Source organism: Corynebacterium gottingense (assembly GCF_003693265.1).
GTDB classification, from domain to species: Bacteria; Actinomycetota; Actinomycetes; order Mycobacteriales; family Mycobacteriaceae; genus Corynebacterium; species Corynebacterium gottingense.
Genome location: NZ_RDRE01000004.1, coordinates 56,951 through 113,797, shown reverse-complemented (window position 1 = coordinate 113,797; position 56,847 = coordinate 56,951). Strand labels below are relative to the sequence as shown.

The 56,847-nt window shown below is 65.2% G+C and carries 52 protein-coding genes (2 of these 52 only partly in view); 33 read left to right on the top strand and 19 right to left on the bottom strand.

Going from position 1 to position 56,847, the window contains the following annotated elements; translation table 11 throughout:
• The 9 genes from nadD to EAW56_RS03975 form a co-directional block, all read left to right on the top strand.
• Positions 1–181, top strand: the 3' end of a protein-coding gene (nadD, locus tag EAW56_RS04015) for a nicotinate-nucleotide adenylyltransferase (RefSeq protein ID WP_122085205.1). Its footprint begins 440 nt before the window's first position; 181 of the gene's 621 nt are visible here — the last part of the coding sequence; its start codon lies off the left edge, out of view; its stop codon occupies positions 179–181.
• A gap of 70 nt (positions 182–251) precedes the next feature.
• Positions 252–707, top strand: a complete 456-nt coding sequence (gene rsfS, locus EAW56_RS04010) for a ribosome silencing factor (RefSeq protein ID WP_095547405.1) — start codon at positions 252–254, stop codon at positions 705–707.
• Between the two features lie 86 nt (positions 708–793).
• Positions 794–1,435: a histidine phosphatase family protein gene (locus tag EAW56_RS04005; protein ID WP_122085203.1), complete on the top strand. Its 642-nt coding sequence runs from the start codon at positions 794–796 to the stop codon at positions 1,433–1,435.
• Complete coding sequence (locus tag EAW56_RS04000) at positions 1,432–2,235, top strand: DegV family protein (RefSeq protein ID WP_095535410.1); 804 nt, start codon at positions 1,432–1,434, stop codon at positions 2,233–2,235. Before EAW56_RS04005 ends, EAW56_RS04000 begins: the two co-directional genes overlap by 4 nt.
• 114 nt (positions 2,236–2,349) lie before the next feature.
• A complete protein-coding gene (locus EAW56_RS03995) occupies positions 2,350–3,024 on the top strand; it encodes a ComEA family DNA-binding protein (RefSeq protein ID WP_122085201.1) in 675 nt (224 codons plus the stop codon).
• A 2-nt stretch (positions 3,025–3,026) separates the two neighbouring features.
• Positions 3,027–4,682: a ComEC/Rec2 family competence protein gene (locus EAW56_RS03990; RefSeq protein WP_122085199.1), complete on the top strand. Its 1,656-nt coding sequence runs from the start codon at positions 3,027–3,029 to the stop codon at positions 4,680–4,682.
• Position 4,683: 1 nt separating this feature from the next.
• The gene (holA, locus tag EAW56_RS03985) at positions 4,684–5,619 is read left to right on the top strand and encodes a DNA polymerase III subunit delta (RefSeq protein WP_095553597.1); all 936 of its coding nucleotides are present in this window, start codon (positions 4,684–4,686) and stop codon (positions 5,617–5,619) included.
• 12 nt (positions 5,620–5,631) lie between these two features.
• Positions 5,632–6,048, top strand: a complete 417-nt coding sequence (locus EAW56_RS03980) for an ankyrin repeat domain-containing protein (protein ID WP_122085197.1) — start codon at positions 5,632–5,634, stop codon at positions 6,046–6,048.
• Positions 6,045–6,695 carry a LysE family translocator gene (locus EAW56_RS03975; protein WP_095553595.1) on the top strand — a complete coding sequence of 217 codons (651 nt, stop codon included), beginning with the start codon at positions 6,045–6,047 and terminating at the stop codon, positions 6,693–6,695. Before EAW56_RS03980 ends, EAW56_RS03975 begins: the two co-directional genes overlap by 4 nt.
• A gap of 47 nt (positions 6,696–6,742) precedes the next feature.
• Here the strand turns inward: EAW56_RS03975 and EAW56_RS03970 are convergent, their stop codons facing one another.
• From EAW56_RS03970 to EAW56_RS12675, 3 genes are all read right to left on the bottom strand, one after another.
• The gene (locus tag EAW56_RS03970; RefSeq protein ID WP_244213348.1) at positions 6,743–7,828 is read right to left on the bottom strand and encodes a CE1 family esterase; all 1,086 of its coding nucleotides are present in this window, start codon (positions 7,826–7,828) and stop codon (positions 6,743–6,745) included.
• 191 nt (positions 7,829–8,019) lie between these two features.
• Positions 8,020–8,283: a 30S ribosomal protein S20 gene (gene rpsT, locus EAW56_RS03965; protein ID WP_095553593.1), complete on the bottom strand. Its 264-nt coding sequence runs from the start codon at positions 8,281–8,283 to the stop codon at positions 8,020–8,022.
• A 222-nt stretch (positions 8,284–8,505) separates the two neighbouring features.
• Positions 8,506–9,117 carry a type II toxin-antitoxin system PemK/MazF family toxin gene (locus tag EAW56_RS12675; RefSeq protein ID WP_233126954.1) on the bottom strand — a complete coding sequence of 204 codons (612 nt, stop codon included), beginning with the start codon at positions 9,115–9,117 and terminating at the stop codon, positions 8,506–8,508.
• 100 nt (positions 9,118–9,217) lie between these two features.
• Here EAW56_RS12675 and lepA point away from each other — a divergent pair, with 100 nt between their 5' ends.
• Positions 9,218–11,074: a translation elongation factor 4 gene (gene lepA / locus EAW56_RS03955; RefSeq protein ID WP_095546509.1), complete on the top strand. Its 1,857-nt coding sequence runs from the start codon at positions 9,218–9,220 to the stop codon at positions 11,072–11,074.
• On the opposite strand, the gene EAW56_RS03950 is transcribed toward lepA, so the two are convergent.
• Both EAW56_RS03950 and EAW56_RS03945 read right to left on the bottom strand, forming a co-directional pair.
• A complete protein-coding gene (locus EAW56_RS03950) occupies positions 11,058–11,849 on the bottom strand; it encodes a CPBP family intramembrane glutamic endopeptidase (RefSeq protein WP_122085194.1) in 792 nt (263 codons plus the stop codon). The two genes, lepA and EAW56_RS03950, sit on opposite strands and share 17 nt — an antisense overlap.
• A complete protein-coding gene (locus EAW56_RS03945; RefSeq protein ID WP_122085192.1) occupies positions 11,846–13,414 on the bottom strand; it encodes an aldose epimerase family protein in 1,569 nt (522 codons plus the stop codon). Before EAW56_RS03945 ends, EAW56_RS03950 begins: the two co-directional genes overlap by 4 nt.
• Between EAW56_RS03945 and EAW56_RS03940 the strand changes: the two genes are divergently transcribed.
• Together EAW56_RS03940 and EAW56_RS12670 are read left to right on the top strand one after the other, a co-directional pair.
• A complete protein-coding gene (locus EAW56_RS03940; RefSeq protein WP_244213347.1) occupies positions 13,413–14,621 on the top strand; it encodes an alpha/beta fold hydrolase in 1,209 nt (402 codons plus the stop codon). The two genes, EAW56_RS03945 and EAW56_RS03940, sit on opposite strands and share 2 nt — an antisense overlap.
• Before the next feature lie 46 nt (positions 14,622–14,667).
• Positions 14,668–14,805, top strand: a complete 138-nt coding sequence (locus tag EAW56_RS12670; protein ID WP_165765481.1) for a hypothetical protein — start codon at positions 14,668–14,670, stop codon at positions 14,803–14,805.
• Here EAW56_RS12670 and EAW56_RS03935 read toward each other — a convergent pair.
• From EAW56_RS03935 to brnQ, 8 genes are all read right to left on the bottom strand, one after another.
• Entirely contained in the window at positions 14,802–15,767 is a 966-nt protein-coding gene (locus tag EAW56_RS03935) for a ribokinase (protein ID WP_095537328.1), read from the bottom strand. The genes EAW56_RS12670 and EAW56_RS03935 overlap by 4 nt on opposite strands.
• On the bottom strand, positions 15,764–17,206 hold the full coding sequence (locus EAW56_RS03930) for an ATP-binding cassette domain-containing protein (RefSeq protein ID WP_244213346.1): 1,443 nt from the start codon (positions 17,204–17,206) through the stop codon (positions 15,764–15,766). Before EAW56_RS03930 ends, EAW56_RS03935 begins: the two co-directional genes overlap by 4 nt.
• Positions 17,203–18,018: an ABC transporter permease gene (locus EAW56_RS03925; RefSeq protein WP_095553588.1), complete on the bottom strand. Its 816-nt coding sequence runs from the start codon at positions 18,016–18,018 to the stop codon at positions 17,203–17,205. The genes EAW56_RS03930 and EAW56_RS03925 overlap by 4 nt, the downstream gene beginning before the upstream one ends.
• Positions 18,018–18,932, bottom strand: a complete 915-nt coding sequence (locus EAW56_RS03920; protein ID WP_208636483.1) for an ABC transporter permease — start codon at positions 18,930–18,932, stop codon at positions 18,018–18,020. Before EAW56_RS03920 ends, EAW56_RS03925 begins: the two co-directional genes overlap by 1 nt.
• Before the next feature lie 92 nt (positions 18,933–19,024).
• Positions 19,025–20,500: an ABC transporter substrate-binding protein gene (locus EAW56_RS03915; RefSeq protein ID WP_122085187.1), complete on the bottom strand. Its 1,476-nt coding sequence runs from the start codon at positions 20,498–20,500 to the stop codon at positions 19,025–19,027.
• 30 nt (positions 20,501–20,530) lie between these two features.
• Positions 20,531–21,292: a GntR family transcriptional regulator gene (locus EAW56_RS03910; protein WP_095555073.1), complete on the bottom strand. Its 762-nt coding sequence runs from the start codon at positions 21,290–21,292 to the stop codon at positions 20,531–20,533.
• Positions 21,293–21,377: 85 nt separating this feature from the next.
• On the bottom strand, positions 21,378–22,370 hold the full coding sequence (locus tag EAW56_RS03905; protein ID WP_095547389.1) for an LLM class flavin-dependent oxidoreductase: 993 nt from the start codon (positions 22,368–22,370) through the stop codon (positions 21,378–21,380).
• Between the two features lie 9 nt (positions 22,371–22,379).
• Positions 22,380–23,777, bottom strand: a complete 1,398-nt coding sequence (gene brnQ, locus EAW56_RS03900) for a branched-chain amino acid transport system II carrier protein (RefSeq protein WP_095535425.1) — start codon at positions 23,775–23,777, stop codon at positions 22,380–22,382.
• Between the two features lie 395 nt (positions 23,778–24,172).
• Between brnQ and EAW56_RS03895 the strand changes: the two genes are divergently transcribed.
• Genes EAW56_RS03895 through efeB form a run of 3 tightly spaced genes read left to right on the top strand, consistent with a single transcriptional unit; the run spans position 24,173 to position 28,590 of the window.
• Positions 24,173–26,116, top strand: coding sequence for a phospholipase C (locus EAW56_RS03895; protein WP_122085186.1), 1,944 nt, complete (start codon positions 24,173–24,175; stop codon positions 26,114–26,116).
• A 15-nt stretch (positions 26,117–26,131) separates the two neighbouring features.
• Positions 26,132–27,343: an EfeM/EfeO family lipoprotein gene (locus EAW56_RS03890; RefSeq protein ID WP_244213345.1), complete on the top strand. Its 1,212-nt coding sequence runs from the start codon at positions 26,132–26,134 to the stop codon at positions 27,341–27,343.
• Complete coding sequence (gene efeB / locus EAW56_RS03885) at positions 27,343–28,590, top strand: iron uptake transporter deferrochelatase/peroxidase subunit (RefSeq protein WP_095275478.1); 1,248 nt, start codon at positions 27,343–27,345, stop codon at positions 28,588–28,590. Before EAW56_RS03890 ends, efeB begins: the two co-directional genes overlap by 1 nt.
• Positions 28,591–28,597: 7 nt before the next feature.
• On the opposite strand, the gene EAW56_RS03880 is transcribed toward efeB, so the two are convergent.
• From EAW56_RS03880 to EAW56_RS03865, 4 genes are read right to left on the bottom strand one after another with little or no spacing between them, the layout of a single operon-like run.
• Positions 28,598–29,737, bottom strand: a complete 1,140-nt coding sequence (locus EAW56_RS03880) for a phosphotransferase (protein ID WP_122085184.1) — start codon at positions 29,735–29,737, stop codon at positions 28,598–28,600.
• 10 nt (positions 29,738–29,747) lie between these two features.
• Positions 29,748–31,502, bottom strand: coding sequence for a maltose alpha-D-glucosyltransferase (gene treS / locus EAW56_RS03875; protein WP_122085282.1), 1,755 nt, complete (start codon positions 31,500–31,502; stop codon positions 29,748–29,750).
• A 6-nt stretch (positions 31,503–31,508) separates the two neighbouring features.
• Complete coding sequence (locus EAW56_RS03870; RefSeq protein WP_095275574.1) at positions 31,509–32,630, bottom strand: MalY/PatB family protein; 1,122 nt, start codon at positions 32,628–32,630, stop codon at positions 31,509–31,511.
• 54 nt (positions 32,631–32,684) lie between these two features.
• Positions 32,685–34,595, bottom strand: coding sequence for an ABC transporter ATP-binding protein (locus tag EAW56_RS03865; protein ID WP_122085182.1), 1,911 nt, complete (start codon positions 34,593–34,595; stop codon positions 32,685–32,687).
• Between the two features lie 100 nt (positions 34,596–34,695).
• On the opposite strand from EAW56_RS03865, the gene EAW56_RS03860 reads away from it, so the two are divergent.
• Both EAW56_RS03860 and idi read left to right on the top strand, forming a co-directional pair.
• Positions 34,696–35,241 (top strand): hypothetical protein, encoded by a 546-nt coding sequence (locus EAW56_RS03860; RefSeq protein ID WP_095535429.1) that lies wholly within the window; start codon positions 34,696–34,698, stop codon positions 35,239–35,241.
• Positions 35,241–35,792 carry an isopentenyl-diphosphate Delta-isomerase gene (idi, locus tag EAW56_RS03855; protein WP_122085180.1) on the top strand — a complete coding sequence of 184 codons (552 nt, stop codon included), beginning with the start codon at positions 35,241–35,243 and terminating at the stop codon, positions 35,790–35,792. Before EAW56_RS03860 ends, idi begins: the two co-directional genes overlap by 1 nt.
• On the opposite strand, the gene EAW56_RS03850 is transcribed toward idi, so the two are convergent.
• The gene (locus tag EAW56_RS03850; RefSeq protein ID WP_122085280.1) at positions 35,789–37,099 is read right to left on the bottom strand and encodes a carboxylesterase family protein; all 1,311 of its coding nucleotides are present in this window, start codon (positions 37,097–37,099) and stop codon (positions 35,789–35,791) included. The two genes, idi and EAW56_RS03850, sit on opposite strands and share 4 nt — an antisense overlap.
• 19 nt (positions 37,100–37,118) lie before the next feature.
• Here EAW56_RS03850 and EAW56_RS03845 point away from each other — a divergent pair, with 19 nt between their 5' ends.
• From EAW56_RS03845 to EAW56_RS12665, 3 genes are read left to right on the top strand one after another with little or no spacing between them, the layout of a single operon-like run.
• Entirely contained in the window at positions 37,119–39,143 is a 2,025-nt protein-coding gene (locus EAW56_RS03845) for a M3 family metallopeptidase (protein ID WP_435383063.1), read from the top strand.
• 23 nt (positions 39,144–39,166) lie between these two features.
• Positions 39,167–39,370 (top strand): hypothetical protein, encoded by a 204-nt coding sequence (locus tag EAW56_RS03840; RefSeq protein ID WP_095547383.1) that lies wholly within the window; start codon positions 39,167–39,169, stop codon positions 39,368–39,370.
• A gap of 4 nt (positions 39,371–39,374) precedes the next feature.
• Entirely contained in the window at positions 39,375–39,518 is a 144-nt protein-coding gene (locus EAW56_RS12665) for a hypothetical protein (RefSeq protein WP_095275485.1), read from the top strand.
• 63 nt (positions 39,519–39,581) lie between these two features.
• On the opposite strand, the gene malQ is transcribed toward EAW56_RS12665, so the two are convergent.
• The gene (gene malQ, locus EAW56_RS03835; RefSeq protein WP_244213344.1) at positions 39,582–41,726 is read right to left on the bottom strand and encodes a 4-alpha-glucanotransferase; all 2,145 of its coding nucleotides are present in this window, start codon (positions 41,724–41,726) and stop codon (positions 39,582–39,584) included.
• Between the two features lie 100 nt (positions 41,727–41,826).
• Between malQ and EAW56_RS03830 the strand changes: the two genes are divergently transcribed.
• From EAW56_RS03830 to pdxY (EAW56_RS03770), 13 genes are all read left to right on the top strand, one after another.
• Positions 41,827–43,665: an AMP-dependent synthetase/ligase gene (locus EAW56_RS03830; RefSeq protein ID WP_122085178.1), complete on the top strand. Its 1,839-nt coding sequence runs from the start codon at positions 41,827–41,829 to the stop codon at positions 43,663–43,665.
• Between the two features lie 130 nt (positions 43,666–43,795).
• On the top strand, positions 43,796–44,464 hold the full coding sequence (locus tag EAW56_RS03825; protein WP_122085176.1) for a hypothetical protein: 669 nt from the start codon (positions 43,796–43,798) through the stop codon (positions 44,462–44,464).
• Positions 44,465–44,473: 9 nt separating this feature from the next.
• A complete protein-coding gene (gene hemW, locus EAW56_RS03820) occupies positions 44,474–45,625 on the top strand; it encodes a radical SAM family heme chaperone HemW (RefSeq protein WP_122085174.1) in 1,152 nt (383 codons plus the stop codon).
• Positions 45,626–45,656: 31 nt separating this feature from the next.
• Positions 45,657–46,676 (top strand): heat-inducible transcriptional repressor HrcA, encoded by a 1,020-nt coding sequence (gene hrcA, locus EAW56_RS03815; protein ID WP_122085172.1) that lies wholly within the window; start codon positions 45,657–45,659, stop codon positions 46,674–46,676.
• Positions 46,677–46,738: 62 nt separating this feature from the next.
• Complete coding sequence (gene dnaJ / locus EAW56_RS03810; RefSeq protein ID WP_095546530.1) at positions 46,739–47,878, top strand: molecular chaperone DnaJ; 1,140 nt, start codon at positions 46,739–46,741, stop codon at positions 47,876–47,878.
• Positions 47,878–48,576, top strand: coding sequence for a 16S rRNA (uracil(1498)-N(3))-methyltransferase (locus EAW56_RS03805; RefSeq protein ID WP_095553576.1), 699 nt, complete (start codon positions 47,878–47,880; stop codon positions 48,574–48,576). Before dnaJ ends, EAW56_RS03805 begins: the two co-directional genes overlap by 1 nt.
• 14 nt (positions 48,577–48,590) lie before the next feature.
• Positions 48,591–49,613 carry a PhoH family protein gene (locus EAW56_RS03800; protein WP_095537309.1) on the top strand — a complete coding sequence of 341 codons (1,023 nt, stop codon included), beginning with the start codon at positions 48,591–48,593 and terminating at the stop codon, positions 49,611–49,613.
• Entirely contained in the window at positions 49,610–50,245 is a 636-nt protein-coding gene (gene ybeY, locus EAW56_RS03795) for an rRNA maturation RNase YbeY (protein WP_095546532.1), read from the top strand. Before EAW56_RS03800 ends, ybeY begins: the two co-directional genes overlap by 4 nt.
• 7 nt (positions 50,246–50,252) lie before the next feature.
• The gene (locus EAW56_RS03790) at positions 50,253–51,566 is read left to right on the top strand and encodes a hemolysin family protein (RefSeq protein WP_122085170.1); all 1,314 of its coding nucleotides are present in this window, start codon (positions 50,253–50,255) and stop codon (positions 51,564–51,566) included.
• Between the two features lie 765 nt (positions 51,567–52,331).
• Entirely contained in the window at positions 52,332–54,620 is a 2,289-nt protein-coding gene (locus EAW56_RS03785) for a hypothetical protein (RefSeq protein WP_122085168.1), read from the top strand.
• A gap of 81 nt (positions 54,621–54,701) precedes the next feature.
• A complete protein-coding gene (locus tag EAW56_RS03780; RefSeq protein WP_095555086.1) occupies positions 54,702–55,766 on the top strand; it encodes a 2,3-butanediol dehydrogenase in 1,065 nt (354 codons plus the stop codon).
• An 80-nt stretch (positions 55,767–55,846) separates the two neighbouring features.
• The gene (pdxY, locus tag EAW56_RS03775) at positions 55,847–56,698 is read left to right on the top strand and encodes a pyridoxal kinase PdxY (protein ID WP_095546535.1); all 852 of its coding nucleotides are present in this window, start codon (positions 55,847–55,849) and stop codon (positions 56,696–56,698) included.
• On the top strand, positions 56,698–56,847 hold the 5' end (the start) of the coding sequence (gene pdxY / locus EAW56_RS03770) for a pyridoxal kinase (RefSeq protein WP_122085166.1). 696 nt of this gene lie beyond the right edge of the window; only the first 150 of its 846 coding nucleotides appear in the window; its start codon is at positions 56,698–56,700; the stop codon falls past the right edge of the window. The genes pdxY (EAW56_RS03775) and pdxY (EAW56_RS03770) overlap by 1 nt, the downstream gene beginning before the upstream one ends.

Below are 56,847 nucleotides of genomic sequence, written 5' to 3'. Positions count from 1 at the left end.
CGAGCTCAGCGAGGACATGTTTCCGGAGGAAATTCAGCGGCGCGTGCATCTGATTGAGATTCCAGCAATGGCGATTTCATCGACCGACTGCCGGGAACGGTCAGGACAGGGGAGGCCAGTCTGGTATCTGGTTCCCGACGGCGTCGTGCAATACATCGGGAAGAACCAGCTCTACCAGTAAGTGGCACTTTGCGCGCTCATCGTGGGAGAATGGGGGCGCATTATTGTTATCAGCGAAAAGGAATTGCTTCTTGAGTGCAGCGCAGGTCTCCATCGATCAAGCCACGATTGCCGCTAAGGCGGCCGACGAAAAGCTTGGCACGAACATTGCCGTCCTCGATGTCTCCCAGGTCATGGGCATCACGGACATTTTTGTAGTCATCTCTGCAAGCAGTGAGCGGCAGGTCGCTTCCATTGTCGATGAGGTCGAGTCTGAGCTCACTGCGGCTGGACTCGAGCCGAAGCGCCGGGAAGGGAACCGTGAGTTCCGCTGGGTGCTGCTTGACTACGGAAACTTTGTGGTCCACGTGCAGCGCGAAGCGGAGCGCGAGTTTTACGGCTTGGACCGGTTGTACGCCGATTGCCCGGCGATCTCGGTTGAGGGCATCGCGCCGTATGAGCGCCCGAGCGACTTCGGAGACGTTCGCGAGGTCGAAACCTTGGAAGACCTGCCGCTTGCCGGTGAGGTCGCGGAGGACGAAGACTAACGCTTGACGACGCCCACCCCGTCAGCAACCAACGTCGTTGATCCCCTTTTCAACGCGCCACATTGATTACGAGCAAAGGAGCGCCGATGCAGCGCCGGCTAATTCTGCTGCGGCACGGGCAAACTACATATAACGCGACCGACAGGATGCAGGGACACCTAGACTCCCCGCTTTCGGAGACCGGTTTGGCGCAGGCGCGGTCGGCTGCGGAATTGGTGGCCAAGCTCGGAGTGTCAAAGATTGTTGCTTCCGATCTCCAGCGTGCGGCAAATACTGCGCAGATCATCGCGGATCGGCTGGGGCTTCCCGTGTCGACTGATGCTCGGCTCCGAGAGACCCACCTCGGCGAGTGGCAGGGCAAGTCGCACGCAGAAGTCGATGCGGCCCACCCAGGTGCGCGGGCTCGCTGGCGCAACGATGCCACGTGGGCACCACCAGAAGGGGAAAGCCGCGTCGAAGTTGCGCAGCGCGCGCGTCCGGTTGTTGAGGAGCTGCTTGCAGAATACGACGCGTGGGATGACTCCGCGGTGCTCCTGGTTGCGCACGGAGGGACGATCTCGGCGCTGACAGCGAACCTGCTGGGACTTGACGTGTCGCAATACCCATTATTTAAGAGCCTAGGCAATACAAATACAGCGCGCCTGTACGCGATGCCTGCCTACAGTGAGCCCGATGCCGGAATGCAGTGGTACCTCGAAGCCTGGAACCAAGGGCTGGTCGTGCCATGACGGTGCGCGTAGTCGTTGATTCTGCAGCGGGACTCTCGGAGGAGCTCCTGCGAGAGTTGGATATTGCCGTGGTTGACCTCCACGTGCTGGACGGGGACGAGGGGGCGTCGACAAGCGGACTCACCGCTATCGAGCTTGCTGCGTGCTACGGCCGCCAACTCGAGCGTGGAGGCGACGACGGCGTCGTCGCCTTGCATCTGTCGAAATCGTTTTCTTCAACGTGGTCCGCGGCTGTCCAGGCGGCGGGAGTCTTTCCTGGAAACGTGCGAGTGGTGGACACAAACGCTGCCGGTATGGCAGTTGGAGCCGCAGCGATGGCGGCGGCAACGATTGCACGTGAGGGAGCTGATTTGGACGAATGCGAGGAGATGGCACGGTCCACGATCGAGCGCTCCGAAACGTGGTTGTACTTGAGCCAGCTTGATGACCTTCGTAAGAGCGGGCGGCTTTCAACTGGCACGGCGGTGCTGTCTGCAGCACTGTTGGCAACGAAGCCCATTCTTCGGTTGCACGAGGGAAAATTCGAGCTGGCGGGGAAGACGAGGACGCAGACGAAGGCGTTTGCCAAGCTGGCAGAACTTGTGATGGAGCGCGCTGAGGACCTCCCTGTGTTTGCTGCGGTCCAACACGCCGAATGCGAGGACGCTGCTGAGCAGTTGGCGGAAACACTCAGAGAGGTGCTGCCAAACGGGTCACGCGTACTTGTCGCGCCTCTGGTGGATGTGCTCGCAGTTCACACCGGTAGTGGGGCTATTGGACTTTCGGTCGTCTTCTCTTCGCAGGGGCGGCCTGCGGCGTAATTCGCCTGCGTGATCTTCGTCGGTGCCCCACGGGCCAGATTCACTTACTTTCGATGTTGAGTGAATAGTGCGTTTCCTCTTCCGAATGATTCGAATATTGCGTATTATCGCGATATGGAATCTTTAGCAAGAATTAAAGAACTCACTCGTCCGACGGGGGAAGAGGATCTCCTCAACGTAAAATATCCGCCGCCCCGCATCCAGGTGGCTCCAAAATATGCCATCAGCGCGGTGGTGCTCGTATTTCTGGCGGTCGGTGGGTGGGCCATCACCCGCCCACCCTCTCACAGCGAGTCTGTTCCCCAGTGGGAATCGACTGCAACTGAAGCAGAATCCAGTGGCCAAATCGTGGTTTCCGTGATCGGGCAAGTGGAAAACCAGGGGCTTGTCACGCTGCAAGACGGAGCCCGAATCGCGGATGCCGTTAACGTGGCACGGCCAACCGGTGACGCGGACATCTACCAGCTCAACCAAGCGCAGTTGCTCGTCGACGGCCAACAGATCCTTGTGCCAAGCAAAGGCGCGCCGCCGGTTCCTCACGAGCTCGGAGCTGGCGGTGCCCAGTCGGGCGGTGCGCCTCCGGCGGGTGGCGCAGGTGGGCTCGTTTCACTCAACTTCGCTACAGCAGAAGAGCTGACCAGTCTTTCAGGTGTTGGTGACGCCACAGCGGCGGCGATTGTTGCCCACCGGGAGTCAAACGGCCCGTTTGCCAAGCTGGAGGACCTCATGGACATCAAGGGGATCGGCCCAGCCAAATTTGACGCCCTCAAAGACCAGATCACGCTGTAGCTATGCAGGAACTCCGACTCGCTCCGGCAGCCCTCGTCGTGTGGGGAGCAACCATCTGCTGCCTGCTCATCGGCCTGCTCCCCGCAGGCTTCTTTGTAGTGGCGACAGCATTGGTGTTTTTCTGTGCGCGGCAAAAGGGGCAGGCGATCCTGGTCGCCGGACTTGGCGCTGCATCCCTTATTTGTACGTCTCTGCGTATCCGTATTGCAACATCCTTTGCACTGAGCCACGAGGTTGGTCGCAGTGCAGAATTCCCCGCTACGGTGCTTGGCCAGCCTAAGCCGTTGAGCTCAGGCGGGTTCCTTACAAACGTGAGCCTTGATGGCTACCCAGCGAAGATTCCAGTCTTCGCACCGGAGCTGGATGACTCTGTCGTTTCAGGCGCAAGCGTAGCGGTATCTGGCCAGGTACGGGAGTCCACGTTTCCTGGGATCGGGACGGTGACAGTAAACGGCGAAGTGGACACTGTGGCTGCGCCGCGCGGTTTTGCCGCGTTTGCGCACCATGTCCGTGCGACATTTGGACAATCTGTGCAGGCAAACGTCGGGGATGCTGCGGGAGGCCTCATCCCGGGAATGGTACTTGGGGATACGCAATATCAAACCGAGGCTGAGCAACAGGCGTACATTGATACGGGGCTGAGCCATCTGTCCGCGGTGTCCGGCGCGAACGTAGCGATTGTGACAACGTTTGCGATCGTCGTCGCGTCGCTTGTAGGCCTTGGATTGCGGGGGCGCCTCATTGCCGCGGCGATAGCACTGTCGCTCTTTGCCGCGCTGATTGGTCCGGATCCGAGTGTGCTGCGTGCGTCCGTGACCGGACTGGTCGGTGTTGTGGCGGTGGTGGCGTCGGCAAGAGTCGAGCCCATTCACGCGTTGTGTTTGTCGGTGATCGTCTTGATTTTTATCGACCCAGACCTGGCGGTGCATTTCGGTTTTGCGCTGTCCGTCGCGGCTACTGCCGGGATTGTCGCGCTCAACCCACTGCTTTACCGCGCCCTTGCAGTTACCGGGTGGCCGGACATTGTGGTTCGAGCGCTGGCTGTAGCAATTGCTGCTGACCTTGCGACAATACCAATCATTGCGCTGATGTCGGGACAGGTATCGCTTGTCTCGGTGGCTGCGAATGTCCTCGTCGCCCCAGTGGTTCCCCTCATCACGGTCCTCGGCTTGATCGCGGTGGTTCTCGCGTTGCTGCCAGGAGGCCTCGAGGTGGTGCTCCTGCGCGCAATAGAACCGTTCGCGTGGTGGGTCCACAAGGTCGCAACATGGGGATCGGAGATGCCTTTTGCGCTTATCGACGCCACGCCAGCGTCCGCACTCGTCGCCTACGGATGGATCGTCGCGGGCCTGGTCGCGGGACGCCCGAGACTGACGTTAGCCACGATTGTGTCGTTGATCCTCGTGATGCAGGCCCCCTTTTCCGGACATGGTCGCACGCTTGATCCGGGGCAGCTTACTGCACACGTCGTAGAAAGCAAGGAAGACGTCGAACCAATTCCAGCCGGAACCCAGGTTGTGGTGGTGCTTGAATCCGGGCGGCCACACTCGCGGCCGGTGCAAACGGCATCCGGTATCCCGGTGCTGTTTCCCAACCGTGATGGCCCGGTGCGACTCTACGCCGATGGCACGCAGGAGCTTCGCGGTTCCGGCCCCTAAGATGGTGGACATGCTCAACCCCGTGCACCTCGTACTCGGTGAAGAGGCGTTTCTTGCGGAGCGCATCACCAACGAGATCATCGACCAGATTGGCCCTGCTGCGGAGGTCTCCACGCTGCGTGCAGGCGACGTCACCGAAGGCGAAATCGCGATGGCAACAAGCCCATCCCTCTTCGCCGAAGAACGTGTCGTGGTGGTGAAAAAGGCAGAAATAGCGGGAAAAGATCCCACCCAGGTGCTCCTGAACGCATGTATGGATCCTGCCCCGGGCATGACGCTCATCATCGAGCACACCGGCGGTGGGCGCCAAAAAGCGATGGTAAAGAAATTCCAGAAGATCGCTGAAGTACATCCAGCAAATCCGGTTGGCCCTCGGGACCGACCCGCATGGGTTACATCCGAGTTTCGTCGACACGGCGTTCGCCCGCATCAGGATGTCGTCGCCGCGCTGCTTGAATCTGTGGGATCTGACTTGCGGGAGCTGGCGTCCGCTGTCAGTCAGCTCGTGGCGGACACAAACGGCGAAATCACGGTCGAAGCAGTCCGTCAGTATTACACGGGCGTTGCAGAAGTAGCCGGGTTCGATATTGCGGAACTCGCGCTGCAGGGCCGTGCGGACAAAGCGTTGGCGTCGACGCGCCGGGCGTTGCAACTGGGCACGGATCCTGTAGCTATTGCAGCGGCGTTGGCGTATAAGGTCGGCGACCTCGCAAAGCTGCAAGGGGAGCGTGGGGACCCAAATCAGCTTGCCAGGGTTGTCGGTATGCCACCGTATGGGGTGAAGAAGACCATGCAGCTCGCGCGACGGTGGTCTTCTGAGGCAGTGTCGCAGGCCGTGATCATCGTGGCAGACCTGGACGCAGAGGTGAAAGGCAATGGCGGTATTCCCGAGTTTGCGGTGGAGAACGCTGTCCGCCGCCTCGCACAGCTCGCGTGATAGTTTTTCGGTATGACCAGTGAGCGCACGAGCAATCCTGCCCACCAAGACGAGAAGATTCCCGAGGAAGTACGGGAATTTGCCACAAAGATGTTCAACTTGGCACGTTCCGGCGACGTATCGCTCTTGGATTACGTTGACGCCGGAGTGGATGTGAATTTGTCCAATCAGGACGGCAATAGCTTGCTCATGCTCGCCGCCTATTCAGGGCATGTGGATGTGGTCCGTGGTTTGCTCGGCCGTGGCGCAGATGTTGAACTCCTCAACTCCCGTGGCCAGAGCATCCTCGCCGGTGCGGTGTTTAAAGGCGACGAGAACATGGTGAGCGTGCTGCTTGCTGCCGACGCGAGCCCAGAGGCAGGGCAGCCTTCAGCGCGGGAAACTGCGCGTATGTTTGGCCGCGAAGATCTGCTGGGACCGACCGCATGATCGGGTTCGGGGACCTGGCTGTCATCGTCGGCCTGAACTTGCTCGGTGCGGCATCACCGGGGCCGGACATTATTCTGGTTACGCGGACAGGGACTCGGTCGCGCACCCATGCGTGGGCCACGACCCTGGGGACCCAAACTGGGGTGCTGTTGTGGTGCACGTTGACAGTGATCGGTGCGACTGCGCTCCTCAACGCATTTCCGTGGGCGCTCGAGGCCGTGCAGGTATTGGGCGGCGCTTTCTTGGCATGGATGGGGATCGGCAACGTACGTAGCGGTTGGGCAGAGAGGAGGAAGCCTCCTCCAAATACGGTTGAGGCTGCACGCCGACTCGGCACGCCACGGGCCAGCTACATTCGAGGGCTGACCACGAACCTGGCGAACCCGAAAATTGTTCTCGGCCTCTCAGCGATGATCGCCCCGCTACTGCCAGCGCACCCTTCGGCGCTGACGGCGGTTGTCGTTATCTTGGCGCTGTGGCTGAGCTCATTCGCGTTGTTTGCGGCGTATACCCAGTTCATTTCTACAGATCGCGTCCGGCGCCGGATGCTAGGGGCAGGCCCCTTCATCGACATCGGCGCTGGCTGCTTCTTTTTCGTCGTCGGTGTTGTGCTCTTTCTACGCGGCGCACTCGCATTGGGGCAGTAACGTGCAAGGCTGCGGCATAGTCCCCGCAGCACCGCTTTGGCACCGCGTTAGAGCTCGTTGAGGACGAAATTGACGGACTCCGTCGTCGCGTCTGGGTTGGTAAACCACGTGTGGCCGCCACCGTCGACGCGCTCAAGCCGAGTGGGCGTGAGACAACTCGTGGGCTCAAAACTGGTGGAAAACGCTCCGGGGGTTTCAATGAGCTGCGTCGAGCAACCGTTCTTCCGGCCAAACGTAGCAAACACACGGTCGACGGGTTGAAAGTGCGCGCCGTGTCGGGTTCCGCCGAAATACCCCACGACGTCGTCGTTCGTCCCGTGCAGCAGGAGCGTCGCCACGTCGCCGGACGTGCAGTTGCTCACGGTCGGGTCGTAGTACGCACCGGCAGCCGAAGCAACTGCTTTGACCAATTCTGGTGCGTGGCACGCCAACGCGGCAGCCATGCCACCGCCGTTGGATAGCCCGATCGCAGCAACGTGGTCCCGCTCGCCACCGAAGTTGGTCGCAACATCGTCGATCGCGGCACGGACGAAGTCGATGTCGTTGTCCACAGTCGTGTCAGCGTATGGTGCGCCGCCCCAAGCATTGTTGATTCCTTGCGCATAGATAATGATTGCGTCACGAGCGACCGATTCGAGTCGCATGTATTCACGCGAGCGCTCAGCAGAATGCTGCCAACCGCCAAAGGCGATGATGACCGGGTAGGCATCGCCTTGGTGATAGTGGGCGGGCAGTACGACGTTGAACTCGCGGGTTCTACCGCCTGCCTGCACGGTGCGACGTCGAAGCGACCCTCCGCCTTCATAGTCACCGTCGGGAGCAGCGTTCTTCGACGACCCCTCGGTGCCCACAATCGGAAGCGCAACGCCCAGTACCGCGATGAGTGCGATGAGGACGCCAATGCGCTGCGCCACCACCGGATCTACCCCGGGAAGCTGAGGGAAAGCTCCGTTCAGGCCGCGTGGCGGGCTCTTGAGAAGCTCTTCTGCGAGCGACGCATTCGTGGCAGGCAGGACGCCGACCGAGGCGTCCTGCGGGCGGCTCTCCGCAGGGGTATCCGCGGAAGCGACGGCAAGGAAGCCGTCCTCCTCGCTGAATGCAACCGCGGTGCTGAGGGCGAGTGCAGTGGTCAATGCGGCCGCACTCATTGTTCGTCGCCACGATCGTGGCAGGCGCGGCGCTCGGGGATTGGACGATTGGGAAATGATCACCCGGCAATCGTAATCCAACCTGGGAGCAAGTATTGCGCCTCCCGTGCGCGAATATGAAAAAGCTCCCGCGCCGACCTTGCGGCCGGGGCGGGAGCGACGACGCTCAGCGTCAGTTACGCCATCTTGTTTAGGGCGGTAGCCATGTTGGACTTCTTGTTCGCCGCGCTGTTGCGGTGGTAGACGCCCTTGGTCACAGCCTTGTCAAGCTTGCGGGAAGCCACGCGGAGCTGAGCCTCTGCGACAGCCTTGTCGCCGGACTCGACAGCCTCGCGGAACTTGCGGATCTCGGTGCGAGTGGCGGAACGGATGGACTTGTTGCGCAGACGACGCTTCTCGTTGGTGAGAACGCGCTTCTTCTGCTGCTTGATGTTTGCCATGATGTACCTCTTGGTCTTTCGTAAAAACGGATCGGTTCGTGTCGATCTCCCGGAAGCGGGGAAGAAACTGCCTGGCTGTAGCGACCCTCGTCGGCGTGCGCCGTGCGTTGGTCTACGCGGACCCAAGGTCCTGACCGCGTCGTCAAGCAAGCCCCGAAATGCCCCGGGCTGAAACAACCACTCAAACCTAGCAGTTCAGCAGGAGAAACCCCAAAACGTGGGCTACTCCCAGTCGAACCTGTCGCGCAGGCGGTTTGCTACACGCTCGAATCGGCGCTGCGGGATGATGGTGCCGGAACGGTGCAGGTCACTTTCCGGCACAATCATTGTCTTGTCCAGGCGCACCCAACAGGGCTTTCCAGAGGCGTTCCATTCGCCGGCACCGATGCCCAGCCAGCGTTCGTCGCTGGCGTGCTCGGCTTCGGAGGAGATGAGCAAGCCGAGAACTTCGCCGCGTTCGCGGCCGACGACCAGCATCGAGCGTTGCCGTGGCGGGTGTGAGGGGACGGTGACCCAGACAACCTCGCCGGGTTCGGCGTTGCCGTCCATATCGGGTGCGTAGTAAATGTTGCGCGGCAGGTGCGCCGTCGGCCTCACCGTGACGTAAGTGGCGGTGCGGGGCTCGTGCGCCGGGTTGCGGGTCCCCAGGCGCTCGTTGAGTAACGCGAGCCCCTGGTCCAGCGAACCTACGCGGTGCTCGTCTTTGCTCCCGCGGTTGCGCCTGATCAGCTTGGACGTTGTCGCCTTGATCTTGTTCAGCGGTTGAAAGCTTCTGGGCCTTTTGGTCGGGCGCGGCTTGTCGCCCTGAGGGGTGGGGTCTCCGTGTGATTCCACGCTGCTGAACCTTCCGTCCGTGTTGCTGGACACTCTAGGCGTTCGCAGCGGGCGGGACAAGTGGTTTCGCGTGGGTTGTGCCCGGTAGGATGGTGAAACTATGGCTGCCACTACGAAAAATTTTGCGGAAGAGACGTTTACTTCGCCCGAGCGGATCCGAAACTTCTGCATTATCGCCCACATTGACCACGGCAAATCTACCCTCGCTGACCGGATTTTGCAGTTGTCAAACGTGGTGGCTGCGCGCGAGATGCGCGATCAGTACCTGGACAACATGGATATTGAGCGCGAGCGTGGCATCACGATCAAGGCGCAGAATGTGCGCCTTCCTTGGACGCCTACGACCGGTGAGTACGCCGGTCAGGACACGGTGCTGCAGATGATTGATACCCCCGGCCACGTGGACTTTTCCTATGAAGTTTCGCGTTCCCTCGACGCGTGTGAGGGCGCAATCTTGCTTGTCGACGCAGCGCAGGGGATCGAGGCCCAAACCTTGGCCAATCTGTACATGGCCATGGAGAATGACCTGGAAATCATCCCCGTGCTGAATAAAATCGATCTGCCCGCCGCAGACCCGGATAAGTACGCGGGGGAGATTGCCAACATTATCGGTTGCGAGCCGGAGGACGTGCTGCGCGTCTCCGGGAAAACCGGCGAGGGCGTGGCCGAGCTGCTGGACAAGGTGGTCGAGCTCGTTCCGCCGCCGACGTCGGAACACGGCCCGGACGCGCCTGCGCGCGCCTTGATTTTCGATTCGGTCTACGACACCTACCGCGGTGTGGTCACGTACGTGCGCATGATGGACGGCAGGCTCGAGCCGAATCAAAAGGTGCAAATGATGAATACCGGCACCACGCTGGAGATCCTCGAGATCGGCGTCGTCTCTCCAACCATGAAGAAGACGAAGGGGCTGGGCCCGGGCGAGGTCGGCTACCTGATCACCGGTGTGAAAGATGTGCGCGAGACGCGCGTGGGTGACACGGTGACCTGGGCGCAGAAGGGCGCCACCGAGGCGCTGGAGGGCTTCGAAGACGTCAAGCCGATGGTCTACTCGGGCCTGTTCCCGGTCAGCCAGGAGGATTTCCCAACATTGCGTGAGAGCCTGGAGAAGCTCCAGCTCAACGACGCCTCCTTGACTTGGGAGCCCGAAACGTCGGTGGCCCTGGGCTTCGGCTTCCGCTGCGGATTCCTCGGCCTCCTGCACATGGAGATCACCCGCGACCGCCTCGAGCGCGAGTTTGACCTGGACTTGATTTCCACGGCACCGTCGGTCACCTACCGCGTGATCGCCGAGGACGGCACTGAGCACCTCGTGCACAATCCGTCGGATTGGCCGGGTGGCAAGTTGCAGCAGGTCTTTGAGCCGGTGGTCAACATGACGATCATCGTGCCGCAGGAGTTTGTCGGCTCCACGATGGAGCTGTGCCAGTCCAAACGCGGTCAGATGAAGAACATGGAGTACCTGTCCGAGGACCGCGTAGAGCTGCGCTACATCATCCCGCTCGGCGAGATTATTTTTGACTTCTTCGATATGCTCAAGTCGCGCACGAAGGGCTACGCCTCGCTCAACTACGAGGAGGCAGGTTGGCAGGAGTCGGACCTGGTGAAGGTAGACATCCTCCTACAGGGCGATCCCGTGGATGCGTTTTCCGCGATCGTGCACCGCGATTCCGCGCAGTGGTATGGCAACAAGATGACGAAGAAGCTCAAGGAGCTCATCCCACGCCAGCAGTTTGAGGTGCCGGTGCAGGCGGCGATTGGTTCGAAGATCATCGCCCGCGAAAACATTCGCGCGATGCGCAAGGACGTCCTGTCGAAGTGCTACGGCGGCGACATCTCGCGTAAGCGTAAGCTGCTGGAGAAGCAGAAGGCAGGTAAGAAGCGCATGAAGGCGATCGGTTCCGTGACGGTGCCACAGGAGGCGTTCGTCGCGGCCCTGTCTACCGACGAGGGTTAAACGCGGCAATCAGCGCCGCGGACACCACCGTCGCGACTGTGCCCAGGGGAGCGGAGCTTATCGACGCCCCCATCACCCACACGTTTCCTACCAGGTGCAAAACCCACGCGGCCTCGATTCCGTCGGTGCGCCAGGTCAGCCACGCCGCGCAGGCGGCAAACACGGCGACGTCGACAATCGTGCCGGTCCCGCCCGTGTGCAGCGCGACGAACGCGAGCGCGGGCAGGCCGTAGGCGATAGCAGGGTGTGCGCACCAGCGCCCGAACGCGCCCGAGCCAATGATCTGGGGGAGCGCGGCGCGGAACACGAGCTCTTCTGCTGCCGATTGCAGCGTGATCACGGCGCACAGCGCACACACAAACGCAACCGAGCGCGTTTCGTTCAGCGGGGTGGATTCACCGCTGACTCGTGCCCATAAGGCGGCGCCTGCCGTGGCGGCGGCGTAGACACCAATCGTGAGGGCGAGAGCGTGCCCCGCTACGGGCCACCTGATACGCCGCGTGGTTGACACCAATGACGCGGGGTGGCGTCCGGTGCATGCGGCGGCGAGGGGCGCCGACGGCAGCGTCGCTGCGAGAATCAGCAGCGGCTCAAAGAGTGCTCGCTGCGCGGGGTCGTCGAGCAGGATCCCGCGCGAGCTGCACAACTGGATGGCGAGCGCGGCGACGACGCCGAAGGCGGTGGCAAACGCCGCGAGCAGCGCGAGCTCTGCTGCGCGAACCCACGTGCTGCGCCCGGGGCGCGCGTCGGCGGTGCGATGGAGCGGTACCGTCATGCGCGCACGCTGCTGCCAGCAGTCGGAGTGACCGTCAGCGAGAGTTCTGCAGACGCACCCGGGGCGAGCTCAACACCTTCGCGGTTTTCGCCCAGGAGCGCGGGTTCGACGCAGACGAAGCGGGTCCAGTCGTCCGCGTGCAGCCCGTCGGCGGCGGCGCATTCCTCAGGGCCTGGGTTCCACACCACGACGTGGTCGGTGCCGTGGGTGCGGAAGGTGAGGGCGCGGTGGTCGTCGATAAGCATGCAGTCGTTGGTGGTGCGAACGACGCTGTCGACCTCCCGGCCAAATGCGAGATCGCCGTCAATCCTGCGCGCTTCACCCGCGACCTTGTCAAAGTACGGCTGGTCGGCGAGACCGGTGACGCGTGCGCGCGCGGTGTCGACGGCCCAGTAAGGGTGGAGCGCGAGCTGAATACGGCGAGACTCCTCGTCCTCATTGACCGCACGCAGCGTGAACGCGGGCTCGGGGCCGCGGCGGACGGTGTAGATCAGGCGGAGGCGATCGTTGCTGAGTTCCGCAGTGGTGGTCTCGCCAGTCTCCTCGATGACTATCCACGGCAAGGCGCGCGCCCACCCGTGCATCTGCGGGCCCAGCGTTTGTGCGAACCACGGCGCAACCACGGGGACGCCGCCGTGCTCGGGCCCGGCGGACGAGTTGAACAGGAGGTCGCCGGTGGGGTGGGGGAGGGTACGCAGGTGGGCATCGGTGGTTGGCATGGGGGCAACCTTACTGCCGATGATCGGCAGCGCGATGAGTGCGAGGGCGAACGCGCCAAGTTGGCCGACGATGGGCAGCAGGACGCGCGCCGATTCCAGATCAATAAGACCGGAGAACCTTGCGTACGAGACAGTGATGTTATTGACAATGTGCAGCGCCACCGAAAGCTCGATCCCGCCCGAGCGGTGGACCAGCAGCGAGGCAATCAGCGCGAAGACCACAATGGTGACCATGCCGCCGCCGCCCGCAGTGTGCCCCACGACGAAGATTGGCAGGGCCAGTAGGTATGCGAGCCATGGCGAGCGCATCCACGCGCCGAAGCTTTGCACCACCACGCCACGAAAAAGGAGCTCCTCAGCGAGACACTGCAGCGGCACCAGGCTGAGCACGATGGCGACGCTCCAGAAGAAGGTCGGGTCCAACGGGGTGGGAGGCGCGCCGTATATGACGATGTCTGCAGCGAGCGTGAGCAGGCCGGGCGCCGCAAACACTGCGAGCCCGGGCAGGAAGTAGTGCCACCGGAACCGCCGCTCGACCGACCACAGCGCGCGCACGTCGCGTCCTGAGGCCCACGCCGCTACGAACGCGGCCGGGACCGTCATCGCGAGTGCGCCGAAGCCAACCAGCATCGATGTGGGTGTGCCGTCCGCAATATGACCGATACTCTCTTTGCCGTTGATGAGAATGAACGCGACCACCCACACTGCCTGGAGTGCGACGAACAGTGCAGCGGCGACTGCGATCTCAAGAAGCGGGCGCCACCACCGGTACGGGCGGATGCGGTCGCGGCGTGCGAGGCGGTGGAAGGCGGGGATCATGCGGGAAGTGTCTACGATCGCAGGCATGGAGTCAACTGTAGAGGTCACCCGAGGCCAATGGTCCGTCTTCGCTCGCGTGTTGGGAGACACCGACGCCCCAGCGTTGCTGTTCTTGCAGGGAGGGCCGGGCTCGCCCGCGCCGCGCGAGCGATTCGCGTGGATCGAAGAGGCGCTGCGCCGCGGTTATCGAGTCGTGCTGCTGGACCAACGCGGCACGGGCCGGTCGACGCGCGTCGACGCCGCCACACCCGAGCTCATCAACGCCGATACGTTGGCGCAGCTGCGTGCGCCGGAGATCATCAAAGACGCGGAGGCGATCCGAGAGGAGCTCGGCATCGAGCGCTGGGACGTACTTGGGCAGTCCTTTGGCGGGTTCTGCCTGCTGCACTACCTCTCGGTCGCGCCGGACCATATCGGCGTGGCGATGTTTACGGGCGGGTTGGCGTCGATAAGCGAGAGCCCCGACGCGGTGTACGAGGCGACGTTTGCCAAGCTGCGCGCCCGCCACCGCGCGTTCAACCGCAGCTACCCGGAGGCAGAGCGCACGATGCGCGAGGTGTGCCGCCACCTTGAGGCTGCCGAGGAAACGCTGCCGACAGGGGAGCGGCTCACCGCGCGCCGCTTCCGCACCGTCGGCATTGAGCTTGGGCGCGAGGGCGGCTTTGCGACGCTCGCGAGCCTCCTCGAATCACCCTTCCACCCCAACGGCCGACTGCGCACCGACTTCCTCGCCAACGTTGGCCAACGAGTCAGCTTCGCGGCCAACCCGCTCTACGCCGCTATCCACGAATCCATCTACGGCGGCACCGTGCCGGGGGCGACGAACTGGTCTGCCGAGCGGGTCTCGCGCACCATCGCGGGGTTCGGTCCCGACGCCTCGCCAGACGACGAGGAGTTCTACCTCACCGGCGAACACATCTTCCCCTTCCAGTTTGACGAGGACCCCGCGTTGCGCCCGTTCAAGGACGCGGCGCACGCACTCGCGGAGAAAACGGATTGGGGTAACCAGTACGCGGGCGTCATCGACGGCGCGGCGGCGCACGAGGCTGCGGGCGGCAGACACGTTGCAGCCGTCTACACCGACGACATCTTCGTACCTCGCGAGCTGTCGCTGGCCACCGCCGACGCGCTGGGAGTGAGCGTGTGGGAGACTGCAACGTACCAGCACGACGGCCTTCGCCGACACGGGACGGAGGTCATTGGGCGGCTGTTGGAGATGGCTGCGCAGCGGTAGTGCGTGTAGGGTGCACGCGCGGTTGCGCGCGGGCTATGATCGGGGCATGCAACGACCGGTTCCCCGCGAGCAAGTGCAGTTGAGTCCCGCCGAGGCGCACGAATTTGAGGACCTCACGGCCGTGTTTGAGCGAGTTGAGGAGCACCTGCTGAGTTGGTCTCTGGTGCCCCGCATCCGCGACTAGCGCGCAGCCCCCGGCAGCTCGTCACCGGAGTTTGGGTACGACGGCTGGGCGCCTGGGCGCTGGACCGAAAACGCGCCGACGCGCGCCGCGTAGGCGGCCGCGTCATCCAGCGAGTCGCCGGCGACGAGCCGGAAGCACAGGGCGCCAGCGAACGAGTCCCCGGCACCGACAGTATCTACCGCCGTCACGCGCGGGCTCGCGATGTCGCGCAGGCCGTCAGCATCGGCGACGAGCGCGCCCGCCGCACCAAGCGTGAGGACGACCGACGCAACCCCCGCGTCGAGCAAGCGCTGCGCCAGTTCGGGCGGGGTTCCCGAGCCGTCGAGGCCAAGCTGCGCCAGGATCAGGCCGGCCTCGTGTTCGTTGGCGAGCAGCGGATCGGCCGTGAGCAGCGCGTCGCGCGGTACGTCGACAACGGGCGCAAGGTTAATCACCACCCGCCCGTGAGCCAGCTTGACGGCCTCGGCGAACCCGTCCGCCGGAATTTCGCCCTGCAACAAGACCAGCGGCGCCTGTTCGATGGGGGCACGGTGCGCGCGCACGAACGTTGCGTCGACCAAAGCGTTTGCGCCGGGGATGACCAGGACGGTGTTTTCGCCGTCGGCGGCGACGGTAATCACGGCGAGCCCGGTGACGTCGTCGACGTCCTCGAGGTGGTCGAGGTTCACTCCAGCTTCGCGCATGAGCGCGGTCGCTGGCGTGGCGTTCGCGTCGCGTCCGACGGCGCCGACGAGCGCCACGCGCCCGCCAAGCTTGGCTGCCGCGCACGCCTGGTTCGCGCCCTTGCCACCGGCGGTGATGCCACCGCCACTGCCCAGCAGCGTCTCTCCGGGCTCGGGGTGCCGCGGCACGTTCACGGTCAGGTCAGCGTTGACGGAGCCGACGACAACAATGTCGGCTGTGGCTGTGGTGTTCGCTGTGTTGCTCGTTGCGGCGGGACGGGGTGCGCTGTGTTGGCTCATAGGTCCTCATCGTACGGAAGATCGGTCGGGGTCTCGTAGGGGATGATCGCGTCGAGGAGCTGGTGGGTGTACTCGTGCTGCGGGTCGGCCCAGATTTTTTCGGTCGCTCCGTGCTCGACGATGCGCCCGCGGTGCATGACCGCCAGCCGTGGGCACAGCTCGCGGGCAACCTGTAAGTCGTGGGTGACAAAGATGAGCGTGCCGTCGCCGACGGTGGAGCGAAGCAGGTCGAGCACCTGGTGCTGCACGGATGCGTCGAGGGCGGAGACGGGCTCGTCGGCAAGCAAGAGCCCGGGGCGCGGCGCTGCGGCGCGGGCGATCGAGATGCGCTGGCGCTGCCCGCCGGAAAACTCGCTCGGCAGTCGCGATCCCGTCCCACCGAGCTCGACGGCGTCAAGCATCGCGTCGGCGCGCTCGGCGTCGACGCCGGCCTCGCGGATGGAATCGCGCACGCGCATGCGGGGGTCCAGCGACGAGTACGGGTCCTGGAACACCATGTGCAATCGCTTGGAAACACTCACCTCACCGGAATCCGGGGCCAAAAGCCCCGCGATGACGTGCAGGAGCGTGGTCTTGCCGGAGCCGGACCCGCCGACGATGGCCACGCGGTCGCCCTCACGCACGGTGAGGCTGACACGGTCGAGTGCCCGCGTTGCCCCGCGGGTCAGTGTGACGTCGGCAAGCTCGACCACGGGTTGGCGCAGCTCACGGTCGTGCGTATGCGGATCTGCCGCGGGCGGGCCCGGCTGCGCGGCGCGTGCGAGCGACCGGGCGTACTCCCCGTCGGATTCCTCGATGCGCCCGCGGTGGAAGACAAGGGTGCGGTCAGTCATATGGTGCACGACCGCGAGGTCGTGGGAGATGAACAGCAGCCCCATGCCTCGCTCGGTGACGAGCGAGTCGATGAGGTCGAGGACCTCCGTTTGCGTCGTTGCATCGAGCGCGGTGGTCGGCTCGTCGCAGATGAGCACGTCGGGGTCCTGCGAGAGGGCGAGCGCAATGAGGACGCGCTGGCGCTGTCCGCCCGACAACTGGTGTGGGTACGCGTCCGGGCGATCCACGCCGACCTGGCGCAACAGGTCGCGGGGGACGAGCCGCCCAATCCTGGTCAGGGGATCCAGCGCCGTCATCGGTTCTTGGAACACCATGGCGACGCGTTGCCCGCGTACCTTTCGGCGGGTCCTGTCGCGGGTCCCCACCATCTCGATGCCGTCGACGGTGACCGAGCCTGAGGCCGGCGGAAGTCCAGGCTGGTCGGCGAGTCCCATGATGGACAAGGCGGTGAGCGACTTGCCCGAGCCGGATTCACCAATGATGCCGACCCGCTCGCCGCGTTCGAGGGTAAAACTGACGTGGTCGAGGACGCCGGGGATGGTCAGCCCGTCGACGGTGATGAACGGTGCCGACGAGCCGTCTGCGGTGCTATTCGCCAAAATCACTGTGCCCTCCGTTCGGTTCCGGTGCCGAGCAGGTTAAACCCGAGCACGGTCAGCGCGATGGCCAACCCGGGCCACAGCGCTAGGTGCGGGGACGTGGCCAAGAACGGCTGCGACGCCTGCAGCATGCGCCCCCACGACGCGTACGGCGCCGGGGTACCCAGGCCGAGGAAGGAGAGCCCCGCCTCCGCGAGGATTGCGAGCGCGAACGCAACTGACAGCTGCACCGTAATAATGGGTGCGATGTTGGGGAGGACGTGCCGCAGCGCGATGCGCCACCCAGCAACGCCAGAGATGCGTGCGGCGAGCACGTAATCCTGGTGCATGATCTGCATAGTGCCGACCCTGGCGACGCGGATGAATCCGGGCACGCCGGCAATGCCGACAGCGAGGATGACCACCCACATCGACGCACCGAACACGGCGGTAAAGACGATGGCCAGCAGCAGCGCGGGGAACGCCAGCAGCAGGTCCGCGCCCGCCATGACCACGCCGCCGCCGCGGCCTGCTGCGCCACGCATTCCGGCGAGGACGCCCAGTGGAACACCGACCAGGGCGGAACCGGCGACGGCGGCAAGCGAGACCGCAAGCGTGAGGCGTGCGCCGTCCATGATGCGAGACAGAATGTCGCGGCCGAGCTCGTCGGTCCCCATCCAGTGCTGCCAGCTGGAGCCGACCAGGCGAGCGGCAGGGTCGGCGTGTAGCGGGTCGTACGGAGTCCATACCAGGGAGAGCAGCGCGGCGAGCACTGCCACCGCGACGAGCACGAGCCCGAAGGTGCGCCCCGCTCCGAAGCGTTTACGCGTTGTCACCATTATGCGAACCTCCCCGGCCGCCCAGCTTGTCTCGTTCGCGGATCGATCGCGGCGTAGCTGACGTCCACCGCGAGGTTGACCGCGAGCGTAAACGCGACGATGCACATCATCACCGTTTGGACCGCGGTGAGATCGCGGGTCGACACGGCGTCGATAAGCATGCTCCCGAGGCCAGGCACCGCAAACACGCGCTCAATCACCACAGCGCCAACGATGAGGGTGGACAGTTGCACGCCCGTCACCGTCAGTACCGGCAGCGCGGCGTTGCGCAGCGCGTGGCGCGCCAGGGCAGTGCTTACCGACGCCCCGCTCGCCCTCGCCGTGCGCATATAGTCTTTCGTGAGCTCCTCCGAAATCGCAGCGCGCACGTAGCGGGTGAGGATCGATGCCTGCACCAACGTCAGCGCGAACACCGGCAGCACGATGTGCGACGGCGTGCCCCACCCGTTCGCGGGAAGCCAACCCAGTCGGACGGAGAAGCCCGCGACGGCGAGGATGCCCACCAGGAATGAGGGGACCACGATGCCGACCTGGGTCAGCGCGTTGATGAGCGCGGCGTCGGCGTGGCCGCGGCGGCGCGCCAGGTAGGTGCCCGCCGGCACCGCGATGGCCAGCGAGCACACCATCGCGATGACGGTCAGCGTGAGCGACGCGCCTGCGCGCTCCGCCACGACGGGGGCGAGCTCAGTGCCGCTGGCCATGGAGATGCCGAAGTTTCCGGTGAGCATCCCACCTACCCAGTCCAGGTACTGGACCACGAGCGGACGGTCGGTGCCCAGCCGGTGGGAGAGCTCCGCGACCGCCTCGTCGGTTGCGCTCACGCCGAGGGCGACGCGCGCCGGGTCGCCGGGGACGGCGCGGAGCAACACGAAGATGATGACGCTCGCGGCGAGGAGTAATAGGACAAAGCGCAGGAGCGCGCGGCCGAGGCGCGCCGCGAACGCGGAGGCACCACCCCTGGCTCTGACGGTGCTGTCCGCACGGTGCTCGCGCGAAAGGAGCTTGCTCACCGTTCTACCTCCTTTAACGGTAGCGAGTCGGTGACGACGTTGGGGTTCAGGCCGTGCACGCCCGGGGCGTAGAGGACGACGTTTGGGGCGTTGACCAGGGTGAGCGCGCCGGCGTCCGCCATGATCGTGTCCACGGCGTGCACGCGGTCGCCGCTGCCGAGCGCGGCGCGTGCTGCTTCGGAGTCGTAGCCGAGGTAATAGTCGGGGTCGCCAAACAGCACACCCAGGTCACGCGGTTCCACGTGCGCGACCAAGGACGCCTGGTAGTCGTGCCCCTTGAGCACGTCTGCGAGCCAGACCGCGGGGAACTCGACCGTTTCAAGGTGAACGCGGAATCCGACGTCGGTGAGCTGGGAGTAGATAAGTTCGCTGGCCGTTTGCGCGTACGGCAGGTTCGGCACGGTGATGGTGATTTCCGGAGCGCGCCCGCCGAGAAGCTCTCGCGCGCGTTCCGGATCGTAGGGGTAGTAATTCTCGCCCGTATACCAGGGGTCGGTCGGCGGCACGGGTGCGCCGCCGGTGTCGGTGGCGAGTCCGTTGTACACGACGCTATTCACCGCCGCGCGGTCGATGGCAAAGGCAGCAGCGCGGCGGACGTCGGGGTCATCAAACGGAGCGCGATTATTATTCATGGAAAATAGGACCTCGCCGTTGGTGGTGCCGATGTCCACCGTGATGTCGTCGGGGAGCGCGTCGATGAGCTGCGGTGCCTGCATCGCCCACACCACGTCGGCGTCGCCAGTGCGCAGCGCGTTGACAGCGGCAATCGAATCGTCGAAGTAGCGGATTTTGGCGTCGTGCTCGGCGGGCTCGCCCCAGTAGTCCTCGCGCGCACTGAATTCGATGGCTTCGCCGACGCGGAAGTTGTCCACTACGTATGGGCCGGTCCCGAGCGGATCCGTGGCGAGCCGGTCCACGCTCGCCGGCGCCATCATCGCGCCGGTCAGCGTGCCCATGGACCATAACCAGTCCGGGCTCGGGGAGTCGAGCGTGACGCGGAGCGTGTGCTTATCGACGCTCACCGCTTCCCGCACCGGCGCCATCTGGCTCTTCAGGCCGTTCGTCCACTGGTCTTTGACGTAGTTGATGGAAAACGCGGCGGTGTCGGCGTCGAAGGGGGTGCCGTCGGCAAATGCGACGTCGTCGCGCAGGTGGAAGGTGTATTCGGTGCCGTCGGTGCTTTCCTCCCAGCTGGTGGCGAGGAACGGCTGCGGTTTACCCGATTCGTCGATCCGGACCAGGGTTTCGTAGACGTTGCCCATCATCGCCTGGGGGACGGCCGCGCCGCCGGTGGTGGTGAAATCCAGGCTGGCGGGTGCCGCTTGCGTGGCGACGACGACTTCTCCGCGGGCATGCTCGGGGGCCGCGTCCGTGTCTCCTCCGCTGCCGCACGCTGCGGTGGTCAGTAGCGCGCAGGACGCGGCAAGCGCCCCGGCGAGCCGGGGAAGGTGGGAACCAGCTGTGGAAGCCATGGGCAGAGTGTAACGGGGTCCACGCGGCGACTACGAATCGATTTCAAACCACAGGGGGGACGAGTGCCCCCGCACATTGTTCAGCCCGATGGTGATCATGTCGGCGCGGTAGGTTTGCACCGCGAGCTCGACGGGCCTGCCTGAGTGGTCGAAGACGCGCATCTCCACCTGAATCACCGGTGTACCTGGGGCGATGTCGAGCGCGTCCGCCTCGTTGTCGGTCGCGGCGTGGACCGTCAGCGCGCGGGACAGGTTGTTGAAGTCGATCCCACTACTCACGAGGCGGCGGTGAATGGAATCGTGCTCCGGATCAACCCCGTCAAGGGCGTTGGTCACACTGGGGTGGAAGTAGAGAGACTCGATCACCAGCGGGGCACCGTCGGCGGTGCGGGTGCGCTGCACGGTCACCGCCTCGTCGCCGCCGGGGACGCGCAGCACGTCCGCCGCGTGCTCGGGCAGCGGGGCGAGGCCGTAGTGCTCCAGGACCTGGCCGGGGGCCTTCCCCAGGTTCACAATCCAGGCCGTGTTGGACAGGATCTCTTCGAACGACTCGGTGCGGATGTTGGAGAGCACGAGCGAGCGCCGGCCGCGGCCGGAGGAGATGAGTCCCTCGGCACGCAGGGTGGCCATCGCCTGACGGACGGGGCCGCGGGACGAATTGAACTGCTCGCACAGGTCCGCCTCAGAGGGGAGTGGTTCGCCCGCGGGGATCCGGCCCGTGAAGATTTCATCGCGCAGATGCGCCGCGATTTCCTCGTGTTGTTGCGGGGGGCGAAGCGGCGAAACGGACATGACACTCTCCCAGCTATAGCGCGCCTAAAAGTATGAACTCGGCTAGACCCTATACCAGGATCCTGAGTGTTCACGCATCGGCGAATTAATGTTTCCAGTGGCTTGCGAGGATGTCCATGGAGGCGAGTACTTCCTCGTGGCTGGGTGCCTGCAGCGAAATCATGAGCTCGTCCGCGCCCGTGTGCTGTGCAAACCAGTCGAGGTACTCGACGACTTGCTCGCCGGTGCCCTGTGCGGTGTACCGCAGCATGTCAATGATCTGCCGGCCCTGGTAGGAGTTGACGACGGCGTCCAGTTGGGCGTCGTCAAGCACCTGGCCCCTCCGGCCCAACATCGCGCGCACGCGGTTGCGGTGCACCAGCCCGGTCTGCCGCTCCGCGTCCTCCTCGGTTTCCGCGGCGGTGACGTTGACAGCGGCCACACAGTACGGCTCGGGGTAGCGCTCGGAGGGTTCGTAGTTTTCGCGGTAGTAGGCGGTGGCCTGCTCCAGGTGTTGCGGCGCGAAGTGGGACGCGAACGCGTAGGGCAGGCCCAGCTTGGCGGCCAGGGACGCGCCGAACATGGACGAGCCGAGGATGATCAGCGGCACGTTGGTGTTGAAGCCGGGGACGGCGGTTACGCCCGGGAGCGGCGACTCGTTGGACAGCCATGCCTGGAGCTCGAGGACATCCTGCGGGAAATTTTCGGCGGCGCGGGGGTCGCGTCGCAACGCACGGCCCAGTGTTTGCTGGTCGGTGCCGGGGGCGCGGCCCAAGCCCAGATCAATGCGGCCGGGGTAGAGCTCCTCGAGCATGCCGAACTGCTCGGCGATGACGTAGGGGGAGTGGTTGGGCAGCATCACGCCGCCGGAGCCCAGGCGGATGCGCTCAGTCTTGGCGCCGATGTGGGCGATGAGCACCGCGGGCGTGGAGGAGACAATCGAGCTCATGTTGTGGTGCTCGGAGTACCAGATACGCGAATACCCCAACGACTCCGCGTGCTGGGCGAAGGCTACGGAGCGCTCCATGGCCTCGCCGACGGATTCGTCGGGGTAGCGGGTGCAAAAATCAATGAGTGACAGTGGGGCACGCGTATTCATGCCCCCACACTACGCGGTGACTACGTCACCGTCGACGGTCTCGTTGGTGCCCACCGCCATCGGCGTCTTGGGGTGTGCCCAGTCGATGGCCAGGCCGATGAGGAAGGCGATGACAACCGGGACGATCCACCCCAGTCCCTCGGCGTGCAGCGGCAGCCAGGACACCAGCGGCGTGAGCGCGTCCGCGCCCCACCCCTGGGAAATGCAGGTCTCGATCGCCGAGTAGATCACAGCGACCCAGATGGGCAGGAAGAACGCCCAGGTAAAACGGGTGCGCTTGGCAAACGCCGGCTCGACCAGCGTTACCAAGATCAGGGAGATGGCGGGCGGGTACAGGAAGCCGATGACCGGGGCCGCAATCGTCATGACGAAGTCGAGGCCCTGCGTTGCGATGACCATCGACGTGACGGTGAATACGACGGCCCAGATCTTGTAGGAGCCCGGGAACTGCGAGGAGAAGTACTCGGCGGTCGCGGTGATCAGACCGACCGACGTGGTCAAGCATGCGAGCAGGACGATCAGCGCGAAGATGATCTGGCCCGCCATGCCCATGGTCAGGTTGGAAGCGTCTGCAAGCAGGCCCGCGCCGTTGTCGTACTGGGTGGGGTTGGGGATGACGCGGCCGATAGTGCCCAGGCCGAGGTAGATGGCGCCCAGCATGATGCCCGCGCCAACGCCGGCGAGGATCGTGCCGCGGACAATTTCCTTGCCCTCCTTGAACCCCTTGAACTGCAGCGTGGAGATGACCACGATTGAGAACGCCAACGCGGCGATGGAGTCCATGGTGAGGTAGCCCTCGAGCAGGCCGGAGGTGAACGGGCCGTCTGCGTAGGTCTCACTCGGGGCGGAAGGCTCCGCGTCCCACTTGACAATGGACACGGAGATCATGATGATCAGCAGGACCACCAGGGCGGGCACGAGGAATTTGCCCAGGGTTTCCATAATGCGGGTGGGGTTCCACGCCAGCGCCAGGGAGACTCCGAAGAAGATCACGTTAAAGACGGCGGAGGCGAACAACCCGTCCCACCCAAACAGCGGCGTGATCGCCGTTTCCATGGACACGGCGCCGGTGCGGGGCAGCGCGTAGAAGGCGCCGATAGACAGGTAAGCGAGCACCGGAAAGACGACGCCGAAGACGGAACCGGCGCGCTGCGCAAGGTCGCGGACGTTCGCGCCGGACATGGCGATCGCGATCACCGCGAGCACTGGCAGGAGTGCGCCGGTGCCCAGGAAGCCGAGAATGGCGGGCCAGAAGTTGTCGCCGGCCGAGACCGCCAGCATCGGCGGGAAAATTAGGTTGCCAGCACCGAAAAACATGGAAAACAGTGCGAGCGCGGTGATGACGATCGTTTTCGTCTGGCCGCCGGTGCTGCCCGAGGCTCCGGCGGACGTTGCTGTGGAACTCATTGAAACCCTCCTTGTAGGTGTTGGGTGGCTTTCAGCGTACATCGAAGATTCCATTTTTGGGAAACATTGTCCCAAATAGTGGAAAATTTGGGGAATGTAACTAATTTGCCAGCGGGTTTGCGGCGATAAGCGATCGGCGCGAGCGGAGCGAGAAAGTGGAAAGTTAGGCAAACTGTTGGTGAATTTTGCGTCAACAGTAGGTGTGATCGGGCGAGAATTTCACTATTGTTCCAGCTCACAGGATTGAACGCGCGGGAAATGGATGGATTGACAGGCTTTGCAAAGTGACCTGGCGGGAATTTAAATAGGCGCTGAAAGGATACGGTCCTCGCGCAGGGGTGCCGCAGCTTTCGTCGTTACCGCAGTATCCGCTTACTTCAAGATTGGACTTCGCCATGAAGCTTCGTCACCGCGCTATCGCCGCGTGCGCCGCAGTCGCCGCGACCACTGCAATCGTCCCGGGTGTGGCCCAGGCCGACACTAAGACCCCGATCGAGCACGTCGTGGTCATTTACTCGGAGAACATCTCCTTCGATCACTACTTCGGCACCTACCCCAACGCCGCAAACCTCGACGGCGAGAAAATGCAGGGCTCGGGCAACGACGCCCCGAAGTTCACCGCCAAGAAGGACACCCCGAAGGTCAACAACCTGGAAAACAACGACCTGCTCGGCGAGAAGAACCCGAACTCCACGAAGCCGTTCCGCCTCACCCCGGGCCAGGCCGTGACTACGGACCAGAACCACCACTACGGTGACGAGCAGAAGGCCTACAACGGCGGCAAGATGGACAAGTTCGCAGAGACCGTGTCCACCGATGTGGACAAGTACGGCGAGGGCTCCTTCGCCACTGTCGGCACGACCATGGGCTACTACGACGGCAACACCGTCACCGGCCTGTGGAACTACGCGCAGAACTTCGCCATGAACGACAACTCGTTCTCCACCATCTTCGGCCCGTCCACCCCGGGTGCGCTCAACCTGATTTCCGGCACCGTGGCCGACGCCACCATGCACGACCCGGCCACCGGCGAGCAGCAGAAGATCGTCGACGGCCAGAACCACGCCCTCGCCGGCGTCTCCGAGGACGGCAAGACCGCGACCGTCGTCGGCGACCCGGACCCGCTGTTCGACGACTGCTCCAACTCCTCCTCCGCGGGCACCAACCAGGTCACCGCGATGCACTCCAAGAACATCGGTGACCAGCTCAATGAGAAGGACATCACCTGGGGCTGGTTCCAGGGCGGGTTCCGCCCGACCGAAGAGGCAACCGATTCCTCCCGTGCACGCTGCGGCGCCGCGCACAAGACGCTGACCGGCCAGGATAAGACGGACTACAACCCGCACCACCAGCCGTTCCAGTACTACGCATCCACCGCGAACCCGCACCACTTCGCGCCGTCCAGCGATGAGATGATTGGTAAGACCGACCGCGCGAACCACCAGTACGACCTGACCGACTTTGACAAGGTCATCGAGCAGGGCAACCTGCCGGCCGTTTCCTTCCTCAAGGCCGCGAACTACCAGGACGGCCACGCCGGTTACTCCAACCCGTACGACGAGCAGGCCTTCATTACCCACTACATCAACGAGCTGCAGAACTCGCCGGAGTGGGACTCCACCGCGGTCGTCATCGCCTACGACGACTCCGACGGCTGGTACGACCACCAGGCACCGACGATCCTCAACGGCTCCAACGATCCGCACCAGGACGCGGAGATCTGCACCGCGGCAGCCAAGAAGGTCGGCGTCGCGGGCGACAAGCACGGCCAGTGCGGCCCGGGTACCCGTCAGCCGCTGCTGATCGTCTCCCCGTACGCAAAGACCAACTTTGTCGACTCCACCTACACCGAGCAGACCTCCATCACTAAGTTCATCCAGGACAACTGGGGGCTGGGCCGACTGGGAGGCATCGCTTTCGACGAGCGCGCCGGCGAGCTGAACAACATGTTCGACTTCAACGGTGAGAAGGCGCCGAAGCTGTTCCTCAACGAGACCGACGGCACCGTGGCCAAGGATTACGCCTCGATTGAGAAGGTGGACAACACCTCCCGCGAGATCTCTAACCTCAAGCCGGTCGCAGAAGGCATGAACAACCCGCTGGTCACCGAGAACGGTGTCGCCGAGGTGGCCAAGATGGTCAACCGCGACGCGCAGCCGGGTGCGCAGCAGCCGGGCAAGGGTGATCCCGCCGGCGAGCAGGACGGATCCTCCACCGGCGGCATCATCGCCGCGGTCGTCGCCGTCCTTGCTGTCCTGGGTGGCATCGGCGCTTGGGTCATGAACGGCATGCCGGGTCTGCCCGCGAATATCAAGGACTCCATCAAGCTCCCGTTCTAAGGCACACGCTCAGCAATGCAGGAAAACATCCAATACGCTCTGGCGGCGCTGGCTGCACTCATCGCAGTCATCGTCGGCATCGTGCACATCCCAGGAATCTCAAGCTCGAGTGGCACGGAAGGCTCGAGTGGCTCCTCGTCGCAGTCGCAGGGCCAGCCTTCCACGCAGCCCTCCGCGCAGCCCGCACCGAGTGACAACCCCGACCAGCTCACGCTGCACGTGCGCGACGTGTACAACTGCCCGTCGCCCGGGGATGTGCAGGACCAGGCGAATTGGAATGTCTACAACACCTCAGGCCTGGCCCTCACCGTCTACGTATCGGACGATGACGGCTACGCCTACCAGGTCCTCGAGCGCGTCGGCTTCCCCGCCGAGCGCGCCTGGACCCCCAAACTTCAAAACGGCACGTACCACCTGACGTGCGTGTTTCACAGTGATTCCGCGGTGAAGTCCGAACCGTTCCAGGTCACCGGATCCCCCATCACGGACGCCCCGAAGATGGTGCCCATCACAGACCGAGAAGTCGCCGCCGTCTCCACCGCCCACGCTGCCGCGCAGAAACAGCGCGTCCCCGAGCTGCAGGCCAACGCGCAGGCGCTTGTCGACGCCACCCGCTCCGGTAACCGCAGCGAGGCGCAGGCCTCCTACCTGGCATACCTGGAGACGTACCGCTCCTTCGACGACGCGTCCGAGATGTGGCCGGGCGCGGCACTTGGCGGGTACGAGGACGTCGAAAAGCTGCTCTTCTCTGAGGCACCGGTGCAGGACGCGGTGGCGCCCGCGGAGGCGCTGGCCGACGCCGTCGACAAGGCGGCGCACGCGCTTCAGACCATGCACTTTGCCATCCCGGCACCCGATTATGGGCTGCGCACGCACGAGGTGATGGAGGAGTTCGAGCGTTTTGACATGCGCGGCGAGCGGGACTTCGGCGCACACGCGCTGCCCACGGCGCTGCGCGGAAACGTGACCTCGACCCGGGCGACGATGGACCCGGTGCGCGAACTCGTGGAGGGGCGCGGCCTGGACACCACCCCAATTTATGACCAGCTGGACGCGCTCGAGCAGCTCGCCAACGAGATGGACGCGAAGTACGGCGCCGGCGGCACGCCGACGGCCTACGACGACTGGGAGCAAGACGACCGGCTGAGGCTACAAGCCGAGGTCGCCCGCGCGAATGAGCTGCTGGCCACGGTGGCCACCATGACTGTGATCCGGAGGATGAACTAGTGACCTGCCCGTTCCACTTCAACCGACGCACGTTCCTCGCCGGCGCCGCCACGGCCACGGCGGCGCTTGGGGTCCAGGCGACGACGCAGGCGCAGCAGGCGGACTCGCCCCGGGGCGACGGCACGCCGCGCTCCGACAACGCGACCGTGAACAACCCGGAGGCGCGCCTGGAATTCCACGGCGAGCACCAGCAGGGCATCATCAACCAGCCGCAGAAGTACGCGGAAATCGTCGCCCTGGACATCCAGCAGGGGGACCGCGCCCGCCTGGAGCAGCTCCTGCGCACGATCACCGAGCGCTCCCGCGCGCTCACGGCCGGGGGCGCGACCGCCGTCGACGGCATCGCATTCCCCGCCAGCGACTCGGGCGAGCTTGGCCCGGACCTGCCCACCGACAACCTGTCCATCACCCTCGCGGTGGGCGAGTCCCTCTTCGACTCCCGCTTCGGGCTCGCAAACCGCAAGCCCGCCCGCCTGCGCGCGATGGAGGCGTTCGCGGACGACACGCTCAACCCCGATCTCTGCCACGGCGACCTGGTGCTGCAGATCTGCGCCGACCAGCACGACACCGTGACCCACGCGCTGCGCGACATCTTGCGCCACACCCGCGGCGACGTTGCCGTGCGCTGGCGCCAGAACGGCTATATGAACGAGCCCCGGCCGACCGGCACGCAGCGCAACCACCTCGGGTTTAAAGATGGCATCGTCAACCCCTCGCCGAAGCAGTTCGACGACCTGGTGTGGGTGGGCGACGGCGAGCCCGACTGGACCGCGGGCGGCAGCTACATGGTCGTGCGCCTGATCGCCATGTATACGGAGTTTTGGGACCGCATCTCCATCGCGGAGCAGGAGCAGATCTTCGGCCGCGACCGCGCCACCGGCGGGCCGCTCTCCGGCGGCGACGAGTACGCCGCCCCGGACTACCTCGATGACGCGAACGGCGACGTGATCCCCACCGACGCACACATCCGCCTGGCCAACCCGCGCACCCCGGAGACCGCGGACCAGCTCATGCTGCGCCGCGCCTACAACTACGACAACGGCGTGCGCGACAATGGCACCCTCGACGTCGGCCTGCTCTTCGTCTGCTTCCAGCAGGACTTGGAGCGCCAGTTCGTCACCGTGCAGAAGCGCCTGGAGGGCGAGCCGCTCGCGGACTACATCCGCCCCTACGGCGGCGGCTACTTCTTCGCCCTGCCCGGCGTCGCCGACCAGGACGACTACTTCGGCAGCGCCCTACTGGCCTAATCCGCTCCTACACCAGGTCGCGGATCGCGTCGAGGGGGATGTCCACCCAGTCCGGGCGGTTGTTCGCCTCGTAAATCACCTCGTAGGCGGCCTTGTCCACGATGTAGGCGGCGAGCAGCGCGTCGCGTTCGGCGCCGTACCCTGCGAGCAGCTTCTCGACGCCGCCGCGCTCCCATTCCACGTCAAACCCGCCGACGGCGCGGGCGTACCCGTACGAGCGCACCATCCCGGCCACGTCACGCAGCCGATGGTCCGGGCGGCGCCGCTGCGCGAGGGGCCGCGCCGGCTCGCCCTCGAAGTCGATGAGGTACCACCGCTCGGGGGTCTTGAGCGTCTGTCCCAGGTGCAGGTCGCCGTGGACCCGTTGCACCGGCACGGTTGACTCAGTGCGGCCGAGCTCCGCGTAGAGCTCGCGGATCCGCGGGGCGAAATCGGCGAGCAACGGTGCGCGGCGCACGTATGCATCCAGGTTTGCGGTGAGCGTGTCGGCGATCGCGCGCGTCGGCCGTTCCTGGACGCCGAATGCGTGGGCAAGCGCCTCGTGCACGGTCCGCATCGCGCGCCCGAGCGACTCCGCCTGCGCGGCGACCTCGGCCTCCGGCAGCGTCCCCTCGCCGGAGCCCCCGGTAGTGAGCACGAACCCGTCGATGCCGCCGCGGATGAATTCCTGCTGCATCGCTAGCGTCTGCTCGCCGCGGGTGACGTAGGCGTTCACGGCGGCGACGTGCGGGCAGTCGCCGATGCGGGTGAGCAGTTCAACGTCCGGGTTGAGGCCGTCCTCGAGGTGGCGGAACACCTTCACAATCGTGTTGCCGACGACGAGGTTGGTGTTGGACTGCTCGGCGCCCAGTGGGGTAGCGGCGCCGGTGATCAGGTCGCCGTGGACCTCGCCGAGCTCGGGGAGCGCGGCCACGTAGGCGGTGGCCCCGGAGTCGGTGCTCAGAATGTCCTGCGTCTCACCGCTCGCCGACTCCGCAAGGAGGACCTGGTAGGTGTCCGAGTCGGCGCCGCGTGCGACGTCGAGAAGCTGCCACTGCGCCGTGGCACCGCAACCAGCGACGGCGATCGGCCGCGCGGTGGCGACGGTGATCGCGTCGATGGTGTCTGACTTTGCGCCGTAGAATCGTTGCGAGGCGAGATCGAACATGCCGCCCTCCCTAGGAGATGTCGAACCAGAAGAAGCCGTGCGGCGCGAGGGTAACCAACCAGGGCAGCTCGCCGATGGCGGGGAACTCCAGGCCGCCGGACAGCTCGCGGGGAACGACGCCGGCGTACTGCGAAAGGTGCATCTCCACCGCTTGCGGGCGCGAGCTCATGTTGTGCACGCACAGGATTCGCTCGACCCCGCCGCCGGGGGTCCCGTCCGCGGAAGCGTCGTACTCGCGGATGAAGGCCAGCACCTGCTCGTTGCCGTGGTCCACCTCTATATACGAGCCGCGCCCGAACGCCTTGTACTGCTTGCGAATGTGCACCTGCGTGCGCACCCACTGCAGCAGCGAGTTCTCGCGGTCCATCTGGGATTCCACGTTCACGATGTGGTAGCCGTACTGGTCGTTGCGCACCGGGGGCAGGTAGAGCCGCTCCGGTTCGGCCTTGGAAAACCCGCCGTTGCGGTCGTTGGACCACTGCATGGGCGTGCGCACGCCGTCGCGGTCGGGCAGCCAAATGTTGTCGCCCATGCCAATCTCGTCGCCGTAGTACAGGAACGGGGAGCCGGGCAGGCTGAGCAGCAGGGCGTGCGCGAGCTCCAAGCGGTCGCGGTGCCCGCCGAGCAGTGGGGCGAGGCGGCGGCGGATACCCACGTTGGCGCGCATGCGCGGGTCGGATGCGTAGTGCTTGTACATGTAGTCGCGCTCTTCCTCCGACACCATCTCGAGGGTGAGCTCGTCGTGGTTGCGCAGGAAGATGCCCCACTGGGCGGACGCCGGGATCGCCGGGGTTTCGCGCAGGATGTCAATGATGGGCGTCGCCGATTCCTGGTGAATTCCCATGAAAATGCGCGGCATGACGGGGAAGTGGAACGCCATCTGGCACTCGTCGCCGGAGCCGTCGGGGTTGCCGTGCTCGTCGGTGCCGCCGTCGCCGAAGTACTCCACCACCTCGGCGGGGAGCTGGTTGGCCTCGGCGAGCAGGAAGCGGCCGGGGTATTCCTCGTCAAAGAGCGCGCGCACGCGCTTGATAAAGCCGTGCGTCTCCGGCAGGTTTTCAGACGAGGTGCCCTCGCGCTCGAAGAGGTAGGGGATGGCGTCGAGGCGGATGCCGTCCATGCCCAGGTCGAGCCAGAAGCGGATGATGTCCAGGATCTCCTCCTGCACAGCCGGGTTGTCATAGTTCATGTCCGGCTGGTGGGAGAAGAAGCGGTGCCAGAAGTACTGCTTGCGCACCGGGTCCCAGGTCCAGTTGGATTCCTCGGTGTCGATGAAGATGATGCGGGTGCCGTCGTACTGGGTGTTGTCGTCGGTCCACACGTAATAGTCGCCGTACGGCCCATCCGGGTCCTGCCGGGACGCCTGGAACCAGGCGTGGGAGTCGGAGGTGTGGTTGATGGGAAAGTCCGTGATGATGCGGATGCCGCGTTTATGCGCGGCGTCGATAAGCGAAATGAAGTCTTCGACGGTGCCGAACTCGGGCAGGACCTTGCGGAAGTCGCGGATGTCGTAGCCGCCGTCGCGCAGTGGGGAGTCGTAGAACGGCGGGATCCACAGGCAATCCACCCCCAACCACTGCAGGTAATCGAGCTTCTCCTCCAGCCCCTTGAGCGTGCCCAACCCCGTGCCGTCCGGGTCGTAGAAGGCGCGGACGAGGACTTCGTAGAATACGGCGTCCTTGTACCACTCGGGGTCGGGCCGCTCCCAGGGCTGTTCCGGGGGTGCGGGGGGTAGGTAATCTGAGGCCTGCGGGGTCTGCTCCATGCCCACCTACAGTAGGCGAATTGCCCCCGCCATGCGCTCGACTGCCTCGCGCAGGATCGCGGGGCTGGTGGCAAAATTCAGGCGCGTCTTGTGCCGGCCACCGGGGCCGAAGCTCACGCCCTCGTTCATGGCCACCTTCGCGTGCGTGCGCAACCAAATGGCCGGCTTTTCCGTGGTCAACTTGGTATTCCGGAAGTCCAGGAGCATGAGGTAGGTGGCCTGCGGGACCTCGACCTCGATGCCGGGAATTTCGCGGGGAAGGGTTTCCACGAGCCAGTCGCGGTTCTCGCGCAGCTGCGCAATTTCACCGTCGAGGAAGTCACCCCCGTCCCGGTAGCACGCCTCGGCGGCGACGATGCCGAGGGTGCCCGTGCCGTCTTTCGCCACCCCGCTGAGTCCCTGCCAGGTCTTGACATCGGCGTCGTTGGAGAAGATCAGCTGCGCGCACTTCAGGCCCGCCACGTTCCAGGCCTTCGATGCCGCCGTAATAGTGATGCACACGTCCGCATTGTTCGCGGCCGCGCACGTGTGGACGCCGTCGTAGACCAGCGGCGCGTGGATCTCATCGACGATCACACGCGCGCCGTGGCGGCGGGCAAGGGCACAGATCTCATCGAGCCGCTCGGGCGTAAAGGTCCACCCGCCGGGGTTGTACGGGTTGGTGAGCACGAGCGAGCCCGCGCCGCGGGCAAACGCCGCGTCCAGTTCGTCCAGGTCCAACCCTGGCACGGCGCGCACGTTGATGCGCACGCGTCCGGCGGTCCCCGCCACCTCCAAGAACGGGTGGTAGGCGGGCACCGGCACGATGACCGGGCCCTCGGTGAAGTGCTGGATGGATAGCAACACGCCGCGCACCACGTCGGGGATGGGGAAGATGCGCGCGGGGTCCGGCCGCCAGCCGTAGCGCGCGTCGTAGAAGTCGGCCACCAGCCCAGGCAGCTGCTGCGCGCTCGGGGCGGGGGTGTAGCCGAACATCTCGCGCTCGACGGCGTCGGCGATCGCCGCGCGCACGGGCTCGGCGGTGGTGAAGTCGCTCTCGGCGATGAACAGCGGCAGTACATCGTCGTCGTACTGGGTCCATTTGCGGGTTCCGCGTGCGCGGAGTTGCTCAAGCTCGGGGAAATCCATGGCCCCAAGCTTAACGACGCCCACCCGCCCCCTCCGCCACGCCGCCGCGCGGGATCAGGCGTTGTGGGGCTGCGCGGCGCCCTCCGCGTCCGCGGCGTCCTCGTCCTCGGCGTCGTATTCGCCGTCTAGCTGGAAGCCGAAGGACTTCAGGCGCGCCCGGTCCGCGGCGGACGAGGACGCGGTGAGCGTGAGCAGCTCTGAATAAATACCGCCGGAGGCAGCGAGCTCCGCCGGCGAGCCGATCTCATCGATCCGGCCGTTGTCCAGGGTGATGATAGTGTCCACGTCGGCGATGGTGGAGAGGCGGTGCGCGATCATGATGGTCGTGCGGTCCTTCATCAGCTCGTCCAGGCCGGCCTGCACGGCGCGCTCCGCCTTGGTGTCCAGGGCCGAGGTTGCCTCGTCGAGCACCAGGATGGGTGCGTCCTTGAGCATGGCGCGCGCGACGGCGACGCGCTGTTTCTGCCCGCCGGACAGCCGCAGGCCGCGCTCGCCGATGACGGTGTCGTAGCCGTCCTTGAACCGGGTGATGAAGTCGTGGGCGTTCGCGCGCTTGGCCACGTCGATGACCTCCTCGCGCGTCGCGCCGGGCTTACCGTAGGCGATGTTTTCCGCCACGGTGCCGGAAAACAGCGCGGGTTCCTGGAAGACCACGCCGGAAGACGCGCGCAGTTCCTCCACGCTCAAGTCCTCGAGGTTGCGGCCGCAGATGGTGAGCGTGCCGTCGTGAAGCGGGTAGAGCCCCAGCAACAGGTTGACGATGGTGGACTTGCCGCCACCAGACTCGCCCACCAGCGCGATCTTTTCACCCTCGTGCGCGGAAAAGGTCAGGCCCTCCAGGACTGGCTCGCCCGGGTTGTACGCGAAGGAGACGTCGTCGAACGCGATGACCGGTTCGCGTACCTCGAGCGGCTCGTGCGTCACCTGCGTCAGCTCCGGCACGCCTGTGGACTGGGTCGCGGCGACGAGCTCGCGGTTGGCGGTGGGCTCGTTCGGCTCGTCCATCACCGTGAAGTAATCGCGCGAGCCCGCGATGGCGCGCTGCGCGGCGTCCACGATCCAGCTCATCATCTGCGCGGGCTGGCGAGCCATGGTGACCATCTGGATGAGCATGACCATCTCGCCGATGGTGAAGTCGCCGTGGAGCGTGCGCACGAACAGGATCAGGTAGATGCCCAAAAAGACCGCCGTCATGGCGATGCCGCGCACCGTGTCCATGCTGTGCCACCAGCGCGACTGCGGGCGCGTGATGTCCACGGTGTTGTTGTAGTGGGTGCCAAACTTGTCCAGCTCGCGAACCTCCGCCACGAAGGACTTGGTCACCTTGACCTGACCGACCACCTCGGCGAAGCGGCCGTTGCCCTCGTCGATGTTGGCGTTTTTCTCCTGCTCGAAGCGCTGCCACCGCGTGGACGTGAGCGCCGTGAGCCACATGTAGAGCGGGAACAACAGCGCCAGGAGGATGGTGAGCGGCCAGTAGTAGTACGCCGTGATCGCCAGGATCGCCACGACCTGCAACAGCATCGGCAGGAAGCTGTTGGCAAAGGACTGGATGAACTGGGTGACGTTTGCAATCGAGCGGTCCAGGCGGGCGATGATCGTGCCCGTGACCTGGTTGTCAAAGTAGCGCTGCGGCAGCGCGAGCAGCTTGGCAAAGTAGCGCGTGGACATGATCTGTCGGATGCGCGCCACCATCACGTCGCCCAGGTAGCCGGCGACGTTGCGCAGCAGCGCCGCAGCGGATTCGGCAGCAAACAGCGCGATGGCCAGCCACACGACAGCGCGCACCGGCGACGGCCCCTCGCTGCCACCGCTGACGTATCCGACGATGGTGTCGGTGGCCTCCCGGATGATGAAAGGGGAGACCAACCCCAACGCTGCGACACCGGAGGAAATGATTACGACGGCGAGGTAGTAGGGCCACAGCGCAGAGGCGCTGCGGAGGACACGCAACAATGACTGCATAATTTGGTTAGGGTACTAGGGCTGTACAGTGAGGAAGAATTGGAAAGCGCCTGATCGGCGCATTTCAGTGCAGTGCCACAACGAGGTAAAAGAGGCGTTTATGTCACACCGTTCGCAGCTCACCGCCGTGCTGCTTGCCGCCACGTCCGTCTTTGCGTTGTCCGCGTGCGTGAGCGGCAACGAGAGCGAGGAGGCGAAGGAATCTGAAATCGAGATCACGACGCCGACTGGCGCCCCCGCCCCGGAGTTCAAGGCTGAGGAGACCGACCCGCTGATCAGCGACGAGATCACGGGCGAGCGCGTGGAGGACCCGGCGATGGACCTCTCCTACAAGTGGCAGGGCACCAGCGCTGCGCCCGGTGGCGGCACCGTGGTCGTCGTGGCTGTGACCAACGAGAGCGAGGTCCCGATGCCCGCGGACACCCTCACCCCGAAGCTGCGCTACAACTCCGGCAACAACAACATGCAAAACGCCGACCCGATGAGCGGCGAGAACGCCGGCGTGGAGATCGTCGGCGTGGACCTGCCGCTCGGCCCCGGCGCCACCACGAACGCGAAGTACGCCTTCAACGTGTCCACCGGCAACCTGTGGGACGCCGAGTTCACCATCGGCAATGTCACCTTCAAGGGGAATCTGAACAACTAATGCGCGAGCAAGTAGTGCTTGTCGACGCCACGCGGACCCCAATCGGCACCGCCGACAAAGCCACGGTGCACACCACCGACACCCCGCTGCACCTCGCGTTCTCTTGCTGGCTGCGCAACGCCGACGGCGAGGTGCTGCTCACGCGCCGTGCGCTTTCCAAGATTGCGTGGCCCGGGGTGTGGACGAACTCCTTTTGCGGCCACCCGGGCCCGGGCGAAGCGGTGGCCGATGCGGTGCGCCGCCGCGCCACCGAGGAGCTGGGCATTGCTGCGATCGACGGGCTGACGGAGATCCTGCCGGACTTCCGCTACCGCGCCGTTGATTCCTCCGGCATCGTGGAAAACGAGTGCTGCCCGGTCTACGTCGCCCGTCTCGCGCCGGGCGCGGCGCTGAACGCCAACCCGGACGAGGTCGACTCCTGGGACTGGGTCGCGCCGGAGGAGCTCATCCGCGCCGTCGACGCCACCCCGTTCGTGTTCTCGCCGTGGCTCGTTGATGAGCTCACGGACCCGCGCCTGCGCCGCGCGCTCACCCGGGCCGGTTCGCACTAAAGCTCGTGAGCCACGGGGCTGAACGCGCCCCGCAGGTAGCCGAGCGGATCCGTCACCTCCTGCGCGCCCGAGCCGTCCAGCGCCACGCGCAGCGCGGTCCGCCCCGTCCCCGCGCGCGTGCCGCCGCTGTAGGGCTCCCACCCGACGTCGCCGCCGCGCACAAATTGGGTGAGCCACCGGTTGAGCCCGGTGCCGTAGGCGCCATCGGCGCCGAACGCGGGGGCGAGGTCGGCGGCGTGGTGCGCCGGGAGGTCGGCGCTGGCGACGAGCTCCGCCTGCCACACCGTTCCCGGCGCGCCCTCAGCAATGTCGTCGACCCAGCGGCGGCACATGGCGTCGGAAAGCAGGCGCCCCACCACGTGGCCCGGGTCCATGCGCGACGCCGCGCCGAGGTACTCGCCGGCGCGCCCCTTGGCCAGCCCCATGTGCCGGCCCAGCGCCCGCGCCACGGGGGTGGCCAGGGCGGTGCGGTCCGCAAACGCGCCGTTGGGGAAGAACTCGTCGCGGGTGGAGGTGACCACCAGGGGGACGCGAGCGAGCTTCGCGGGCTCCAGCGGGAACGGGCCGAGTGCGATGTCGGTGAAATACTGCGTGCGGAAGCGGCGGTAGGCGCGGTCGAACCGCTGCGGCGAGCGGTCGTAGAGCGGGTTGAGCTCCTCGCGCAGCAGCGCCCGTCCGAGCGCGCCGCGCGCCGCCCACCGGCGCGAGTCCATCCCGCGGCGCGGGAACACCGGCGACGCCGCCACCGCGCGACGGAACTCGCCCTTGTAGTGGTCGCGCCGGCACAGCCAGACGGCGATGTCCGCTCCGGCGCTTTGGCCCGCGACGGTGACGTTGGTGGGGTCCCCGCCGAACGCCTCGATGTTGCGCTGCACCCAGCTCAGCGCCGCCGCGCAGTCCTGCACGGCCCGGTACTGGCCGGGGGCGTCACCGCCCACCGGCAGCATCCCCGGAAACTTCAGCCGGTACCCCACCTGCACCAGGATGATCCCGTCGCGGGCGAAGGCGGGGCCGTTGGCGCGGTCATCGGCGTGGGTGCCCTCCTCGAACCGGCCGCCGTGGATCCACACCAGCACCGGCAGGTCGTCGTTTCTGCGAGCGCCCTCCGGGGCGGTGATGCTCAGGCGGGTGGCGTGGGGGAGGGGAGTAGTGGCGTCGATAAGCATGCCCGTGGGCGCTGGAGCGGGCGGGTCGAACGCGGCGGTGAAGCGCGCGTACGGGATCGAGTGGAATTCGCGGACTGCTCCGTCGCTGGTGCCGACGATTGCGCCGGCGGGACAAGTGACCTGAGTTTCGCGCGTAGCCATGCCGTAATCGTAACCGCCTATGATGGCCGCCATGACCAACCCACTGCTTGCCCCGTCGGAGCTGCCGTACCAGCTGCCGGACTTTGCCCACATCAGGCTCGCGCACGTCGAGCCCGCGTTTGAGGAAGCGCTCGCGCGTCACGACGCGGAGATCGCGGAAATCTGCGCGCAGGAGTCGCCGAACTGGGAGAACACCGTCGAGGCGCTCGAGCTCGCGGGGCAGGACCTATCGCGCGTGCTCGCCTGGTTCTTCAACCTGCAGGGGACTGACGCCACCGCGGAGTTTGACGCCGTGGCCGACCGCATCGTCCCGCAGCTGTCCGCGCACACGGACGCGATCTACCAAAACGCGGAGCTGTATTCCCGGCTGCGCGCGGTGGCGGTGCCCGATGACGAGGAGTCGCGGCGCCTGCACGAGCTGCTCGTGCGCCGCTTCGTCCGCCGCGGCGCGGACTTGGACGCGAACGGCAAGGCGCGCCTGGCGGCTATCAACGGGCGGCTGTCCGAACTCTCGGAGCAGTTCGGCCGCAACCTGCTCGCCGACACGAAGCGCCTCGCCGTGCGGCTCTCGCGCGACGAGCTCGCGGGCCTCAGCGAGGACCAGCTGCACGCGTTCGCGGCGGACGATGGGAGCGGCGAGTACATCGTGCCCCTCGAACTTCCCACGACCCAGTCGCTGCAGGCCGAGCTGGAGGACCCCGCCGCACGGCGCGCGCTTTTCGACGCCTCCCAGCAGCGCGGTGCCGAGTCGAACGTTGACATCGTAGTGGAGACGGTCACGCTGCGGCAGGAGCGCGCCAAGCTCCTGGGGTACGACACGCACGCGGACTACGTGATTGCGGAGGAAACCGCTGGCACCGCCGACGCGGCCCGCGCGTTGATCGCGGACCTGGCTCCGGCTGCCGCGGCGAACGCGGAGGCGGAACGCAAGCTCGCCGGCGAGCTCGCGCGGTCGCGCGGCGCGGATCTTGCGAGCCCCGATGGCCCTGACGGTGCGGACTGGCCGTACTGGGCGGCGCAGCGCCGCGCCGAGGAACTCAACTTGGACGAGGCCGAGCTGCGCAACTACTTCCCGCTCTGGCAGGTGCTGGAGGACGGCGTGTTTTACGCGGCGAACCTGCTCTACGGCATCACCGTCACGCGCCGCGCGGACCTGCGCGGCTACCGCGACGACGTGCAGGTGTGGGAGGTCAAGGAAGAAGATGGCACGGGTCTCGGCCTGCTGCTCACGGACTACTCGGCGCGCGAGACGAAGCGCGGCGGGGCGTGGATGAGCTCGTTCATGGACCAGTCCCGGCTCGCCGGCACGGCACCGGTGGTGGTCAACGTCATGAGCGTGAACAGCGAACTGCTCACCATCGACGAGGTCACTACCGTCTTCCACGAGTTCGGCCACGCGCTGCACGGTCTGCTCTCCAACGTGCGCTACCCGTCGCTGTCCGGCACCAACGTCCCGCGGGACTGGGTGGAATTCCCCTCGCAGATCAACGAGAACTACGCGTTTGCGCCCGAAATCGTGCGCAACTACGCCCGCCACGTGGACACCGGCGCGCCGATCCCGCCCGCGTTGCTCGAGTCCGTCCGCGCCGCGCGCCAGTTTGGCCAGGGTTTTGCCACCGCCGAGTACCTCGCCGCCAGCGCCATCGACCTCGAGTGGCATTCGCTTACCGACGCCACCCCGACCGACATCGACGCCTTCGAAGAGGACGTCCTGCGGCGCTACCACCTCGACGTTCCCGGGCTCACGCCTCGGTACCGCTCGACGTGGTTCAACCACATCTTCGCCGGCGGCTACTCCGCCGGGTACTACTCCTATCTGTGGGCCGAAGCACTGGACGCGGACGGGTACGACCTGGTGCAGGAGGGAGGCATCAACCGGGCGACCGGCGCGAAGTTCCGCGACGCTATCCTGTCGCGCGGCGCTGCGCGCGACTACACCGAGGCGTACACGGCGTTCCGCGGCCGCGAGAAAGATACGCGCCCGCTGCTCGTGCGGCGTGGGCTCGAGGGCACCGACATCGCGCCCAACACTGGGCGCGTGTAGGCGTACACGGAGGAGGGACCTTCATGTTTGCACTGAGCCCCTGGCTCCAGCTCCCGATCGTGCTTGCCGTCGCGCTGCCGGCGGCCGGGCTCGCCGCGTGGGCGATGCTGCGCGTGGCGGATTGGCTGGCGTTCTTGCGCGACAGAACTCGCGGGGCCAAAAGCGCCCAAGAGACCGGAAGCGCACACGGCGAAGTTTCGGCCGCGGCGGACAGGGAAGTACACTAGCGCCATGGCAAACCCGGAAGAATTGCGCAAGCAGGATCAGCGCCTGCCACGGCAGCAACGCAAGTACCCGCAGTCGCGGGTGACGCAGGCACTGTACGTGATGCTCGCGCTCGTCGTTATTGCGGCGATCGTCGGTAGCCTGGTGTAGCAGGCCGAGCCGGTCGAGCCCGCACCTGCGCGGGACCTGCGCCGGCGGCGCACAGCGGCCAAGCTAGCGCTGCGGCCGCCGCGACGCCTCTGCGACCCGGTGGAAGAGGGGGTTGGACGGCAGGGCGTCGATAAGCACCGGCTTCCCTGCGGCATCGGTGAGGGGGATACACCAGTTTGCGTACTGGTGCGCGTTGGTGCCCGGCTGGTTTTGGATGCGGCGGTCGCCCACCATGTCCACGAGGTTCGTGCACGTCATCGCGGACGGGGTCGAGGCGATGAAGCGGGTGAGTCCGACAAGCAGGTCATCCAGCGAGCCCGCGCTGTCGAACTCGCCGAGGTCGTACTGGGTAAAGTCGGTGTCCGCGAACGGCGTGCCCGCGAACGCGCCCTCGGCGCGCACCTGGTTGAGCACGCGGCCGATCCACACGCCGTCCTCGGCGTTGAGCTCTTCGAGCGACTCCGCGACCAGGCCCAGGCGGGAGCGCAGCTCGTTGTGCACGCCCTCCATGTAGCCGGCGGTCGGCGGCAGGTCGTGCGTGCCAACGGCGGACAGCGCCAGCGCCCGGTACTGGTCGGCCGGGCGTGGGTCGTCGGAATCGGTCGCCTCGAACCACAGGACCGTCGTGCCGAACACACCGGTGTCGCGCAGCACGTCCTGCACCCACGGCTCGAAGGTGCCCAGGTCCTCGCCGATCACCACGGCGCCTGCGCGCTGCGCCTCAAGCAGGAGGATGCCCACCATCGCCCGGTAGTCGTAGTTCATGTACAGGCCGTCAGCCGGCTTGTCCTCGCGCGGCATCCAGAACAGGCGGAACAGACCCAGGATGTGGTCGACGCGGATGCCGCCGGAGTGGCGCAGCACCGTGCGCAGCAAGTCGCGCCACGGGCCGTACCCCTGCTGGGCGAGTGCCTCCGGGTTCCACGGCGGTTGGGACCAGTCCTGCCCCTGCTGGGAGTACATGTCCGGCGGCGCGCCAACCGAGGCGTCGGCAACCAGCACATCAGCCAGCGTGTGCGCGTCCGCGCCGTCCGGGTGAATGCCCACGGCGAGGTCCGTCATGATGCCGATGCGCATGCCGGCGGCCAGCGCGCGGTCCTGGGCGACGCGGCGCTGCTCGTCCGCGATGAACTGCAGCCACATGTAGAACTGGATCGTTTCCTCGTCGGCGGCCTTCGCCGCGTGCTGGCCGTGCTCGACCGCGTCGGCCTGGACGGCGCACCACTCGCCGAACTCGCGCAGGCCCTCGCCCTCGTCCAGCGTGTACAGCTCGAAGTCGTGCGAGCGCCCCGGGTCCTGCTGGGACAGGTAGAACAGCTCGCGCAGGACCGCGAGCTTCACCTCAAACACGGCGTTGCGGTCCAGCGGGTCGGCGGTGTGGTTCATCGCTTTCAGCGGGCTGACCAGCTGGTTGACCTCCGCGCGCGTTTCCACGCCCAGTTTGGTGAACTCGGGGACCGCCTCGACGGAAATGTAAATGGGATTGACAAAGCGGCGCGAGGCGGGGAGGTACGGGGAGTCCTCCACCGGCGGGACGGGCTGCGCCGCGTGCACCGGGTTGATCAACAGGTAGTCCGCGCCCTCGGCGGCGACAGCCTCGGCGATGCGCGCGAGGTCCTCAAAGTCGCCGATGCCCCAGGACTGCGTGGAGCGCACGGAGTAGAGCTGCGCCATCACGCCGTACGCGGGCCGGCGCTCGAGCGCCTCGTTGGTGGTCAGGCGGGCCGGCACCACAATGAGCGGGCAGACCTCGTCCAGGTCGTCGGACTCCAGGTGCAGCTCGTGCCAACCTTCGGGCAGGTCGCCGGGGACGTGGAAGGTCGCCTCGCCCCAGACGGTGCCGTCGGCGGCGGTGGTCGGCGGCGCCCAGTTCTCGTCCTGGTAGGCGTCGCGCGAGGACCCGTCCTCCAGGCGGATCCAGCAGTGCGCGTAGTGGCCGTCCTTGACGTGGACGTTGAAGTGTTGCTCCCCGCCCGCGGTGGCGACCACAGTCAAGGGGAGGGGGCGGGTCGCCAGGGCGGTCGCGCGTGCGTCGATAAGCTCCTGGAGCTCCTGGTCTGAGGGGGATTCAGACAGCGGCACGCCGATTGCGCGCAGCAGTTTCATGAAGGACTGCGCCGGCGGCGTGATCAACTTCCCTACGTCGGATCGGTAGGACGTGCCGAAGCCGTACGACCGGGCGAGTGACAGCAAAAGTTCTTCATTCATCACAGTGAACACAAGGCATATTGTGCCAAACGTGCCGCGCGCTCGCCCGGAGCGGGGCCAAGCAGCTGTTGACGCGGTAGGGTGAGGGCTTATGTCACAGATGTCACAGAATTCTTTCACCACGGACCTCGGATTCGAGCTCGACGCGTCGGAAAACTGCCTGAGCCAGCTGGTCACGCTGTGCACGGAGCACCCGCACACGGTGCTGTTTTCCCGCCCGCGTAACTACGACTGGGTGAACGTGACTGCCGGTGAGTTCCTCGAAGAAGTCTATGAGGCGGCGAAGGGCCTGGTGGCGGCTGGTATTGAGCCCGGCGACCGCGTGGCGATCCTGTCGGCGACTCGCTACGAGTGGTCGCTGATGGACTTTGCCATCTGGGCAGCCGGGGCGGCGTCGGTGCCGATTTACCCGTCGAGCTCGATGTCGCAGATCCAGTGGATTCTGGAGGATTCCGGCGCGAAGCTGGCGCTGACGGAGACGCGTGATCATACGCAGCTGATCAGCTCGTTCGTGCTGCAGGAGGATGGCACGCCGCGGCTGGCGGGCTCCACGTCCCAGCTGCGCAAGGTCTATGAATTTAATGCCTCGGGCGTGGAGACGCTCAAGTTTGAGGGGCGCGAGGTGGAGCAGTCGCTTATCGACGCCCGCGTGGCCGCCATCACCCACGACGACATCGGCTCGATCGTCTACACCTCGGGCACCACCGGCCGGCCGAAGGGCGTGGAGCTCACGCACGGCAACTGGGCCTACCAGACCTGGGCGCTGATTAAGAACGAGATCGGCGAGGTCGCCGTGCCCGGCAAGCGCGTTGTCACCTTCCTGCCGCTCGCGCACGTGCTGCAGCGCGCGGTGTCGCTGGCGCTGGCGATGGCGGGCGCGACCCAGTCGCACTGGTCCGACACCTCCACCCTCACGGTGGAGCTGCAGCGTGCCCGGCCGAACATGGTGCTCGGCGTGCCGCGCGTGTTTGAGAAGGTGCGCAACGCCGCCTACAACAAGGCCGCTGACGGCTCCGCCGTGGGCAAGCGCGTCTTCCTCGAGGCCGAGCGCGCCGCCATCGAGTACTCCAAGGCGCTGGATACGCCGGAGGGGCCGAACCGCGTGCAGAAGGCGAAGCGGAAGGTGTTTGAAAAGCTCGTCTACTCCAAGCTCAAGGACGCCATGGGCGGCGCCGTGACCTACGGAATCACGGGCGGTTCCGCGATGAGCGCCGAGCTGTCGCACTTCTTCCGCGGGATGGGCGTGCCCATTTATGAGGGCTACGGGCTGACCGAGACCTGCGCCGCGGCGTGTGTGAACAACAAGGTCGGGCAGAAGATCGGTACCGTCGGCCCGCCGGTCAACGGCTACTCGGTGCGGATCAACGACGACGGCGAGATCGAGTTCTCCGGCCCCGGCGTGTTCAAGCAGTACTGGAACAACCCGGACGCCACGGCCGAGGCGTTCGACGAGGGCTGGTTCAACACCGGCGACCTGGGCGAGGTGGACGACGAGGGCTTCGTGCGCATCACCGGCCGCAAGAAGGATCTCATTGTCACCGCGGGCGGCAAGAACGTTTCGCCCGGGCCGATGGAGGAGATCATCCGCCAGGACCCGCTGATCTCCAACGCGCTCATCGTCGGCGACGGCAAGCCATTTATCGGCGTGCTGGTCACGCTGGACGAGGACGAGCTGGCCCGCTGGAAGGCCACCCACAACATCCCGGAGCAGAAGAAGCTCTCGGAGCTCGCCCAGGACGCCAGCCTGCGCGCGGAGGTGCAGGACGCGATCAACATGGCCAACGCGACCGTTTCGCACGCCGAGGCGATTAAGAAGTTCCGCATCCTGGACCGCGACCTCTCCGAGCGCGACAACGAGATGACGCCGACGATGAAGGTCAAGCGCAACGTGGTCTTCCAGCGCTTCCGCGAGGACATCGACAAGCTCTACGAGCGCTAGCGCCCGCCGGGGGCGGGGTGGGTGCGGCGTAGCTTCGGCGCGCCTTCCGCGCCGGAGCGCGCCCGTGCCTTAGCATTGCTCCCAGCAAATCCGTAACTCGTCCTGAGCAATACAAAAAGGGGGCTTGTCCGTGCACAAGACGGCTGCAATGCTGCGGCACCGCGAGCTCACGCAGGAGATTTACAACATCGGCGACGAGGTCGCCGAGTACATCGAGCACATTGCAGAGGCCGTCGCGGACTATGACGGCGAGCTCACGGACGACTGCCTCGCTGAGTTTGTGGAGATCGCCGACGACGCCCGCGTGGACGCGCGCCGCGTGGTCGGCGAGCTCATCGGCTTGCGCCAGGCACTGACCTCGGGGATGCGCGCGGGCGTCCTGTCCGCCTCCGCCTGCCCCGAGGAGAAGGTCCCCGAGCCGGAGCTTCTCGACGCCACCGGGCTGGAAGAGCTCTTCCCGCTTTCTGCGCCGTTTTCCGTGCAGACGATGGAGGACGCGCTCACCGGCCGCACCGACCTCACCGTCCAGCACCTCACCGAGATTGTCGCCTACACCCTCGAGCAGACCGACATGGTCGCGCGCGAGCTCGGCGCGGTGAGCCTGCCGCACCTTTACGCCACCGTGGCCGAGCTGGTCGAGGCTGCCGTCGAGGGGTGGGTGGAGACCGTGTGCGTCGACCACCCGGCGTTCGTGCGCACCATGCGCGGAACCAACCCGCCGGAGTTTTTGGACGAGCGCGCCCGCATCAACCGGATCGTGGAGAAGGTCGCGGCGAAGCGCTCCCGGCGCGGTGCCTAAACTGGCCGCATGGCTGAACACGACTCTTTTGGCGTCTACCTTCACGTCCCGTTCTGCGCGACCCGTTGTGGCTACTGCGACTTCAATACGTACACGCCCACCGAGGTAGCGTCCTCGCACGCGGAGTACCTGGACGCGATCGAGCGCGAGCTGGAGCTCGCCGCCGCGCGCACCGCCGCCGAGCGGGGCGAGCGCACCCCGCCGCGCGCGGACACTGTGTTCGTGGGCGGGGGCACCCCGTCGCTGCTCGGCGCGGACGGACTGTCGCGTCTGCTGGGCGCCGTCCGCAACACCTTCGGCCTTGCGCCGAACGCCGAGGTCACCACGGAGTCGAACCCGGAGTCCACCAGCCCCGGCTACTTCGCGGGGCTGCGCGAGGCCGGCTTTACTCGCGTCTCGCTCGGGATGCAGTCCGCCTCCACGCCCGTACTCAAGGTGCTGGATCGCACGCACACGCCGGGGCGCGCTGTCGCCGCTGCCCGCGAGGCGCTCGCCGCCGGGTTCGACCACGTCAACCTGGACATGATCTACGGCACCCCGACGGAAACGGACGACGACGTGCGCGCGACGCTCGACGCGATCCTGTCCACGGGCGTGGATCACGTGTCCGCGTACTCGCTCATCGTGGAGGACAGCACCGCGATGGCGCGCAAGGTGCGCCGGGGCGAGCTGCCGGCGCCCGAGGAGGAGGTGTACGCGCGCCGCTACGAGTTGATCGCCGAGGCGCTCGAGGGCGCGGGGTTTGGCTGGTACGAGGTGTCGAACTGGTCGAAGCCGGGCGGGGAGTGCCGGCACAACCTGCTGTACTGGCGCGATGGTCAATGGTGGGGCGCGGGTCCGGGGGCGCACTCTTATATCGGCCGCGAGCGCTTCGCCAACGTGAAGCGCCCAGAGCGTTACGCCGACACCCTGCGGGGTGGCGACCTGCCAATCGGGTTCACGGAGACGGTGACGGATGCGGAGCACCACGACGAGCAGGTGATGCTCGGCCTGCGGCTCAAGGAGGGTATCCCTGCCGGCTGGGTAGGGGAGGGGGCGCGCGAGGTCGTCGACAAGCACGTGCGCGGCGGCCTGCTCACCGCGGGCGAGCGCATCGCGGTGACGGATGCGGGCCGATTGCTTGCCGACGGCATCGTGACCGATATTCTGGCCGCCGAGTAGGATAGCTGGCAGTCGATGAGAGGGAGTGCTAATGAGTGCTGCTGATGACCGCCGCAAGGCGGTGCTGCGCGCAATCGTTGCAGACTACATCGCGCAGCAAGAACCAGTCGGATCGAAGGCACTGGTGGAGCGCCACGGGCTCGGCGTGAGCTCGGCGACCATCAGGAACGACATGAGCGTGCTGGAGCAACAGGGCTACATCAGCCAAACCCACACCTCCTCCGGCCGCGTCCCCACGCAGGCCGGGTACCGCGCGTTCGTGGACGCGCTGCACGACGACGTCAAACCGCTCTCCGTCTCCGAGCGCCACGCCATCCTGGACTTTCTCGAGCACGGCGTGGACCTCGAGGACGTGCTGCGCCGCAGCGTCCAGCTGCTCGCCCAGCTGACCAACCAGGCCGCGGTGGTGCAGCTGCCCAACCTCGACCTGTCGCGCGTGAAGCACTGCGAGGTCGTCTCGCTCACCCCGACGCGCCTGCTGCTGGTGGTCATCACCGACACCGGGCGCGTTGACCAGCGCAATGTCGAGCTCAAGGGGCCGCTTGTCGACGCCCACGTGCCCGTCCTCCGCGACCTCCTCAACGACGTTCTCGTCGGCCGGACGATGCGCGAGGCCGCCGCCGGGCTGTCCACCCTGCACGCGAGGGCGCCGCGGGAACTCGCCGACGCCGTCGGGCGCTGCGCCGCCGTCCTCGTGGACACGCTGGTGGACACGACCGCGGACCGCCTGCTCATCGCCGGCGCGGGCAACCTGACCGTGCACCGGCTGGCGGACCTGCACAACGTGATCGAGGCCCTGGAGCAGCAGGTCGTCGTGCTGAAGCTCCTGGCCAGCGCGCAAGATCTGGAGCGGGTGTCCGTGCGGATCGGGCGGGAGAACGAAAACGAGGAATTTTCCCAGGCCGCGATTGTTACTACTGCATATGGCGCGGGCGACGAGGCACTTGGCGGACTCGGGGTGGTCGGTCCGACGTACATGGACTACCCCGGTACGATTCAAAAGGTTGCCACCGTGGCCCAATACATTAGCCGCATCCTGCGGGGCGAATAGCAGCCGCGACCAGCGGGCGAAGCACTTTTTCACACTTCTATAAATCTGAAAGGGTAAATACTTTGGCACGAGACTACTACGGCATTCTCGGCGTCGACCGGGAAGCCACGGAGCAAGAGATTAAGAAGGCGTACCGCAAGCTCGCCCGCAAGTACCACCCGGACGTGAACCCGTCCGAGGAGGCAGCGGAGAAGTTCGCGGACATTTCGCTGGCGCAGGAGGTCCTGCTGGACCCGAAGAAGCGCAGCATTGTGGACCGCGGCGGAGACCCAATGGAGCAGGGCGGCGCGGCCGGGCCCGGCGGCGGCTTCGGTGGATTCGGCGGCGTCGGCGACATCTTCGAGGCGTTCTTCGGCGGGGGTGGCGCGGGTCGCGAGCCGCGTTCGCGCGTGCAGCCGGGCAACGACGCCCTGCTGCGCACCCAGATCACGCTGGAAGAGGCGTTTGCCGGCGTGAAGAAGGACGTCACCGTGGACACCGCCGTGTTGTGCAACAAGTGCCAGGGCTCCGGCTCCGAGTCGGGCGCCAAGCCGGAAACCTGCGACTACTGCCAGGGACAGGGCGCGGTGCAGGAGATGCAGCAGTCCTTCCTGGGCAACGTGATGACCACCCACGAGTGCCCGAAGTGCCACGGCTACGGCGAGATTATTAAGGACCCGTGCCGCCAGTGCGCCGGCGACGGCCGCGTGCGCACCACCCGCGACCTCACCGTGAATGTCCCGGCCGGCATCGCGTCCGGCATGCGCATCCGCATGGCCAACCAGGGCGAGGTCGGCCACGGCGGCGGCCCGGCGGGCGACCTCTACGTGGAGGTCCACACCGCCCCGCACGCCGTCTTCGCCCGTGAGGGCAACGACCTGCACCTGCAGCTGCGCGTGCCAATGTATGACGCTGCGCTTGGCACCGATCTGGCCGTGGAGAACTTGGCCGGCGAGCAGACCACCATCCAGGTTCCGGCTGGCGTGCAGCCGGATGAGGAGATCGTCCTGCACGGCGAGGGCATGCCGCGCCTGCGGGCCGAGGGCGCGGGCGACATGGTCGCGCACGTGAAGGTGGTCGTGCCGACCGACCTGAATAAGGACGAGCGCGCCGCGCTGGAGCAGCTGCGCGAGTCGCACGACGACGAGGCGCGCGTGCACTCCAGCGAGGAGTCCGGCGGGGAAAGCTTCTTCTCCCGCATGCGTGGTAAGTTCCGCCGCTGATGAGCCTGCCGTACTTTTACGCCGCGCAGCCAAGCTCCGGCGAGCTCGACGGCGCCGAAGCGAAACACGCCCACGTCAAGCGCATCGGCCCGGGGGAGCACATCATGCTTGTCGACGGCCACGGCAACGCCGCCGAAGTCGTCGTCCGCGACTGCTCGCGCGACCGTGTCGTCGGCGACGTGGTGGCCGAACACACCGAAGCCGCGCCCACGCCGCGCGTCACGCTCGTGCAAGCGGTGCCGAAGTCGGAGCGCGCCGAGCTGGCCGTCGACCTCGCCGTGCAGGGCGGCGCGGACGCCATCATTCCCTGGATCTCGCACCGCACCATCGCGCGGTGGGGGAACGACAAGCAGGCGAAGCAGGTGCAGAAGTGGCAAAACCAGGCAGCCGCCTCCGCGAAGCAGTCGCGCCGGGCGTGGCTGCCTAAGGTCCACGACGCGGTGACGACCAACCAACTCAAGGACCTCATCGCCGGCAAGCCCGCGGTCGTGCTGCACGAAGATGCGACCGACTCCATCAAGGACCTTAATTTCGGCGAAGAGGTCTTCCTCATCGTCGGCCCGGAGGGCGGCATTGGCCAGGATGAGTTAGATTTGCTCGGAGCCCACCCCGTGCGGATGGGGCCGCAAGTCCTGCGCACAGCGAGCGCCGGGTTCGCGGCACTTTGCGCCATCGGCGCGTTGACGTCTCGCTGGTAGTGTTGAGGAGCAGCATGCAAAATCCAGTTACCCGCAAACTCGAATTGGACTCCGCCTACGCCCAGGCCGTCCTCGGAGTCAACGACGGCAACCTGCGGGTCCTCAACCGGCAGCTCGCCGCTGACATCCACGCGCGAGGCACGACGCTGACGCTGCGCGGTGCCGAGGCGGACGTGGCCTACGCGGCGCGCGTCGTCGATGAGCTTGAGTCCATGGCGCGCCGTGGCGTGCCGGTGGACCCGGACTCCGTCGTCCACGCCGCCCGCATTATGGAGACGGACACGCCAGAATCCGCGTCCGAGATCCTCGGCGCCGAGATCGTCGCCCGCCGCGGCAAAGTGATCCGCCCCAAGACCGCGGGCCAGCGCCAGTACGTCGACGCGATTGATGAGCACACCATCACCTTCGGCATCGGCCCCGCCGGCTCCGGCAAGACCTACCTGGCCGTGGCGAAGGCGGTGCAGGCGTTGCAGGCCAAGGAGGTCAAGCGCATTATCCTCACCCGCCCCGCCGTGGAAGCGGGCGAGAAGCTTGGCTTCCTCCCGGGCACGCTGAACGACAAAATCGACCCGTACCTGCGCCCGCTCTACGACGCGCTGCGGGACATGTTGGACCCGGAGATGATCCCCAAGCTCGTCGACGCCAACATCATCGAGGTCGCCCCCCTCGCCTACATGCGCGGTCGCACCCTGTCGGACGCGTTCGTGATCCTGGACGAGGCGCAGAACACCACCGGTGCCCAGATGAAGATGTTCCTCACCCGCCTGGGCTTCCGCTCGAAGATGGTGGTCACCGGCGACATCTCGCAGGTGGACCTGCCGCGCGGCACCGTGTCCGGCCTGCGCGTTGCCCGGCGCATTCTGTCCAACATCGATGACATCGCGTTCCAGGAGATGCGCGGCGAGGACGTCGTGCGCCACCACCTGATCTCCCGCATCGTCGCCGCGTACGACCGGCACGATGCCCAGAATTCGATGCGCTACGAAAAGCGCCAGCAGGAGCTTGAGCGCGAGCGCGAGGAGGAAGCCAGCCAGTGAGCATTGAAGTTCTCAACGAGTCCGGCGAGGCCGACGTCAACGAGCAAATGCTTATCGACGTTTGCTCGTTCGCCCTCCAAACCATGGACGTCCACCCGGACACCGAGGCCACGATCACGCTCGTGGATGAGCCGACGATGGCCGATCTCCACGTCCGCTGGATGGACCTTGAGGGCCCGACCGACGTGATGAGCTTCCCCATGGACGAGCTGACCCCGGGCGGCGGCCGCCCCGACGCGACCCCACTGGGCGCGGCGATGCTCGGCGACATCATCCTGTGCCCGGCGTTTGACCGCAGGCAGGCGGAGATGGCCGGCCACGATTTGGCGCACGAGCTCGCGCTGCTTACTGTCCACGGTGTCCTGCACCTGCTCGGCTACGACCACATCCAGCCCGCCGACGAGCGCGAGATGTTCGCGCTGCAGAACGAGATCCTCGCCGACTGGTACGACTCCATGACCGCGCGCGGGGTGGAGTACCAGCCGAAGCCGACCGGGGCGCACGCGTTCCCCTCCGCCGCTGACCGCGAGGAGCTCGACCGTCTGATGCGTGAGCGCGAGGCGCAGCACGCAGACCCCCACAGCCCCCACGGCACCCGCGGCCCCAACGCACCGACCCAGAACGAGAACTAACACCTCAATGCACAACACCATTTTCTACGGCATCATCGCGCTCGCGGCGATGCTGTTGTCCGGCCTTCTTGGCTCCGTCGAATCCGCCCTGACCCCGGTCTCCCGGGCGCGTGTGGAAAACATGGTGAAGGACGAGGTCGCCGGCGCGCCGGCGCTGCTGCGCGTGGTCAACGCGCGCGCGAACCACGTCAACATGCTCGTGCTGCTGTCTACCACGCTGGACATCACGGCGGCGGTGTTCGCGGCGATCACAGCCATGGACCTCATTGACGCGGAAGGCTGGGCGATCACCGCGGCGATCGTGGCGGTAGCGCTGCTGCAGTTCAGCATCATCGGCGTCTTCGCCCGCACGGCTGGCAAGCGCAACCCGTACACCATCTCGCTGAAGGCGGCCCAGTGGCTCGTGGTGTTCCACGCGGTGCTGGGCCCGGTGTCCCGTTTCCTGATCAAGCTGGGCAACCTGTTCCACCCGGGCGCGGACTTCCGCGACGGCCCGTACGCCACCGAAGTGGAGCTGCGCGAGGCCGTTGACATTGCGCAGGAGAAGGGCGTGGTGGAGACCACCGAGGGCCGCATGATCCAAAACATCTTCGACCTCGCGTCCACCCACGCCCGCCAGGTGATGGTGCCGCGCCCGGAAATGATCTGGATCGAGAGCGAAAAGACGGCGCGCCAGGCCACGAGCCTGATGGTTCGCTCGGGTCACTCGCGCGTTCCGCTCATCGGCGAGAGCGTCGACGAGATCGTCGGCGTGGCCTACCTCAAGGACATGTTCGGCGACAACGGTGCCCCGGTCGACGCGTCGACGCAGCTGACCGGGCTGATGCGCGATCCGCTGTTCGTGCCGGAGTCGAAGCCGCTGGATGAGCTGCTCAAGCAGATGCAGCAGCAAAACACGCACATCGCTATCGTCATTGACGAGTTCGGCAACGTGGCCGGCCTCCTCACCATGGAGGACCTGCTGGAGGAGATCGTCGGCGAGATCACCGACGAGTTCGACGAGGACGAGGACGCCCCGATCGAGCAGATCGGCGAGCGCCAGTTCCGCGCCCAGTCCCGCCTGCCGCTCGATGACTTGGTGGACTACCTCGAGGACCACTTCGATTACGAAGTCGAGTTCGACGACGAGCTCACCGACTCCGTGGACACCCTCGCCGGCCTACTGTCCTACCAGCTTGGCCGCGTCCCGCTCCCGGGGTCGTCGACGGTGATCGACGGCGTGCGCTACACCGCCGAGGGCGGCTTCGACCGCCGCGGCCGCATCAAGACGAGGACAGTGCTTATCGACGTCCCCGAACCCCCGAAGAGCCGCTGCCTGTGACCAATGACTAGGTCCATTGCATCAGGTGTTTCCACTGCAGAGGCTAGCTCGAAGAAAGCAGCGAAGAGGATAGCTTGTGTGGGCGGCTCTTCGAGTCGGTACGTTCATCAGCGGGTAATCTCACGAAGCTTGCACGTACGTCTCCGCCGTCGCCGATAGAAATTCCCGTATAAAGTCCGGCGACCTGGGCATCACGATACGCGGCAGCTCCAGAATCCCCGGGCATCCCGATCCCTTCGGTAGTCGTGAAAAAGGCGGAGTCAGTGGATTCCAAAACTATCCCGCAACGCTCGCCTAGGGCCCTCGATTGGTAACACACCCGGTCTCCAACTTTCGGTGGCTCTTGGCTCCATGAGGGGCCTGCAGAAGCAAGCCATGAAAGCGCGGGAATCGAGGCGTAACCCCAATCGTGAGTACCATCTTGCCCGTGAGACGTGAATTTTCCTCGATAGCCGATAAGTTCCATAACATCGCCATTGGTTCCGCAGTGGCCCGCTGTGTAGGCCCGTCCAATCGCAAAATTTACGAAGCCCGTGGTGCAGGTGTTTCCGGTTCGAGTGTTTGCTACTTCTAGTGACGGGAATCGCTCGGCCTCAAGCGTCGAATGAGTGACATTCGTGAAACCGCTTAACAGCGCAACTAGTGGGAGGACCAGCTTGTTCACCAACATTTGTTGAGGAAGTCCTTTGCCATTTGGAGAGAAACTTTAGGAACATCAATTTATGATAAAGAAGTTCTTGTAGTTGTATCTGAAAGACTTGGATTATGGGCTTCAATCACCGATCGGGGATCGCGGTAGGAGCGACGATCACCTTACTGATTGGCATGACGAATCCTGTCTCTGCCGGGGCGCAGGAGCAGGAATTTCCGGTCGTAGAAAGCTATGCAGCGCCTGTCGTAGACTTTTCGCAACCCGTCCGCATTGAGGGCAACGAACTCGTCCTCATGGGGAACCGTATCCCGCTGGTAAACGTAGCCGTTGGGTCGGCACTTGCGGTTGGAAGCATGGTCGGGATTGGTGTTTTGATTGCTCGGGCTGGAGGCTGCTCAGGGTCGAGCAATGGTGATGGTGGTTCGACTGCTTGTGGAAATGGTAGCCAGCGTCGCACCACGCCAAAGTTTGGCGGTGACACCATCTACGACGATGACGGAGACCAGGCGAGAGTCAATCCATTGGCGCGGGGCGCAAACTCTGAAGAGACCAAGCTGCTTTTCCCTAGAGGCGAAGACCAGGTAGGCGAAATGATCTCTTTGCCTACAAGCACGATTACGGACCTCGGATTAGTCGAAGGAACGGTCCTTTCTCTTCCTCCGAGTGAGGCTTTTCCTGTCGGTCAGCTCGTCAAGATTTCGGATGTGGAATCCGCTGGAGAAGACACGACCTTCGCTACCGCTCAAGCTGATCTAAGTGACATAATTCTGGAGACTGACGGAGAGTTCTCATTGACTGGAACTCCTGGAAAGTTTGAAGTTGAACCCGCGCCGAACACCGATCTTAGAGTTGTCGGTTCGAACGATGGCTACATTCCTCACGACAGTGGAACGAAAGAGATTAAGACCTTCGAATACAAGAAGGACCTCAAGCCAGAGGTTGCCGAGAATGTCCAAGAGCACATCGATGACTTCTCGGTGAATGGTTCGATAGGTCTGGAGGCGGAGTGGACCTTTGACAAACCACTTTTGAAACCAGCTGACTATTCTCTCGCCATTACAGATTCTGTGAGCACGGACTTCACCTTGAAGGCATCACGAGAGTTTGATTTCGACAAGAAAGTGGTGTTCGGAAAGGCAAAAGGCCAATTTTGGTTTTTCCCGGGTGGCGTACCGGTTGTTCTGAATTGGAAATCCGACATTGGTTTTCGAGCGAACGCTTCTGTTGAAGGAGAATTTTCTTTCCAACCAAGCCTTTCGCACACCCAGCGAATCGGTGTGCAATACGCGGAAGGTGAAAATGGTGGTGATGGCAAGATCGAACCGATTTTAGATCTCACCCAGAAGCCCGAAGTGAATGGCGAACTTCCTGAAATGACCGCTAAATCCTCGATAGCAGGTGGTCCAGAACTCACATTAGAAGCAACAATGTACCGCCTCATTGGCGTAGGGGGTGCTGCCTGGCTAAAGCTTCAAAGCGATTTGGCGTACGACCTCATGTCGCATGTGCTGAGCGGATCCACCAAGTGGATTTTCAAACCGGACCTGGAAGCCTTTGTACAGCCTCTGACCGAGCACGGAAGACAATCGAAAAAATTCCCTATCGAAGAGTTTACGATTTGGGAGGAAAGTGGCGAATCGGGTCTCGTGGGAAATGAGACGGAGCCTTCGCAACCGACGGATACAACTAAAGCACCCGAACCGGAAAATGAAGATAGTAGAGATGGTCGCACACTTACAGGCGTTGTCCGCGCTAAGACAGTCAAACAGCTTACTGGCAAGGTAGAGGGCCCAAATGGAGAATCTTCGAAGAGTCGCTTCTATGTCTTGGAGCTAGACAAACCGACGGCTCTTACCGGGAAAAAGCTTCAGGACACTCTGACTCGGGAGAATCAGACAGAAGTTTCGTTGGGAAGCTTTGAGGACTTCGGGAATGCGTCATATGGCCCTATCCACGGAGAAGGAGATTGGCCGTCGCTGGTGGGCAAGAAGGTTGAAATTACAGTAGATCCGGAGAAATCCTGGTGGCAGACGGATGCAGGGATGCCTTTGGGGCTCCTGCGCGTGTCGAGCAAGGGCGCGGTCACCAACGTGAAGTTGGTGAAAACTGGAGAGTGCTCTACAGCGGCTCTGACCGAGACGCTGCCGGGTATGGATCGCCCTTCGGTAACTTGGTGCGACGGGAATTTTGCCAGGGTTGGTCAAAAGAACACTGACTGGATAATAAACCTCGAGCACAAGGACGGCACCTGGACTGAAATGAGAGCTGCCGGTACTCGAAAGTATGGTTTGGCGTCACCGTGCTACCGCGAAGAAGATTTGCAGGCTGCGCTGATGCCGCGTGAATATCGAGAGCAGCTGTTGAAGTGCTCCGCAGAGGATGTCGGTTACTTTCCTCACTAGAACGCAATCTCTACCATCTCGCAACAAGAATCTGAGTAAGATAGTACCTGTCAGTTTTTCCTCTTGAAAGGGGCTTTTCCAATGCGTGCAGTGCGCTACTACGGTCAGAAAGACATCCGCGTCGAAGAGATTGACGCGCCGGAGGCGGGCAAGGGCGAGGTGCTCATCGACATCGCCTGGTGCGGCATCTGCGGCACCGACCTGCACGAGTACCTGGAGGGGCCAATCTTCTGCCCGAAGCCGGGCCACCCGCACCCGATCACGGGCGAAGAGCCGCCGGTCACCCTGGGCCACGAGTTCTCCGGCGTGGTTTCGGCGCTGGGCGAGGGCGTGGACGACCTGGAGGTCGGCCAGCACGTTGTCGTCGAGCCGTACGTCCTGCCGGATGACGTCGACCCGAAGAAGCCGGGTCCGTACAACCTGCACCCGGACGTCAACTTCATTGGCCTGGCTGGCGGTGGCGGCGGCCTCTCCGAGAAGATTGCGGTCCAGCGCCGCTGGGTCCACACGATTTCCAACGACATCCCGCTGGATGAGGCTGCCCTGATCGAGCCCCTTTCCGTTGCCCACCACGGCTTCTCCGCCGCAGACGCGAAGGAAGGCGACGTGGCCCTGATCGGCGGTGCCGGCCCGATCGGCGTGCTCACCGCCGCGGTGGCGAAGGCATACGGCTGCACCGTGGTCATCTCCGAGCTCTCCGAGCTGCGTCGCCAGAAGGCGCTCGACGCCGGCGTGGTCGACTACGCCATCGACCCGAGCAGCCAGGACCTCAAGGAAGAGATCATGAAGATCACAGACGGCAAGGGCGCGGACATCGCTTTCGAGGCCACCTCCGTGAACGTGGTGCTGGACCAGCTGGTGGACTGCCTGAAGCTCAAGGGCACCCTGGTCGTGGAGTCCATCTGGTCCAAGAAGGCATCGCTGGACATCCACAGCGTCGTCATGAAGGAGCTGACGCTGCGCGGCATCATCGGCTACGCACACGACCACGAGCAGACCATCAAGCTCGTCGAGTCCGGCAAGATCGACCTCAAGCCGTTCATCACCGGCAAGATCGGTTTCGACGGCGTGGTCGACGAGGGCTTTGACACCCTGATCAACCGCAACGAGACCGCGGTGAAGATCCTCGTCTCTCCGGAGCTGTAGAGAATATTAGGAAATTCTCGGGGCTGCGTTTGTGGCCCCTAACGCCCCCGTCGCAAAGCGGCGGGGGCACAATAGGTGGTATGAGTAACATTCTCTCCATCCAATCGGCAGTTGCGTATGGGCACGTGGGCAACTCGGCCGCCGTCTTTCCCCTGCAACGCATCGGCCACGAGGTGTGGCCGGTGTACACCGTCAACTTTTCCAACCACACCGGTTACGGTCACTGGACCGGCCCGATGATCCCGGCCTCGGATGTCGCGGACATCATCAAGGGCATGGATGAGCGCGGCGCCCTCGAGCGTGTCGACGCGGTGCTTTCCGGCTACCAGGGCGGCGACGACATCGCCGACGTGATCGTCGACGCCGTCGCGCAGGTCAAGGCCAAGAACCCGAACGCCATCTACGCGTGCGACCCGGTGATGGGCAACGCGAAGTCGGGCTGCCACGTCTCCGACAACATCCCGCCGCTGCTGCGCGACAAGGTCGTGCCGGCCGCCGACCTGATCACCCCGAACCAGTTCGAGCTGGGCTACCTCACCGAGCGCGACGTCACCGACCTGGACTCGACGCTGGCAGCCGTGGACGCCGCCCGCGAGATGGGCCCGTCGACCGTGCTGGTCACCTCCGTCGAACGCCCCGACGCGCCGGAGGACGTCATGGAGATGATCGCCGTGGACGACAAGGGCAAGTGGATCGTGCGCACCCCGCGCCTGCCGTTTAAGCGCAACGGCTCCGGCGACGTGACCGCCGCCCTGTTCACCGGCCACTACCTGCGCGGCGGCGACGCGGCGGACGCGCTGGCGCGCACCGCAAGCTCCGTGTACGACATGTTGCGCCTCACCCACGAGGCGGACTCGCAGGAGCTCAAGCTTGTGGAGGCGCAGGACTACTACGCCAACCCGCAGCTGCAGTTCAACGTGGAAGCGCTGTAGTGAACATCGTTTCGCTGCAGTCGGCGGTGGCGTACGGGCACGTCGGCAACTCGGCCGCCGTGTTCCCCATGCAGCGCCTCGGCCACGAGGTGTGGCCGGTGCACACCGTCAACTTTTCAAACCACACGGAGTACCCGACCTGGCGCGGG

Excerpts from the sequence above, each read along its gene's own strand:
- EAW56_RS04005 (WP_122085203.1), top strand. The coding sequence starts at position 794 with ATGCAGCGCCGGCTAATTCTGCTGCGGCACGGGCAAACTACATATAAC.
- EAW56_RS04000 (WP_095535410.1), top strand. The coding sequence starts at position 1,432 with ATGACGGTGCGCGTAGTCGTTGATTCTGCAGCGGGACTCTCGGAGGAG.
- EAW56_RS03995 (WP_122085201.1), top strand. The coding sequence starts at position 2,350 with ATGGAATCTTTAGCAAGAATTAAAGAACTCACTCGTCCGACGGGGGAA.
- EAW56_RS03990 (WP_122085199.1), top strand. The coding sequence starts at position 3,027 with ATGCAGGAACTCCGACTCGCTCCGGCAGCCCTCGTCGTGTGGGGAGCA.
- holA (WP_095553597.1), top strand. The coding sequence starts at position 4,684 with ATGGTGGACATGCTCAACCCCGTGCACCTCGTACTCGGTGAAGAGGCG.
- EAW56_RS03980 (WP_122085197.1), top strand. The coding sequence starts at position 5,632 with ATGACCAGTGAGCGCACGAGCAATCCTGCCCACCAAGACGAGAAGATT.
- EAW56_RS03975 (WP_095553595.1), top strand. The coding sequence starts at position 6,045 with ATGATCGGGTTCGGGGACCTGGCTGTCATCGTCGGCCTGAACTTGCTC.
- rpsT (WP_095553593.1), bottom strand. The coding sequence starts at position 8,283 with ATGGCAAACATCAAGCAGCAGAAGAAGCGCGTTCTCACCAACGAGAAG.
- lepA (WP_095546509.1), top strand. The coding sequence starts at position 9,218 with ATGGCTGCCACTACGAAAAATTTTGCGGAAGAGACGTTTACTTCGCCC.
- EAW56_RS03950 (WP_122085194.1), bottom strand. The coding sequence starts at position 11,849 with ATGACGGTACCGCTCCATCGCACCGCCGACGCGCGCCCCGGGCGCAGC.
- EAW56_RS03940 (WP_244213347.1), top strand. The coding sequence starts at position 13,413 with ATGGAGTCAACTGTAGAGGTCACCCGAGGCCAATGGTCCGTCTTCGCT.
- EAW56_RS03945 (WP_122085192.1), bottom strand. The coding sequence starts at position 13,414 with ATGCCTGCGATCGTAGACACTTCCCGCATGATCCCCGCCTTCCACCGC.
- EAW56_RS12670 (WP_165765481.1), top strand. The coding sequence starts at position 14,668 with ATGCAACGACCGGTTCCCCGCGAGCAAGTGCAGTTGAGTCCCGCCGAG.
- EAW56_RS03935 (WP_095537328.1), bottom strand. The coding sequence starts at position 15,767 with ATGAGCCAACACAGCGCACCCCGTCCCGCCGCAACGAGCAACACAGCG.
- EAW56_RS03925 (WP_095553588.1), bottom strand. The coding sequence starts at position 18,018 with ATGGTGACAACGCGTAAACGCTTCGGAGCGGGGCGCACCTTCGGGCTC.
- EAW56_RS03915 (WP_122085187.1), bottom strand. The coding sequence starts at position 20,500 with ATGGCTTCCACAGCTGGTTCCCACCTTCCCCGGCTCGCCGGGGCGCTT.
- EAW56_RS03910 (WP_095555073.1), bottom strand. The coding sequence starts at position 21,292 with ATGTCCGTTTCGCCGCTTCGCCCCCCGCAACAACACGAGGAAATCGCG.
- EAW56_RS03905 (WP_095547389.1), bottom strand. The coding sequence starts at position 22,370 with ATGAATACGCGTGCCCCACTGTCACTCATTGATTTTTGCACCCGCTAC.
- brnQ (WP_095535425.1), bottom strand. The coding sequence starts at position 23,777 with ATGAGTTCCACAGCAACGTCCGCCGGAGCCTCGGGCAGCACCGGCGGC.
- EAW56_RS03895 (WP_122085186.1), top strand. The coding sequence starts at position 24,173 with ATGAAGCTTCGTCACCGCGCTATCGCCGCGTGCGCCGCAGTCGCCGCG.
- EAW56_RS03890 (WP_244213345.1), top strand. The coding sequence starts at position 26,132 with ATGCAGGAAAACATCCAATACGCTCTGGCGGCGCTGGCTGCACTCATC.
- EAW56_RS03880 (WP_122085184.1), bottom strand. The coding sequence starts at position 29,737 with ATGTTCGATCTCGCCTCGCAACGATTCTACGGCGCAAAGTCAGACACC.
- treS (WP_122085282.1), bottom strand. The coding sequence starts at position 31,502 with ATGGAGCAGACCCCGCAGGCCTCAGATTACCTACCCCCCGCACCCCCG.
- EAW56_RS03870 (WP_095275574.1), bottom strand. The coding sequence starts at position 32,630 with ATGGATTTCCCCGAGCTTGAGCAACTCCGCGCACGCGGAACCCGCAAA.
- EAW56_RS03865 (WP_122085182.1), bottom strand. The coding sequence starts at position 34,595 with ATGCAGTCATTGTTGCGTGTCCTCCGCAGCGCCTCTGCGCTGTGGCCC.
- EAW56_RS03860 (WP_095535429.1), top strand. The coding sequence starts at position 34,696 with ATGTCACACCGTTCGCAGCTCACCGCCGTGCTGCTTGCCGCCACGTCC.
- idi (WP_122085180.1), top strand. The coding sequence starts at position 35,241 with ATGCGCGAGCAAGTAGTGCTTGTCGACGCCACGCGGACCCCAATCGGC.
- EAW56_RS03850 (WP_122085280.1), bottom strand. The coding sequence starts at position 37,099 with ATGGCTACGCGCGAAACTCAGGTCACTTGTCCCGCCGGCGCAATCGTC.
- EAW56_RS03845 (WP_435383063.1), top strand. The coding sequence starts at position 37,119 with ATGATGGCCGCCATGACCAACCCACTGCTTGCCCCGTCGGAGCTGCCG.
- EAW56_RS03840 (WP_095547383.1), top strand. The coding sequence starts at position 39,167 with ATGTTTGCACTGAGCCCCTGGCTCCAGCTCCCGATCGTGCTTGCCGTC.
- EAW56_RS12665 (WP_095275485.1), top strand. The coding sequence starts at position 39,375 with ATGGCAAACCCGGAAGAATTGCGCAAGCAGGATCAGCGCCTGCCACGG.
- malQ (WP_244213344.1), bottom strand. The coding sequence starts at position 41,726 with ATGAATGAAGAACTTTTGCTGTCACTCGCCCGGTCGTACGGCTTCGGC.
- EAW56_RS03830 (WP_122085178.1), top strand. The coding sequence starts at position 41,827 with ATGTCACAGAATTCTTTCACCACGGACCTCGGATTCGAGCTCGACGCG.
- hemW (WP_122085174.1), top strand. The coding sequence starts at position 44,474 with ATGGCTGAACACGACTCTTTTGGCGTCTACCTTCACGTCCCGTTCTGC.
- hrcA (WP_122085172.1), top strand. The coding sequence starts at position 45,657 with ATGAGTGCTGCTGATGACCGCCGCAAGGCGGTGCTGCGCGCAATCGTT.
- EAW56_RS03805 (WP_095553576.1), top strand. The coding sequence starts at position 47,878 with ATGAGCCTGCCGTACTTTTACGCCGCGCAGCCAAGCTCCGGCGAGCTC.
- EAW56_RS03800 (WP_095537309.1), top strand. The coding sequence starts at position 48,591 with ATGCAAAATCCAGTTACCCGCAAACTCGAATTGGACTCCGCCTACGCC.
- EAW56_RS03790 (WP_122085170.1), top strand. The coding sequence starts at position 50,253 with ATGCACAACACCATTTTCTACGGCATCATCGCGCTCGCGGCGATGCTG.
- EAW56_RS03785 (WP_122085168.1), top strand. The coding sequence starts at position 52,332 with ATGGGCTTCAATCACCGATCGGGGATCGCGGTAGGAGCGACGATCACC.
- EAW56_RS03780 (WP_095555086.1), top strand. The coding sequence starts at position 54,702 with ATGCGTGCAGTGCGCTACTACGGTCAGAAAGACATCCGCGTCGAAGAG.
- pdxY (WP_095546535.1), top strand. The coding sequence starts at position 55,847 with ATGAGTAACATTCTCTCCATCCAATCGGCAGTTGCGTATGGGCACGTG.